47 protein-coding genes and 7 pseudogenes (1 of these 54 running past the window's edge) are annotated in these 57,671 nt (G+C 68.7%); 28 read left to right on the top strand and 26 right to left on the bottom strand.

What is annotated here, in order from left to right; all coding sequences use genetic code 11:
* Both pstA and pstB read left to right on the top strand, forming a co-directional pair.
* Positions 1-375: the 3' portion of a phosphate ABC transporter permease PstA gene (pstA, locus tag Asi02nite_RS15575; protein WP_203713577.1), read on the top strand. Its footprint begins 708 nt before the window's first position; only the last 375 of its 1,083 coding nucleotides appear in the window; the start codon falls outside the window, past its left edge; the stop codon is at positions 373-375.
* A gap of 27 nt (positions 376-402) precedes the next feature.
* Complete coding sequence (gene pstB / locus Asi02nite_RS15570) at positions 403-1,179, top strand: phosphate ABC transporter ATP-binding protein PstB (protein WP_203713576.1); 777 nt, start codon at positions 403-405, stop codon at positions 1,177-1,179.
* On the opposite strand, the gene Asi02nite_RS15565 is transcribed toward pstB, so the two are convergent.
* The 4 genes from Asi02nite_RS15565 to Asi02nite_RS15550 form a co-directional block, all read right to left on the bottom strand.
* Positions 1,160-2,788, bottom strand: coding sequence for a sodium:solute symporter family protein (locus tag Asi02nite_RS15565; protein ID WP_239126739.1), 1,629 nt, complete (start codon positions 2,786-2,788; stop codon positions 1,160-1,162). The two genes, pstB and Asi02nite_RS15565, sit on opposite strands and share 20 nt — an antisense overlap.
* Complete coding sequence (locus Asi02nite_RS15560; protein WP_203713574.1) at positions 2,779-2,994, bottom strand: DUF3311 domain-containing protein; 216 nt, start codon at positions 2,992-2,994, stop codon at positions 2,779-2,781. Before Asi02nite_RS15560 ends, Asi02nite_RS15565 begins: the two co-directional genes overlap by 10 nt.
* A 98-nt stretch (positions 2,995-3,092) precedes the next feature.
* Positions 3,093-3,956, bottom strand: a complete 864-nt coding sequence (locus Asi02nite_RS15555) for a LysR family transcriptional regulator (RefSeq protein ID WP_203713572.1) — start codon at positions 3,954-3,956, stop codon at positions 3,093-3,095.
* Between the two features lie 2 nt (positions 3,957-3,958).
* The gene (locus tag Asi02nite_RS15550) at positions 3,959-4,807 is read right to left on the bottom strand and encodes a LysR family transcriptional regulator (protein WP_203713571.1); all 849 of its coding nucleotides are present in this window, start codon (positions 4,805-4,807) and stop codon (positions 3,959-3,961) included.
* 76 nt (positions 4,808-4,883) lie between these two features.
* On the opposite strand from Asi02nite_RS15550, the gene Asi02nite_RS15545 reads away from it, so the two are divergent.
* Positions 4,884-5,627 (top strand): DUF427 domain-containing protein, encoded by a 744-nt coding sequence (locus tag Asi02nite_RS15545; RefSeq protein ID WP_203713570.1) that lies wholly within the window; start codon positions 4,884-4,886, stop codon positions 5,625-5,627.
* A 9-nt stretch (positions 5,628-5,636) separates the two neighbouring features.
* Here the strand turns inward: Asi02nite_RS15545 and Asi02nite_RS15540 are convergent, their stop codons facing one another.
* Positions 5,637-6,482, bottom strand: coding sequence for a DUF1152 domain-containing protein (locus Asi02nite_RS15540; RefSeq protein ID WP_239126738.1), 846 nt, complete (start codon positions 6,480-6,482; stop codon positions 5,637-5,639).
* Positions 6,479-7,345, bottom strand: coding sequence for an NADP-dependent oxidoreductase (locus Asi02nite_RS15535; RefSeq protein WP_239126737.1), 867 nt, complete (start codon positions 7,343-7,345; stop codon positions 6,479-6,481). The genes Asi02nite_RS15540 and Asi02nite_RS15535 overlap by 4 nt, the downstream gene beginning before the upstream one ends.
* A gap of 124 nt (positions 7,346-7,469) precedes the next feature.
* On the opposite strand from Asi02nite_RS15535, the gene Asi02nite_RS15530 reads away from it, so the two are divergent.
* Positions 7,470-8,459 (top strand): suppressor of fused domain protein, encoded by a 990-nt coding sequence (locus Asi02nite_RS15530; RefSeq protein WP_203713568.1) that lies wholly within the window; start codon positions 7,470-7,472, stop codon positions 8,457-8,459.
* Positions 8,460-8,529: 70 nt separating this feature from the next.
* Here Asi02nite_RS15530 and Asi02nite_RS15525 read toward each other — a convergent pair whose 3' ends face one another.
* Positions 8,530-9,900: an ABC transporter substrate-binding protein gene (locus tag Asi02nite_RS15525; RefSeq protein ID WP_203713567.1), complete on the bottom strand. Its 1,371-nt coding sequence runs from the start codon at positions 9,898-9,900 to the stop codon at positions 8,530-8,532.
* A 375-nt stretch (positions 9,901-10,275) separates the two neighbouring features.
* On the opposite strand from Asi02nite_RS15525, the gene Asi02nite_RS15520 reads away from it, so the two are divergent.
* The 6 genes and pseudogenes from Asi02nite_RS15520 (at position 10,276) to Asi02nite_RS15490 (ending at position 17,615) form a co-directional block, all read left to right on the top strand.
* Entirely contained in the window at positions 10,276-10,683 is a 408-nt protein-coding gene (locus Asi02nite_RS15520; protein ID WP_203713566.1) for a cupin domain-containing protein, read from the top strand.
* Positions 10,684-10,785: 102 nt separating this feature from the next.
* Complete coding sequence (locus Asi02nite_RS15515; RefSeq protein WP_203713564.1) at positions 10,786-11,466, top strand: GntR family transcriptional regulator; 681 nt, start codon at positions 10,786-10,788, stop codon at positions 11,464-11,466.
* Positions 11,467-11,546: 80 nt separating this feature from the next.
* A pseudogene (locus tag Asi02nite_RS41620) lies at positions 11,547-12,597 on the top strand (CapA family protein).
* 87 nt (positions 12,598-12,684) lie between these two features.
* Positions 12,685-13,035 carry a DoxX family protein gene (locus tag Asi02nite_RS15500; RefSeq protein WP_203713562.1) on the top strand — a complete coding sequence of 117 codons (351 nt, stop codon included), beginning with the start codon at positions 12,685-12,687 and terminating at the stop codon, positions 13,033-13,035.
* A gap of 174 nt (positions 13,036-13,209) precedes the next feature.
* Complete coding sequence (locus Asi02nite_RS15495) at positions 13,210-16,347, top strand: lantibiotic dehydratase (RefSeq protein ID WP_203713560.1); 3,138 nt, start codon at positions 13,210-13,212, stop codon at positions 16,345-16,347.
* On the top strand, positions 16,347-17,615 hold the full coding sequence (locus Asi02nite_RS15490) for a lanthionine synthetase C family protein (protein WP_203713558.1): 1,269 nt from the start codon (positions 16,347-16,349) through the stop codon (positions 17,613-17,615). Before Asi02nite_RS15495 ends, Asi02nite_RS15490 begins: the two co-directional genes overlap by 1 nt.
* Before the next feature lie 345 nt (positions 17,616-17,960).
* On the opposite strand, the gene Asi02nite_RS15485 is transcribed toward Asi02nite_RS15490, so the two are convergent.
* Genes Asi02nite_RS15485 through Asi02nite_RS15475 form a run of 3 tightly spaced genes read right to left on the bottom strand, consistent with a single transcriptional unit; the run spans position 17,961 to position 23,194 of the window.
* Positions 17,961-18,848, bottom strand: a complete 888-nt coding sequence (locus Asi02nite_RS15485) for a JmjC domain-containing protein (RefSeq protein WP_203713556.1) — start codon at positions 18,846-18,848, stop codon at positions 17,961-17,963.
* Positions 18,849-18,860: 12 nt separating this feature from the next.
* Positions 18,861-20,177 (bottom strand): lanthionine synthetase C family protein, encoded by a 1,317-nt coding sequence (locus Asi02nite_RS15480; RefSeq protein WP_203713554.1) that lies wholly within the window; start codon positions 20,175-20,177, stop codon positions 18,861-18,863.
* Positions 20,174-23,194 carry a lantibiotic dehydratase gene (locus tag Asi02nite_RS15475; RefSeq protein ID WP_239126748.1) on the bottom strand — a complete coding sequence of 1,007 codons (3,021 nt, stop codon included), beginning with the start codon at positions 23,192-23,194 and terminating at the stop codon, positions 20,174-20,176. Before Asi02nite_RS15475 ends, Asi02nite_RS15480 begins: the two co-directional genes overlap by 4 nt.
* A 356-nt stretch (positions 23,195-23,550) precedes the next feature.
* On the opposite strand from Asi02nite_RS15475, the gene Asi02nite_RS15470 reads away from it, so the two are divergent.
* The gene (locus Asi02nite_RS15470) at positions 23,551-24,777 is read left to right on the top strand and encodes a lanthionine synthetase LanC family protein (RefSeq protein ID WP_203713552.1); all 1,227 of its coding nucleotides are present in this window, start codon (positions 23,551-23,553) and stop codon (positions 24,775-24,777) included.
* 5 nt (positions 24,778-24,782) lie between these two features.
* Complete coding sequence (locus Asi02nite_RS15465; protein WP_203713551.1) at positions 24,783-26,735, top strand: ABC transporter ATP-binding protein; 1,953 nt, start codon at positions 24,783-24,785, stop codon at positions 26,733-26,735.
* Between the two features lie 136 nt (positions 26,736-26,871).
* Here Asi02nite_RS15465 and Asi02nite_RS15460 read toward each other — a convergent pair whose 3' ends face one another.
* From Asi02nite_RS15460 to Asi02nite_RS15450, 3 genes are all read right to left on the bottom strand, one after another.
* On the bottom strand, positions 26,872-27,279 hold the full coding sequence (locus Asi02nite_RS15460) for a hypothetical protein (RefSeq protein ID WP_203713550.1): 408 nt from the start codon (positions 27,277-27,279) through the stop codon (positions 26,872-26,874).
* An 862-nt stretch (positions 27,280-28,141) separates the two neighbouring features.
* Positions 28,142-28,594, bottom strand: coding sequence for a hypothetical protein (locus Asi02nite_RS15455; protein WP_203713549.1), 453 nt, complete (start codon positions 28,592-28,594; stop codon positions 28,142-28,144).
* A 221-nt stretch (positions 28,595-28,815) separates the two neighbouring features.
* Positions 28,816-29,319 carry a hypothetical protein gene (locus Asi02nite_RS15450; protein ID WP_203713547.1) on the bottom strand — a complete coding sequence of 168 codons (504 nt, stop codon included), beginning with the start codon at positions 29,317-29,319 and terminating at the stop codon, positions 28,816-28,818.
* 495 nt (positions 29,320-29,814) lie between these two features.
* Here Asi02nite_RS15450 and Asi02nite_RS15445 point away from each other — a divergent pair.
* A pseudogene (locus Asi02nite_RS15445) lies at positions 29,815-30,462 on the top strand (transposase family protein).
* A 21-nt stretch (positions 30,463-30,483) separates the two neighbouring features.
* Here Asi02nite_RS15445 and Asi02nite_RS15440 read toward each other — a convergent pair.
* Positions 30,484-30,957 carry a hypothetical protein gene (locus Asi02nite_RS15440; protein WP_203713546.1) on the bottom strand — a complete coding sequence of 158 codons (474 nt, stop codon included), beginning with the start codon at positions 30,955-30,957 and terminating at the stop codon, positions 30,484-30,486.
* Between the two features lie 299 nt (positions 30,958-31,256).
* Between Asi02nite_RS15440 and Asi02nite_RS15435 the strand changes: the two genes are divergently transcribed.
* The 4 genes from Asi02nite_RS15435 (at position 31,257) to Asi02nite_RS15420 (ending at position 36,909) form a co-directional block, all read left to right on the top strand.
* On the top strand, positions 31,257-31,772 hold the full coding sequence (locus Asi02nite_RS15435) for a SigE family RNA polymerase sigma factor (RefSeq protein ID WP_239126736.1): 516 nt from the start codon (positions 31,257-31,259) through the stop codon (positions 31,770-31,772).
* Positions 31,773-31,930: 158 nt separating this feature from the next.
* Positions 31,931-32,623 carry a hypothetical protein gene (locus Asi02nite_RS15430; RefSeq protein ID WP_203713544.1) on the top strand — a complete coding sequence of 231 codons (693 nt, stop codon included), beginning with the start codon at positions 31,931-31,933 and terminating at the stop codon, positions 32,621-32,623.
* Between the two features lie 433 nt (positions 32,624-33,056).
* Positions 33,057-36,359: a S8 family serine peptidase gene (locus Asi02nite_RS15425; protein WP_203713543.1), complete on the top strand. Its 3,303-nt coding sequence runs from the start codon at positions 33,057-33,059 to the stop codon at positions 36,357-36,359.
* A gap of 88 nt (positions 36,360-36,447) precedes the next feature.
* Positions 36,448-36,909 (top strand): hypothetical protein, encoded by a 462-nt coding sequence (locus Asi02nite_RS15420; RefSeq protein ID WP_203713670.1) that lies wholly within the window; start codon positions 36,448-36,450, stop codon positions 36,907-36,909.
* A 61-nt stretch (positions 36,910-36,970) separates the two neighbouring features.
* Here Asi02nite_RS15420 and Asi02nite_RS15415 read toward each other — a convergent pair.
* From Asi02nite_RS15415 to Asi02nite_RS15400, 4 genes and pseudogenes are all read right to left on the bottom strand, one after another.
* Positions 36,971-37,744 (bottom strand): annotated as a pseudogene (locus tag Asi02nite_RS15415) (transposase family protein); the annotation flags it as partial.
* A gap of 139 nt (positions 37,745-37,883) precedes the next feature.
* Positions 37,884-38,933, bottom strand: coding sequence for a hypothetical protein (locus Asi02nite_RS15410; protein ID WP_203713542.1), 1,050 nt, complete (start codon positions 38,931-38,933; stop codon positions 37,884-37,886).
* A gap of 100 nt (positions 38,934-39,033) precedes the next feature.
* Positions 39,034-39,891 (bottom strand): hypothetical protein, encoded by an 858-nt coding sequence (locus Asi02nite_RS15405; RefSeq protein ID WP_203713541.1) that lies wholly within the window; start codon positions 39,889-39,891, stop codon positions 39,034-39,036.
* Complete coding sequence (locus tag Asi02nite_RS15400; protein WP_203713539.1) at positions 39,884-40,513, bottom strand: RNA polymerase sigma factor; 630 nt, start codon at positions 40,511-40,513, stop codon at positions 39,884-39,886. The genes Asi02nite_RS15405 and Asi02nite_RS15400 overlap by 8 nt, the downstream gene beginning before the upstream one ends.
* A gap of 422 nt (positions 40,514-40,935) precedes the next feature.
* On the opposite strand from Asi02nite_RS15400, the pseudogene Asi02nite_RS41615 reads away from it, so the two are divergent.
* Positions 40,936-41,046, top strand: a pseudogene (locus Asi02nite_RS41615) (IS5-like element IS4811 family transposase); the annotation flags it as partial.
* On the opposite strand, the pseudogene Asi02nite_RS15395 reads toward Asi02nite_RS41615, so the two are convergent.
* Positions 41,042-41,146 (bottom strand): annotated as a pseudogene (locus Asi02nite_RS15395) (IS5/IS1182 family transposase); the annotation flags it as partial. The pseudogenes Asi02nite_RS41615 and Asi02nite_RS15395 sit on opposite strands and share 5 nt — an antisense overlap.
* Before the next feature lie 131 nt (positions 41,147-41,277).
* On the opposite strand from Asi02nite_RS15395, the pseudogene Asi02nite_RS15390 reads away from it, so the two are divergent.
* Positions 41,278-41,484, top strand: a pseudogene (locus tag Asi02nite_RS15390) (transposase); the annotation flags it as partial.
* A gap of 56 nt (positions 41,485-41,540) precedes the next feature.
* On the opposite strand, the pseudogene Asi02nite_RS41610 reads toward Asi02nite_RS15390, so the two are convergent.
* Positions 41,541-42,030, bottom strand: a pseudogene (locus Asi02nite_RS41610) (fumarylacetoacetate hydrolase family protein); the annotation flags it as partial.
* Positions 42,031-42,035: 5 nt separating this feature from the next.
* Between Asi02nite_RS41610 and Asi02nite_RS41605 the strand changes: the two are divergent.
* Positions 42,036-42,206 carry a hypothetical protein gene (locus Asi02nite_RS41605; protein WP_239126735.1) on the top strand — a complete coding sequence of 57 codons (171 nt, stop codon included), beginning with the start codon at positions 42,036-42,038 and terminating at the stop codon, positions 42,204-42,206.
* A 78-nt stretch (positions 42,207-42,284) separates the two neighbouring features.
* On the opposite strand, the gene Asi02nite_RS15380 is transcribed toward Asi02nite_RS41605, so the two are convergent.
* From Asi02nite_RS15380 to Asi02nite_RS15355, 6 genes are read right to left on the bottom strand one after another with little or no spacing between them, the layout of a single operon-like run.
* Positions 42,285-43,019, bottom strand: coding sequence for an SDR family NAD(P)-dependent oxidoreductase (locus tag Asi02nite_RS15380; protein ID WP_203713537.1), 735 nt, complete (start codon positions 43,017-43,019; stop codon positions 42,285-42,287).
* Positions 43,016-44,269, bottom strand: coding sequence for a phosphopyruvate hydratase (gene eno, locus Asi02nite_RS15375; protein ID WP_203713535.1), 1,254 nt, complete (start codon positions 44,267-44,269; stop codon positions 43,016-43,018). Before eno ends, Asi02nite_RS15380 begins: the two co-directional genes overlap by 4 nt.
* Positions 44,266-45,237 (bottom strand): aminoglycoside phosphotransferase family protein, encoded by a 972-nt coding sequence (locus Asi02nite_RS15370; protein WP_203713533.1) that lies wholly within the window; start codon positions 45,235-45,237, stop codon positions 44,266-44,268. The genes eno and Asi02nite_RS15370 overlap by 4 nt, the downstream gene beginning before the upstream one ends.
* On the bottom strand, positions 45,237-45,905 hold the full coding sequence (locus Asi02nite_RS15365) for a GntR family transcriptional regulator (protein ID WP_203713531.1): 669 nt from the start codon (positions 45,903-45,905) through the stop codon (positions 45,237-45,239). The genes Asi02nite_RS15370 and Asi02nite_RS15365 overlap by 1 nt, the downstream gene beginning before the upstream one ends.
* A gap of 38 nt (positions 45,906-45,943) precedes the next feature.
* A complete protein-coding gene (locus tag Asi02nite_RS15360) occupies positions 45,944-46,885 on the bottom strand; it encodes an alpha/beta hydrolase (protein ID WP_203713529.1) in 942 nt (313 codons plus the stop codon).
* A complete protein-coding gene (locus tag Asi02nite_RS15355; protein WP_203713527.1) occupies positions 46,882-47,592 on the bottom strand; it encodes a FadR/GntR family transcriptional regulator in 711 nt (236 codons plus the stop codon). Before Asi02nite_RS15355 ends, Asi02nite_RS15360 begins: the two co-directional genes overlap by 4 nt.
* A gap of 155 nt (positions 47,593-47,747) precedes the next feature.
* Here Asi02nite_RS15355 and Asi02nite_RS15350 point away from each other — a divergent pair, with 155 nt between their 5' ends.
* The 8 genes from Asi02nite_RS15350 to Asi02nite_RS15315 are packed head-to-tail and all read left to right on the top strand — an operon-like array spanning position 47,748 to position 57,614.
* Positions 47,748-48,509, top strand: a complete 762-nt coding sequence (locus tag Asi02nite_RS15350) for a FadR/GntR family transcriptional regulator (protein ID WP_203713526.1) — start codon at positions 47,748-47,750, stop codon at positions 48,507-48,509.
* Entirely contained in the window at positions 48,506-49,765 is a 1,260-nt protein-coding gene (locus Asi02nite_RS15345) for an ABC transporter substrate-binding protein (RefSeq protein WP_203713525.1), read from the top strand. Before Asi02nite_RS15350 ends, Asi02nite_RS15345 begins: the two co-directional genes overlap by 4 nt.
* Positions 49,765-50,673 carry a carbohydrate ABC transporter permease gene (locus Asi02nite_RS15340; protein WP_203713524.1) on the top strand — a complete coding sequence of 303 codons (909 nt, stop codon included), beginning with the start codon at positions 49,765-49,767 and terminating at the stop codon, positions 50,671-50,673. The genes Asi02nite_RS15345 and Asi02nite_RS15340 overlap by 1 nt, the downstream gene beginning before the upstream one ends.
* Positions 50,670-51,500 (top strand): carbohydrate ABC transporter permease, encoded by an 831-nt coding sequence (locus tag Asi02nite_RS15335; RefSeq protein WP_239126734.1) that lies wholly within the window; start codon positions 50,670-50,672, stop codon positions 51,498-51,500. The genes Asi02nite_RS15340 and Asi02nite_RS15335 overlap by 4 nt, the downstream gene beginning before the upstream one ends.
* A gap of 19 nt (positions 51,501-51,519) precedes the next feature.
* Entirely contained in the window at positions 51,520-54,582 is a 3,063-nt protein-coding gene (locus tag Asi02nite_RS15330) for a glycoside hydrolase family 38 N-terminal domain-containing protein (RefSeq protein ID WP_203713523.1), read from the top strand.
* Positions 54,583-54,587: 5 nt separating this feature from the next.
* Positions 54,588-55,808 carry an enolase C-terminal domain-like protein gene (locus Asi02nite_RS15325; protein WP_203713522.1) on the top strand — a complete coding sequence of 407 codons (1,221 nt, stop codon included), beginning with the start codon at positions 54,588-54,590 and terminating at the stop codon, positions 55,806-55,808.
* Positions 55,805-56,842 (top strand): aldose epimerase family protein, encoded by a 1,038-nt coding sequence (locus tag Asi02nite_RS15320; protein WP_203713521.1) that lies wholly within the window; start codon positions 55,805-55,807, stop codon positions 56,840-56,842. The genes Asi02nite_RS15325 and Asi02nite_RS15320 overlap by 4 nt, the downstream gene beginning before the upstream one ends.
* A complete protein-coding gene (locus Asi02nite_RS15315) occupies positions 56,835-57,614 on the top strand; it encodes an SDR family NAD(P)-dependent oxidoreductase (protein ID WP_203713519.1) in 780 nt (259 codons plus the stop codon). Before Asi02nite_RS15320 ends, Asi02nite_RS15315 begins: the two co-directional genes overlap by 8 nt.
* The last annotated feature ends 57 nt before the right edge of the window (positions 57,615-57,671 follow it).

Raw genomic sequence — 57,671 nt, 5'->3', positions numbered from 1 at the left:
ATGCTCCGGCTGGTGCCCGCGCCGCTGCGGGAGGGCGCCTACGCGCTGGGCGTACCCAAATGGAAGACGATCCTGCGGGTGGTGATCCCCACCGCCCTACCCGGCATCATCACGGGCATCATGTTGTCCATAGCACGTGCCGCGGGTGAGACGGCACCGGTACTTTTGGTGGCAGGCGGCACCGCTGCCGTCAACATCAATCCTTTCAACAACAACCAGTCGTCGCTCTCCCTGTTCGTTTTCCAGCAGGCGAGCGACGCCTCCAGATTCGCACCACCCCGTGCCTGGACAGCGGCGCTCACTCTGGTGGCACTCGTGCTCATCCTCACCGTCGTCGCCAAGCTTTTCGCCAGGCGCAACCGCATCTCTCGTTGACATCCGCCACGGAAATGGTTGAGAGCAATGGCCAAGCGTGTCGAGGCGACCGGGGTCACCGCCTATTACGGGTCATTCAAGGCGATCGACGACATCAACCTGAACGTGGAGCCCAAGTCGGTGACCGCGCTGATCGGTCCGTCGGGGTGCGGCAAGTCGACGTTTTTGCGCACGATCAACCGGATGCACGAGGTGCTCCCGGGCGCCCGGGTGGAGGGCAGGCTGACGGTCGACGACGAGGACATCTACGCCAAGGACGTCGACGTCACCGCCGTACGCCGGATGATCGGCATGGTGTTCCAGCGGCCGAACCCCTTTCCGACGATGTCGATCTTCGACAACGTGGTCGCCGGTCTCCGGTTGAACGGGGTGCGCCGCAAGTCGGTGCTGCAGGAGGCCGCCGAGAAGGCCCTGGTCTCCGCGAACCTGTGGGACGAGGTCAAGGACCGCCTCGGCAAGCCCGGCGCGGGCCTGTCGGGCGGCCAGCAGCAGCGGCTCTGCATCGCGCGGACGATCGCGGTCGAGCCCCAGGTCGTGCTCATGGACGAGCCGTGCTCGGCGCTCGACCCGATCTCGACGCTGGCGATCGAGGACCTGATGTTCAAGCTGAAGGACAGCTACACGATCATCATCGTCACCCACAACATGCAGCAGGCCGCCCGCGTCAGCGACCGCACCGCGTTCTTCACGATCGACCGCACCGGTGACCCGGGCCGGCTCGTCGAGTACGACACGACGCAGAAGATGTTCAGCAGCCCGTCCGAGAAGAAGACCGAGGACTACATCACCGGCCGCTTCGGCTGACCGCGGCGTGGGCGCCGCCCGGCCGGGCCGGCAGCCCGTCGAGGATCTCGTCGAGCCGCTTGATCATCGGATCGTCCGCGTCGGCGGTGTAGTCGGCCGGGCTGGTCGCGTCCCGGCCCCGCGGCACCCGCAACAGGCGCAGCAACAGGGTCAGCACCGTCACCACGAGCAGGTTGACCGCCAGCGCCACGAGCCCGACGTAGACGGTCGCACCGGTGTCGCCGAGCGGCATGCTGGAGCCGCCGAAGTGCGCCTTGACGACGCGGCCGCCGGCGCCGACCTGCTGGACGTCCCAGAGCAGGGCGACGCCCACCGCGAGGCCGGTCCCCAGGCCGGCGATCAGGGCCCGCCGGTCGAACCAGGCCGTGAGCAGGCCGAGGAAGACCGCCGGGATCGTCTGCAGGATCACCACCCCGCCGATGAGTTGCAGGTCGACGGCGTACGACGGTCGCAGCAGCACGATGAACGCCACCGCGCCGAACTTGACCACGAGCGAAGTCCACCGGCTCACCCGGGCCTCCTCCGCCGGCGGCGCGTCCGGCCGCAGGTAGGTGCGGTAGATGGAGCGGGTGAACGCGTTGGCGGCCGAGATGGACATGACAGCCGCGGGGATGAGCGCCGCGACCGCCAGGGCCGCGTACGCGATGCCCGCCGACCACGCCGGGAAGAGCTGCTGGAACATCCGCGGCATCACGGTGTTGAGGTCGCCGTCGATCGGCCGGATGCCCTCGGCCAGGGCGAAGAAGCCCAGCAGCCCCATCAGCCCGAGCACCAGGCAGTAGACGGGCGCGGCGGCGATGTTACGGCGTACCGTCGCGCGGTCCTTCGCCGCGAGCATCCCGGTCACGGCGTGCGGGTATGCGAAGACCGAGAGCACCGAGCCGATCACCAGGGTGACGAAGCCGAGTTGGCCCGCGTCGGGGAGCAGCAGGCCGTCGCCCGGCGAGGGAGTGGTCGCGAACCAGCCCTCGGCCCGGCGGAAGATGGCGTCCCAGCCGCTCGACATCGTCACCACCAGCAGGGCCGAGACGACGACCCAGGCGAGCAGCACGTCCTTGGCGATGGAGAGCAGCGCGGGCGCGCGCAGGCCGGAGCGGAAGGTGCTCAGCGACACGACGCCGACGGCGGCGAGCAGCGGCCATTCGCCGGTGACGCCCACGGTACGCAGGACCGCCTGCAACGCCAGCAACTGGACCGCGACGTAGGGCATGGTGGCGACGATGCCGGTCAGCGCCACGAGGGCGCCCAGTCCCGGCGAGCCGAACCGGGCTCCCGCGAACTCCCCCGGCGTCAGGAAGCCGTGCCGGTGCGCCACCGACCAGATCCGCGCCGTGAAGACGAAGGCCAGCGGGGTGGTGATGATGGCGAACGGCACCGCGAACCAGCCGACCGCGCCCACGCCGTAGGTCAGCGCCGGGACGGCGACGAACGTGTAGGCGGTGTACATGGTGCCGCCGAGCAGGAACCACGTGACCCAGTTGCCGAAGGCCCGCCCGCCGACGCCCCACTCCTCGAGGGTGTGGATGCTTTCCGGGCGCCGCCAGCGGGCCGCCGCGAAACCGAGCAGCAGCATCGCGCCGAGCAGTGACGCGAAGACCGTCACCGCCATCCGGGCCGCCGGTCTCGCGTCGCTAGGTGCACGATCATGATGAGGACGATCGCGAGGACCGCGCACATCAGTTGGTACCAGTAGAAGAACGGCAGGCCCCAGAGCGTCGGCTCGATCCGGTTGTAGAGCGGCGTCAGCAGCGGAGCGACCGTCGGCGGCACCAACAGCAGGTGCCAGGCCCGGGAGGGCCGAGCGCGCCGGGTCATGATCTCCTCCTCGGTGTCCGGTCGATCACAAACGGTGGGCACCGAGAAAGCAAAGACGAAACGTCACTGTCCCCATAGGTGGGTGGTGCGCGGTGGACCTATCGGCGCCGGCGGCGCGCCATGTGGTGGAGGAGGAGGCTCGCCGTGCCCGGCCGAGGGCCGGCGCGGAACAGCAGACCGTAGGTGACGTCGATCGGCGGGTCGAGCCGGCGGACCACGGCCCCCTGCCGGGCGGCCTCGTCCGCGTACGGTCCCGAGACGAATGCCGCGCCCGCGCCCGCCAGCACCAGCGGGACGATCGCCTCGCGGTGCGCGCTGCGGACGGCCGGGCGCATGACCACGTCGTGCGCGGCGAGCGCCGCGCGGATGGTCGTGCGGGCGGCGCTGGATACCCGCAGTGTGTCGACGACCGCCATGCCAGCGAGGTCCCGCAGCGGCACCGGGTCGGGCCTGTCGTGCTCCGCCGGCGGCAGGATCAGGGCCACGCTCCGCGCGCCGAGCGGGTGACCGCGCAACTCCGGGTGCCGCACCGGCAGGTAGGTCAGGCCGGCCGCGCACTGCCCGTCGGCCAGCAGGCGGACGATCTCGTCCTCGTTCCTGGGTGCGACGAGCCGCACGGACAGGTCCGGGTGGGCCGTCCGGAGGCCGGCCAGCACGTCGCCGAGATCCATCGCGAGCATGTCGTGCACGGCCAGGGTGAGCACGTCCTTGTCGCGCACGGCGGCCCGGGCGGTGGCGAGGTCGTCGAGCACCCGGCGGGCGGGGTCGAGGAGGGCCTTGCCGTCGGGCGTGAGCGCGAGGCCGCGGTGCCGCCGGTCGAAGAGCGTCACGCCGAGGTCGCGTTCGAGCGCGCGGATCGACTGCGAGAGCGAGGGTTGCGCGACGTGCAGTGCCGCCGCCGCACCGCTGACGCTGCCGTGCTCGGCGACGGCGACGAAGTAGGCCAGTCGCTGGAAGTCCACGGTCAGCCCGCCACGTGGTGCAGGAAGGCCTCGGCGATGGCGGTGAGGGCGATCGGCCGGTGCACGAGGCCGTAGGCCAGGTGCAGGGGCGGGTCGACGGCCCGGACCACGGCGCCACGGGCGGTCAGGGCGGCCGCGGCCACGTCGGGCACGAACGCCGCCCCGACCCCGTTGAGCACGAGCGCGGCGGACAGGTCGCGCTGTCCATTCTCGACAATCAGGCGGGGATGGACGTCGGCGGCGCGCAGGGCCGCCTCGACGAGCCGGCGTTGGCTCGACCCGTGCGGCACACCGATGAGTGGGCGGTCGTCGAGGATCCGCAGCGGCACCCGGTCGCCCGTACCGGGCAGCCTGGTCCCGGGCGGGAAGGCGAGCACGAAGGTGTGCCGGCCGAGCTCGACGGTGCGCAGGTCGTCGACCGTCGACAGGTACGTCAGCCCGAGCTCGCCGGCGCCGTCGCGGACGCGGGTCAGCACGGCGCCGCGGTCGAGGTGCACCAGCACGTCGGGATGGGCGGCGACGAACGAACCCACGAGCGCCGCACCGGGGTGGGCGGCCAGGGGCGCGGCGGCGACCAGCTCCAGCACGGGCCGCTGATGGCCGCCGACGGACGCGTCGAGCCGGGCGACGTCGTGCATGAGCTGGCGGGCGGGCCCGAGAAACCGGCGCCCGGCACCGGAGGGCACGACCCCGTGGGCGACGCGGCGGAACAGCGCGACGCCCAGCTCGCGCTCCAGCGCCTTGACCGACTGGGACAGGGTCGGCTGCGCGAGCCCGAGCGCCGCGGCCGCCCGGCCGAACCCGCCGTGCTCGACGACGGCGAGGAAGTTGCGCACCTGACGCGGATCCATCCCGATCAGTCTTACGCCGCGCGGCGGGTCACCGAAACCCCCACCTTCGCCCGGATCGCCTTCCTACGATGGGCGGATGGACTATCCGCGGATGGCGGCCGACACCGACCGCGTCGAGCCGGCCCCGCGCCGGGTCAGCGGGACCCTCGGCGATGTCCAGGTCTTCGACACCACGGCGGCGCGGTACGTGTGGGAATGGCCGTACTACCCGCAGTACTACATCCCCGTCGGCGACGTGGACGCCGCGGTGCTCGTGGACGAGCGGCACGAGCAGCGGCTGAAACGCGGCACGGCCCGGCGGCACGGGCTGCGGGCGGGCGGTGTCGAGCGGCCGGCCTGCGTGCGGGTGTTCGACGACGGCGCGCTCGCCGGTTACGCGCGCTTCGACTGGGACGCCCTGGACGCGTGGTACGAGGAGGACGAGCGGATCTTCGTGCACCCCCGGAACCCGTACGTGCGGGTCGACGCGCTGCGGTCCCGCCGGCACGTCCGGGTCTCGCTGGACGGCGTGCTGCTGGCCGAGACGCGTACGCCGGTGCTGTTGTTCGAGACCGGCCTGCCCACCCGCTACTACCTGCCGCGGCGGGACGTCGACTTCACCCGCCTGACCGCGTCGGCGACCGAGACGGCCTGTCCCTACAAGGGCGTCACCAGCGACTACTGGTCGGCCACGGGTGTCGAGGACGTCGCGTGGTCCTACACCTTTCCCACGGCGGCTGTCGCGGCGGTCGCGGACCTGGTCGCCTTCTACAACGAGAAGGTCGACATCGCGCTGGACGGCGTGCCGCTGGAGCGGCCCGTGACCCACTTCGTGCGCTGATGGCCTTCGTCAGTGCGGGAAGCGAGGCCGGGCAGGTCGAAGGTGAAATACATGGCCATCAGCGGGTTGACGAACAGCGGCGAGTTGGCCGTGCGGGTGGTGAACCGGACGTCGCTGCTTACCCTCGAGCGCCGCCGCGATGTGGCCGTTGACGATGCTCGGCCGCATCGGGGTCGCCGCCTGCGCGTGGGCGACCGCGGCGCGGTAGAGGCCGGCCTCGCGGGAACGGCTCGACACGGAGAAGGCGCCCAGATAGGCACCGGCGGCGTCGAGGTCGGCGATGTTCTCCAGCACCTGCACGTGGTTGACGCCGTGGTAGGCGTCGATGCCGAAGCCGATGCAGGCCACCAACCGCACGGGTACGCTGTCGAGCCCGGCGACCGCGGCGAGGCTGGTCATGTCCTCCGCGGGGGTGCCCAGGGCGGCCTCGTCGCCGCGCATCAGGATGTCGGTGCCGCCGTCGACCAGCACGACGGCGTCGACGTCGAGGCGGTCGACCAGGGTGCGGTAGGCGGCGCGCAACGGCTGCACGCCGACCTGCGGGAACGCGTACACGGTGGCCGGGAATCCGTTGGTTTCCAGCCACACCGCGAGTGTCCGCTCGGGAAAGTAGTCGTCCGGCCCGGGTTGCGCGGCGGTGATCGCGGCGACGTTCGGCTCGAGCCACGCGTCGGTGCCGAGGAGGTGCAGCTCGGTGAACGACATGTTGGCCAGGTGGACCCGTTTGCCCTCGGCCATCAGCGCGAGCGCGAGCGGCAGGCCGGCGTAGATGTCGAACCCACCGCCGGCACCGGCGATCAGGATGCCGCGCGAGTCGTCCAGGGCTTCGAAGAAGGCGTTGGTCCGCACCGTCACCCGGTCGTCAGCACGATCTTGCCGCGCAGACCGCCCGCCTCGGCCAGGCGGTGGGCCTCCGCCGCCTCGGTGAGCGGCATCGTGGTCGCGACCCGGGTGCGCAGGTCGCCGGCGGCGAGCTGGCTGACGAGGTCGGCCAGCAGGTCGCGGTCGAGGTGGATGAGCTGGAGGTGCTGGCGGATCCCGCGGGCCGTGTCGAGGGGCGGCGTCGGCCGCGTGGTGACCACGGCGCCGCCGTCGGCGACAGCCGCGGCCGCCGCGTCGCCGAGCGGGATCGCGTCGACGACCGCGCGCACCGTGTGCTTCGCCAGGTCGGCCGCGCGGGGGAGGACCTCGGCCGCGCCGAGGCCGCCGACCCACGCCTCGTCGCCGGTGGTGGCCTGCGCCAGCACCTGGTGACCGCGGCGGGTCGCGAGCTGGGTGGCGAACCCGCCGACGCCGCCGCTGGCACCGGTGACGAGCACGGGCTCGCCGCGCTCGAGCGAGAGCATCGCCAGCGCCTGGTGCGCGGTGAGCCCGTTGAGCGGCAGGGTGGCCGCGGCCGCGAGGTCGAGACCGTCGGGCAGCGGGACGAGCCACTGGGCGTCGGCGGCGACGAGCTCGGCGTAGCCGCCGGGTGTGCCGCGCGTCAGGTACCACGGGATCATCCCGACGACCCGGTCGCCGACCTGGAGGTCGGTGACCTCGGGACCGACCGAGGCGACCTCGCCCGCGACGTCCCAGCCGCACAGGAACGGCGGTGGCACCGGGCCGCCGGGAATCATCCCGACCCGGGCCGCGATGTCGGCCGGCTGCACGCAGACGGCCCGGACCCGGACCACGACCTGCCCGGCCTCGGCCACCGGATCGGGCAACTCGGTCACCCGCAGCCCATCGGGTCCGCCAAGCTCCGCAACGACTACGCCATACATCGGTCCAGTATGGAGAGCACCGCACGACTTCGCGACCCCGCGCGACGTACCGGCGCGCACGTGCTCTGATCGTGCGATGACCTCGGACGCACCCGGCTGGGATGCCATCGACGCCCGGCTGGGGGAGCTCTACCCCGGTGTCGCGCCGAAGCACTACGGCACGTTGCACACGTTCGCCCTCGGTGGTCCGGACCCACTGGACGGCGTCAGCTTCTACGCGCGGGTCGAGCCGGTGCCGCACTGGCACCTCGTGGGCTACGGCCTGAGCGAACTGTACACAAAGGAGACTGACGACCCCGCGGAGTCGGGCTGGGGCTTCGAGCTCACCTTCCGCGTCGCCCGGGCGGCCGCCGACGACGAACCGCCGTTGTGGGCGGCCAGCCTGTTGCAGAACCTGGCCCGCTACGTGTTCTCGACGAACAACTGGTTCGAGCCGGGCCACCACATGAACGCGGGCGGACCGATCCAGCACGGGTACGCGACGTCGATGACCGCGCTGGCCTTCGTCGAGGACCCCGAGCTGGGCGCCATCGACACCCCACACGGGCGGCTGCGGTTCCTGCAGGTGGTGGGGTTGACCGGCGACGAGTACGCGGCGGTCCGGCAGTGGGACACCGACGGCGTGCTGGGCTTGCTGGCCCGGCGGCATCCGCTGCTGGTCACCGATCCGGACCGGCCGTCGATCACGGACGACCCGGCCGTGCGGGCCGAGATCGAGGCCGGGCGCGCCCGCGACGGCTCGTCGACGGGTCTGCTCCTGGTCGGCGGCTTCGGCTGGGCCGCCGAGGGCGACACCGTCCGCCTGTCTTTCAAGGAGGTCACCACCGCCTCGGTGGCGCAGGCGGTCCGCGACCGGCTGCCGTTCGGCCGGAACCTGGTGCTCGAGGGCGACGGGACCCGCGTCGTCCTGCGCAGCGCCACGACCTTCGGAAGCCGGCGATCGGGCGACGACCTGCTGGAACTGGATCTTCCCGCGCCGGTCGTCGCCGGCCTCGTCGACGTCCTGGTGCCGGGAACGCATGCGGTGCCCGGCACCGGTCACCTCGTTGTCGACGTAGAGGGCTAGGCCGGCAGCGGCGCCTGAGCTCAGCGGTGCCGCTGATCGCCATCCGCCCGGGCGTGGCTCGGTCGGGTGCCTACTCCTCGGAGCCCTGGGCCGCCGCGTGTCGGATCTCTACGCCCGCCTTCGCCAGCGCTTTGATGATCTGCGCGGATTCGCCGAAGCCGATCAGCAGTACGCCGTCCGGGCCGGTGGTCTTGATCTGGTTCGCGCCGGCCGTGAAGTCGATGTCGGGCGCGCCCGGCGTCGGTGGCTCGTACACGTGCGTCTGGATGTTGTCCTTCGGGAAGCCGGCCCGCTCCAGTTCGGTGATCACGTTGTCCTGGAGGCCCGTGCCGTAGGAGTCGTCGCGCGCGACGATCGCGATCTTCTGCGGGCCGTCGCGGAGGATCACGTCGGCGAGCGCGCGGCCCTGCAGGATGTCGGACGGCGACGTGCGGAAGAACAGGCCCTTGTCGTCGATCGTGGTCAGCCCGGCGTCGGTGTTGCACGGCGAGAACAGCACCAGACCGGCCTTGACCACGTCCGGCAGCACGTCGCGGGAGATGCTCGACGCGCCGGCGCCGATGATGACGCTGACCTTGTCGGCGATGTGCTTGTGTACCGTCAGCTTCGCGACCTCGCTGCTGGTGCCGTCGTCGCCGGGCACCCAGACCACGTCCTTGTCGAAGACGCCGCCGGCCGCGTTGAGCTCCTTGATGGCGAGCGCGGCGCCGGCCTCCATCGGCGGGTTCGCCAGCGCCAGGTCGCCGGTCTCGGGCAGCAGGCCGCCGATCTTCAGGGCGTCCTTCGCCGTGCCGGAGCCCTTCCCCGGGCTGGCCTTCGTCGTGGTGGTCGACTCGTCGCCCGCGCCCACGTACTCCGTCTTGCTGTCGTCGAGGCGATCCCCGACTCCGAAGTGGAGGGTCGCGTAGCTGGCCGTGGACGGCTCGCCGGCGTCGGTGAACCCGCCGCGGGTCAGCGAGATGCCGCGGTAGTTCAGGTTCGTGCCCGCGCGGGCGAGCGCCAGGCAGTCGGCCACGGTCGTGCAGTCGGTGCCGCCGGCGGTGACCGAGTTGATCTGCTTGGCGATCGCGCCCGGGTCGTTGCTGCCCGCCTGCGCCGCGGCGAGCGCGCTGATCACGACGGCGTCGTAGGTCTCGCCCGCGAACAGGTAGTCGGACAGGTCGGGGTGCACCTCGTCGAGGCGCCGCTTGAAGTCCGCCGTCAGCGGGGTGAGGGGCGTCGTCCCCTTCATCCCGGACAGCATGCCCGCCTCGCCCTTGAACTCGTCCGCGAACGAGTTGATCATGTTGCCGTCGGTGCCGTAGAGCCTGGCCGGCGTGCCGGTGGTGGCCTCGCCGTCCGTCGTACGCGGCGGGGCGTCGTCGCCGCACGCGGCGACGGTCAGCACGAGCGCGGCGGACATGGCGGTCGCCAGGAGACGCGCGCTGCGGGAGACGAACATGGGTGCGTCCTTCCTTCCCCCGTGGTCCCGGGGCCGCACCAGGGTGTCACATCCAATATTTTGCATGTCGTCGGCTCGCTCGCCTTCGCCCGGCCGCCAGCCCGGTCGAGAGCGCTCCCGCCGCGTACGCATTTCCGCCGCGGTCGGTTCAACCCCGATAGCGGTGTGCCTCGTCACCGTTTTCGGTGTTCGCGGGGAACGGGCGGGCCACTATCGTGATCTCCGGCCGGCCGCCATTCCGACGTTTCTATTCGCTGATAGGGGAGCCCTGTGAGTTTCTCGTTGATGGGGACCGATTCGCGGCCGGCTACCGCCGGTCTTCATGTCCCGGCCGGCCAGGGTCCGACGAAATGGTTTTCCGGTGACGTCTACACGGTGGGCCTGCGCGCCGCGCAGACCGGTGGCGCGATCGGCATCGTGGAGGCCAGCGTGCCGCCCGGTGGCGGGCCGATCCCGCACACCCACGCCACGGAGGAGGAGACCTTCTACGTGCTCGGCGGCGAGTTGGAGTTCCTCAACGGCGACCAGACGTTCATCGCGGGTACGGGCGACCTCGTGCACATCCCGCGCGGCGTGCGGCACCGTTTCCTCAATGTCGGATTCCACACGGCCAAGCTGCTTTTCATCTACACCCCGGGCGGCGCCGAGGGCCTTTTCCTCGAAGGCGGCGACGAACCGCGGCCGGGCGTACAGGTCGAGAATTGGGGTCCGGAGCGATTCGACGATCGTATTCTCGGCCTTTTCGACAAATACGGGGTGGCCGCCGCTCCCGACCCGGAATGAACGCTTGCGGTTCTGCCGCGTAGGGTGACCGCCGAGCCGTAAGGGGCACCGGGCACGGATCACAGGTTGACGGCCATTCGCGTGCAGTGTGGAATATGTTGCATGCCGATTCCCGAGCGTGGTGGACTGATCGCCCGTTCCCTGCTGCGCGACGACGCGTTCCGCTCGATCCGGAGCGCGATCGTGGACGGCACCCTGGCTCCCGGCGAGCGCATCAACGACGGCGACCTGGCCCAGTGGCTGGGCGTCAGCCGCACGCCGGTCCGGGAGGCGCTGGCCCGGCTGGAGGAGGCGGGGCTGGTGCAGACCAAGCCCGGCCGCTACACGATGGTCAGCCCGCTGGACCCGCGCGCGGTGCGGGCGGCGCAGTCGGTCGTCGCCGCGATGCACGAGTTGGCCGTGCGCGAGGCCGTCCCCACCATGTCGCCGGCCGAGATCGAGGCCATGCGGGCGGCGAACGCGCGGTTCGCGGCGGCGCTACGGGCCGACGACGTCGAAGCCGCGATCGCGGCCGACGACGAGTTCCACGAGGTGGCCGTGACCGCCTCGGGCAACCCCGCGCTCGCGGCGGTGCTCGACCAGTTCACCCCGGTGCTGCGGCGGCTCGAGCGGTTGCGCTTCTCGTCGCTGCGCGGCCGGGAGTCGGTCGACCTGCATGACCGCATCATCGCGCTGTGCGAGCGCCGCGACAGCGAGGGCGCGGGAGCGGTCGCGCGGGCCAACTGGCAGGCGCTGGACCCGCTGGTCCAGGCGGCGCTGGGGGACGTGGCGCAACCGGCCTGACGGGGTTCTTTTGCGGCTGATGCCGGCGGGGCAACGGATTCCGGGCCTGTCGGCTAGTTTCGGGCCGTGGACGACTGTCGATGGCAGGCATCGGTCGCGTCGACCCGCGCGCGTTCGTGACCGCCCGGCGCGTCCTCGCGGCGCTGCTGATCGTCGGTCCCGCCCTGCTCGCCGGCGTCGCGACGGCTCCGCGGGCCGCTCAGCCCGCGCCGCCCGTGGTCGGTGTGTCGGACTCGGTGGTGCGGCTCACGGGGTGGCCCACGACCCGGGCGCCCGTCTGGGTGCCCCGGACGTTTACGGTGGCGGCCAGCGGGGACGTGCTGCTCCACTCTGGACTGTGGCGCGGCGCCGCGCGCGGGCGCGGATACGACTTCGGGCCCATGTTCGCGGACGTCGCGCCGGTGATCGAGGCCGCCGACCTGGCGATCTGCCACCTGGAGACGCCGGTCGGGCGCCCTGGACCGCGCGGGTCTCGCCCACACGGGCACCGCCCGGTCCGCGGCGGAGGCGGCCCGCCCGACCGTCTACGCCGTCGCCGGCGTGCGGGTCGGCCACGTGTCGCAGACGTTCAGCTTCAACGGTCTGCCCGAGCCCGCGGGCAAACCGTGGCTGGCGAACGAGTTGAACGTGGCGGCCCTGCGCCGCGAGGCCCGCGCCACCCGCGCGGCGGGCGCCGAGTTCGTGATCGCGTCGATCCACTGGGGCACGGAGTACGCCCACGCCCCGGACGCCCTGCAGCGACGGGTGGCGAGGGAACTGCTCCGCTCACCGGACATCGACCTGATCATCGGCCACCACGCGCACGTGGTGCAGCCGTTCGACCGCGTGGGCGGAAAGTGGGTGGCGTACGGCCTGGGCAACCACGTCTCGTTCCAGGACTTCTCGCTCGACACCCGCGACGGGGTGATCGCCCGGTTCACGATTACGGAGACGGCACCCGGCATCTTCGCGGTCACGCGGGCGGAGGCGATCCCGACGTGGATGCGCCTGGGCGGCGGCCCGCCGCGGGTCCTGAACGCGGCCCGCTGCGCGGCCCGAACCTCCACCGCTCTACGCCGGGACTGCCAGGTGTCCTGGCGCCGCACCGCGCGACGCGTCTCGGCCCCGGGCCTGGTCGTGGTGGCCCGGTGACCGACGGCGTCCTGTGACCTAGGTCATGGCGTGGCACATCCGCAGCGGCCGCGCCGTCCCGGGTGGAACAGACACCAAGGAGGGCCTGTGTTCGCAGCCTACGTCACGGTCAACGTCATCGCCTCGGTCCTCACGGCCGCGGCCGCTGTCACGTACTTCATCGGTCATGATTTCCCGAAGGCCCAGATGCGGATGAAGCGCCTGCCGTTGTCCTGGATGCCGATGCTGGGCACGTTCCTCGCCGCCGGCTCCCTGGGCCTGCTGGCGGGCTTCGCCGTGCCGGCACTCGGCATCGCAGCGGCGATCGGCCTCGTGCTGTACTTCGTCGGCGCACTCATCGCCCACCTACGGGTGGGCTCCCGCGACCTGGTGGGTTGGGCGGTCTTCTTCGTCACGGCGACGTCCACTTTGGTGCTGCACCTGGCCCACCATGCCTGACGCGACGCCCGCTCGACCACAACGAAAGTAGCGTCGACCGTCGGAGAAGCTGATGTGAAGACGGCAACCGTTATGCTGTTGCCGCAACGGCGACATCGCGAGCAAGAAGAGTATTGGTCGCGCCAGCTCCGGGCGGATCCATGCCGATCTTCCAGGTCGAAGAAGCGGAGAGACATGGGGCGCAGAGAACTCTTCACTGCTGGAGATGTCGTGCTTGCCCGGCTCTCCATGTTCGCGAAGGACGCGCTGCCGCGACCCATGGACTCGTTTGAGCAGCCTACACCGCAGTCACGTCGAGAGATCACCCGATTCCTCGCAGACGTAACATCCGATCCTCTGTTGTCCGAGGCGATCGCCCTCGCCAGCCCTTCGCTCAGCGCTGAACTCGACCAGGCCAGGAATGGCCTGGTGGAATGGGCAGCCCTTAAGCGGATCGCACTGGGAGTCTCGCGTTATGTCGCTCGCATCCGGTCACGAGCCACGCCATTCGGCCTCATGGCGGGAGTTGCGCTCGCGCATGTCGCGGACCGGACACACCTTCGATACGGCAACGATCATCGCAAGGTGGTTCGGCCTGACGGAGAATGGGTGGCCAGCACCATCCGTGCCTGGGAGAAGAATGCGGCAGACATCCCCCAGGTCCGCGTCTGGCTTCATCCCTCCTGCCATCAACGCGGTGAACGCCTTGTCCTGCCGACCATCGAGGATTATTACGGCCCTTCGAGCCGCGTCACCGGAGGGCATCAGGAGGCCTCGGTCCGCCTGACGGCTCCAATCGTATTCTTGGTTGACCTCTGTTGCACCGCGACGCCGATCGGGCAAGTTGTCAGCGAAACACGCTCGGCATTCCCCAAGACATCCGAAGCTGACGTGTGGTCAGCTGTGCAACACCTTCTCGACTACGGATTCCTGGTGAGCGAGCTCTGGACCGCGCTACAAGTGGCTGACCCGATCGCCCGACTGCTGTCATTGAACCCAAGCGCCACGGCGCCGTCCGCCGCGCACCTCCGGGCCGTACGGTCCGCTGTGACGGCATACGAGACCTCGAAGCTCGGCGCCGGAGGGGCCCAGCTGGCAGAAGTCGCTGCTCTCACGCGTGGCGGTGGAGACCACATGGGGATCAACTCGGTGCAGGTCGATCTGACGATGGACATCGACTTTCGCCTCCCACGGCACGTCCTGCGCCATGTGGAAAGCGCTGTTTCGGCGCTCGGGCGGGTCAGCCCCGCCCGTTCCCGCGTCACGAGCCTCGTCGACTATCACCGAGACTTTGTGGAGCAATTCGGGCTGATGAACCCTGTGCCCGTGATGCAGGTCATTGACCCGAACCGAGGCATCGGCGTTCCCGCGGAGTTTGTCCGTCCTCCGAGTAGCCGGTCGTTGCGACCCCCGTCCGCCCATCCCGTCGAGGGGCTGACCCGGCTTGCCGATGCGGCGAACTCAGCGCTGTCGTCCGAGAGCAACGAGCTAGAACTTGGCGAACGGCTCATCGATCACCTGAACGACGAGCCTGATGCGCCTGTCTGGCCCTCGGCCGACGTGACGATCCAGATCCACGCGTCGGGCGTTGAAGCAATCGATCATGGCGAGTATATGTTATCGGTGTTGCCGCACGGCGCCGCGTTGCAGGCCGGACGGACGTTCGGCCGGTTCCTTGACGGGATCGGCGTGACCGAAACAATGTCCGCGATGATCGCCCAGCATGACCGAGAGGACGGGCCGGAGCGGGTTCAACTTCAGTTTCGACCATCGGTTGCCCGTCACTTCAATGTGGCCCGTGCGCCGGCGCAGACTCGCCGTTGCCTATGGCTCGACGGCCCTATACGTTCGGACATCTGGCCCTCTGGGCCGGACCCGAAAGCCACGTATCTGAGTGCCGACAAGCTTGGTCTCTATGCCAGCAACGAAGGGCTCCACGTGGTCGACCTGGTCGACGGCCACGAAATAAGCGTGACGTCGCCCCATATGCTGGCAGCGGACCTTGCGCCGAACCTGGTTCGCCTCCTGGATCGGATCGAGGAACTGAACTCCCGGCCGTTCAGAACGTGGAGCTGGCGGACATTGGACGCTTGGCCGCGCTTGCCGCGGGTTCGATACGGGCGGTCGGTCCTCTACCCCGCACGCTGGCATCCGCTCGAACTGCGTGATGGCGTGCGCGCTCGCGAGGCGGAGTGGACCACGACGGTCGCGTCCTGGCAGCGCCGGCTGAGAGTGCCGGATGACATCGTCGTTAGCCACGACGGCACCCGCACGTCGCTCAATCTCTCGACTCCTGGCGATCGGTCAATGCTGCGAAGACAGCTGGAGCGGACGCCATCGACTCTGATTTTCGAGGATCTCAGCAAGACGCTCGGAGCCACCGACTGGCTGGCCGGGCGAGAGCACGAGTTGACGGTGCCTTTGTTCGCCACACCTGAGGCGCGGCGGCCGGCCCGTCCCCGAATCGCGGTCAAGGGCCGAGATTGCTGGGCCGGTGCGACGGAACGCCGCACGGCGGTTCATTTTCCAGGCGAAGGCTGGGCATACTTTCGACTGTATGTTTCCAGCGGTAGCACGGACGCCTTCCTGACCGAGTCGCTGGCACAACTGGTGTCCAGTCTGCTGGATGTGCCCACTCAATGGTTCTTCGTCAGATACAACGTCCCATCCGAACACATTCGACTGCGGATACAGTCGGATCCACTGATTCTCACCAAGGTGGCCGAGTGGGGACGAAGGCAATGGGCCCGCGGAGGCCTGCGCGATTTTGACCTAGCCACATACGTGCCTGAGACATGGCGTTATGGGCCGGGGTCGGTCATGCGATCCGCAGAGGCTCTGTTCTGGCGGGACAGTCAGGCAACGTTAGCTCAACTGGGCGGACGGATCGCTAAGCGGCTCGGTGTCACAACACCCGAACTGGCGGCGATCAATTACCTCAACATCATGATGTCCCTCGGGCTGCCGTCGTGGCGGGAGATGATCTGCGATGGCATACCTCAGGGCCGGCCAGACGGAATATCTCGAGAACAGCGCCGAAGGTTAGCCGCTCTGGCAGGTGGAGCGGACGCTTGGGCTAGGCTGGCGATGCACGCCGCTGGTCGGGATCTCATGGCTAGTTGGCGCCAAAGATCGGTATCTGCTGCCAACTATGGTAAACAACTGCGAAGTCGGGCGCAGGGTCGGTCGGACGTTACGGTGGAGGCGGTGATGTCACTCCTTCACATGCATTTCAACCGGTCCTCGGCAACCTCCGATTTGGCTGAACGGCAGTCACTGTCACTTCTCCGCGAACTCGTCCACTCCCAGCTCGCGACGGAAACAAGTCGCTGATGTCGCAGGATGGAGACCTTCGTCGCAAGGCCCGCGACGTCGCAACGGCAGTCGCCTTCGACCTGTGGCGCCGAATGTCGACGGACTTTCCGCCGGGACGCATATACCTGTCACTTTCCGACCCTATTCCTTCGACGGCACTGCTGTTCGCCGAACTCGCAGCTTACGATCGCGAATGGGAGCCGCGCCTGCACTCCGTGCTGACCTCTGCGGCCTCCCAGTTGCGTTCAGCGCCTGGCGCCGGACTGTTCGCGGGGCCAATGTCCCTCGGGTTCGCCCTCCATATGGCCAGCATCGTCACTGGCGGATATCGTTCGGCCATCTCTCGCCTGGATGCGGAGATGAGCGGGCGTGTGCTGGACAGGCTGGATAGGGGAGAAATAGCGAGACGGCTCACGACGGGCAGGCTCGACCTCCCCGACTATGACGTGGTCTCCGGCTTGACCGGTATATTGCGGTACTTTCTGCTGGATCCGATCCGGCACGCGGACGCGATCGCCCGCCTGTCTGCGGCGCTCGTGGACATCGTCTGCGCTGGGCGGCCTGACCGGCCCGGTTGGACCGCGGTGAATCCACCGGTTGTGGGGACTGACCCGACAAAATTCCCCCGGGGACACATCAATGTCGGAATGGCGCACGGCGCGGCCGGTATTCTAGCCGGCTTGTCACTGGCCGCGGAGAAGGGCGTCGAGGTGCCAGGACATGAAAAGGCAATCAGCACGTTGGCTGACTGGCTCGTGGCAGCGAAGACAGATGACGTTCGCGGAACAGCCTGGCCGGCATATTTCGCCGTCCATCAGAAAACTGGAAAGGCGGCTACCCATGTCGCCGGATGGTGCTATGGAACGCCTGGGATAGCTCGGGCCCTGCAGCTCGCCAATTTGACTATTGGTGGCGCGGCGCGGTCGTCATCGGCCGATGACGCCATGCGGGCCATCATCGCGAGGAGGAATCCTGCGCGGTCACCGTTTGAATACGGCCTTTGTCACGGATTGGCCGGCACATTGCATGCGGTGTGGAGATACGCAGCTGATTCTCCGGGCTTACTGCCCCATGGTCGGCTTAACGCCATTTCTAGTGAGATCATCGCTCGTTTTGACGGGAATCCAGAGGCAGGGTATCGCGCCTGGTCACGGCCCGATGAGACCACTCGAACAGACGACTATGGTTTTATCGAGGGCGCTGTTGGAGTATGTCTTTCACTGCATCGGTTCGGGAGCGGTAAACCCCCTGCCACGCCGTGGGACGCTGCACTCCTTCTGGCATAGGGAAAAGTGCAGTTGCCGGCAGGCCCCGGCTTCAGCGAAAGAAAGTAAAGTTTGGCGGCAGGCGAGCCCACCGCCAAACAATTACGATGCTTGCCTGCAGCTGTTACGGGCAGCCCGGAATCGGTCGGGTGCTGGCGTAGCGGTCGTGGTCGCTATCCGTGGGCTCCGCGAGCGTTACGATCTCGAGATCGAGGTCAATGAGCTCACTCGCGCTGTCCTGGTCGAACGAGATTGGAAGCACAGTACCGCCTTTCGTAGGATGACCTTCGCCGATCGCGATCTGGCTACTGGCCACGCTACCAAGGGGAATCTTCATTCTCGTTTCATCGTTCCTCGGCACCTCTCCTAGTCGCGGTCTTGGCGTTGCCATGACGCAACGAGGGAGGCGACCTCGGCGGCCGTGGTGCCAGTTATCTCCACCCCAAGTGAGGCGAGTGTGCTCCGTACCGCTGCGACCCGCGCGGCCGAACCCAGCGGAAGTCGGGACTGCGGCAGTTGCCGTCGGCCCATCAGCCGCGCCCACGCTGCGACGACATCGCTCACCGCCGGCGGCTGCACCGAGATCGTCAGGTGGAGCGACCCCTCACTTCCCGCCTGCGCGCGGTGCCCGAGACCGGGCGGGAGGTAGAGACCGTCACCAGGCTCCAACTCGAGTTGCTCGGAGACCGGGGTGCTCCCGGGGATGATGCCGCGTTCCCAATCGTCGTCGTCCGGGATGTCGTAGAGCGTCCAGCGCTTGTTGCCTTCGATCTGGACGACGAATACGTGCGCGGTGTCCCGATGCGGTTGACTGCCGAACTGGTCCGGGGCGGTGAGGTACCCGTATGTCTCGACCGCAGCACCCGTCGCGTCGCCCAGTCTGGTGCAGAACAGCCCCAGCGGCTCGTGCCAATGCTCGACATTGATCAGCACCATGGTCGCTCCCTCGGCCAACTGCGCCTCGATCTTGGGCGGATCGGCGCAACCGACCAGTTGGCGGTCACCCAGCCGGCGGGTCCACGTGAACGAGGTGGGCGGAGCAGCGTGCCCAGCGAAATTGAGACTGATCTGGGGATATCGCAGATTTCCGTAGGCTACCCAGTGCTCGATCGCCTGACGGCTGATCATGGCCCGGATCCGGTCGCCGGCGACGAACCTCGTAGGCCGAGAGAACCAACCGAGATCGTGGACCTGCTCCTGCTTGGCGAACAGATCCGCCCACACCGAGTCTGACAGGTACTGGTCGTGCGTCATTCTTCTCCTAGGTCAACGAGCCAGTAATGCGGCGTCCCACCCACTTGCGGGCCGCCCGCCATGCACATAGGACGCCAGAGCCAAAGCCACGCCGGCGGCGCCTTCCAGGAAGCCCGCCAGGTCGACTGTTTCGAGAGCCGGCGGATTGGTCGCTCGGAATCCGAATGGCGCGTTATCGTCGTAGCGACCTACCACGCTGGCGGCTAGCCCCGTTGCGGCCCCGCTGATCGCCGCGTCGTCAGCGTCGATCCCGATCAGCCGAACCAGGTGCAGCAGTCCCGCCCATCCGTGGCACAACCCCGGATCTTCGATGCCGAAGAAACCGTTCGGTCGGTTCAACATGTCCCGGATCGACGCGACCGCTGCCGAAGTCCAGCTCGACTCGCCCAAAGCCTGCCCGGCCAGCTGCAGAGCGCGCGCCACACCCGGCACCCCGTAGCACCAGCTGCTGCGGGACATACACAACTGGTCAGGTGGGCCGGCGAGGTCACCTGGTTCGACCGTCGCCGGCCACCCGACGCCGGCCGAGTCCGTGATGCGCCAATCCAAAAGCCAGCCCACTATGCGGGCGATCGCCGCGTCCTGGTCCGGTACCCGTATCCCCGCCTGCCAAGCCAGTGCCAGCAGGGCTAAGGGGCCGGGGATTCCATGAGCCAAACCAAGGTTCAGATGTCCGCCATGCTCGACGTCGCTGTCGGGTGCATGGGTGACCCACCAGCCTGGCAGATCATCAGCGAAAGGTTTGGTCAAGGCACAGAGATAGGTCAGAATCTCGGTTAGTGCAGGCCGAGTTTCGGGTCCTCGGTTGAGGAGATAACGGCCGACCCCGGTCATCCCGCCGATCACGTCGTATGACGCGAACGTCGTTCCCGGCAGTCCTGCCTCGATTCGCACGCGTTCGACCCCAACTCGCGCCGGTACCCATGCCGCGAGGCTACGGTCCAGCGGCTCAAGAATTCCGGCGTAGTCAGTCGGCCGCTGAGCGGCGCAGGACGCCGCGAAAGCGAGCGCGACGGATCCCGCGTAGAGGCCGCCCGGCGGCGCCTCCGTCAACCGGGTCGCCGCTTGCTCGAGGTACGCGTGTGCCACGCGTCGGTACCCAGGATCCAGATGCCCGAGTTCGGCGTACAGCAACGCGAGTGCTGGATAGCCATCCGCAAGAGATAGGTCCGACCAGAAGACGGGCGCCGAACCGTCGACCAACTTTCTCGCGTTGTCCTGGGCGGTCATGACCGTCGCCACGGCTTCGTGGTCAGCCAGGCGCGCGGCGAGATCCGAGACGATGGCGGCCGCTGCTAATTCGGTATGGTGTGGGAAGGACGTGGTCACGAGCGAGCCTTCGCGCGGTCGAGATGCGCCCGGACCGCCCCCCGGGCGATTGCCATCGAGCGAGCCTCGGCGCTCCGGTCAGCGCCGGCAAGGCGATTGTGGTGCATGTGCAGCAGCGAAGCCATTATGGAGTCCGCGATATCCAGGTGGCGTACGGCCGCCCCGTACTCGGCGATCGCCGGCCTGCGCCGACGCCAGGCGTCGAGCACCTGCTTTCCCTTGTCCGATGACGATAGGTGTTGCCAGTTGTCGAACGGGTCGATAAGTCGGAGAGCCTGCCGACGGACCTTCTGGAAAGCCTGATGGTGCTCGTCGCGCGGATCGCCGAGCAGCCAATCGCACCAGTCCGCCCTCCCGAAACTACTTAGCAGGTCGACATAGTTGGCCGCGGCGAGAAGATCGGTTGGCCAGTCGTCGTCATCTAGCCGAAGCTGGGTGAGAACCGCCTCGCTGTCGGCGGCGAATGCCCTTTCGGCCGCTGCGATCGCAGCCGGGCCGCCGTACCGCTCTACCTCTGGATCGTAGGCATCCAGGATCATCCGGCTGGCCAAGCCCGCATCGCACAGCGTCGCTGCCCAATCGTGCAGTCGAGGTAACAACTGCTCGTGAAGAACAGTCGAGGGCCCGTGGAACCGCAGCCGCAGGTGGGGATCGGGGTCGGCGTAACGGACGAAATGCCAGCGGTCCACCGCGGATGGTCTCTGCCCGGCCAGAAGGCTGACATAGTCGGCCAGGAGCTCGTCGTGGCGGGCCGACGAGCTGTAGAGCTTGGCGTACAGCCATTCGCCACCGGGCAGGTGCGGCCGCCGCGAGGCGCACGGGCGTCGGCGAACCTTCGCGCTCGCGACGCGGCCATCGATGCGGGTCAAAGGAACAACGACCTCGTTCGCATACCCGTTGAGCCAACCGTTGTCCGCGTAGGTCGCGATCGCCTCCTGTACGAACGTCTCAGGTCGACGGCCCAGCTCCTCGCGCAGGAGCTGCTGGTGCAGTGGCACGGTGAGGTTCAGCTCCAGACGATTGTCCATGACCGTGGCGTGTACGCGGTCGGGAACCTGCCATCGGTCACGCCACGCGGCCAGTTCGGTGCGCCACTCGGGCCAGGGCTTCTCCCGATCTCGCAGCGCGCCACCGACGCGCCACGTCGCAGGCTCTAGAATCGTCGATCGATAACGGACTCGAGGAAGCCGCGGCAGCGCGCGGATGTCACCCCACGACCAAGTGAAATTGTTTCGGTAGCGGCTCATGCCGATCTCACGGATCAAGCGGACCGCGTTCCCGGTCGAGGAGTCGACGTTGAGCATGTGCGGGGAAACGGGCACTACCTCACGGCCGTCCCTGCGGGACACCAGAATCAGCCGGTGCGCGTCCGCTCCGACGGCGAGATCGGTGATCCCCAGCACTGACGGATCGGCCCTCTCGGCGAATGTCCCGACGGCGAGGATGTGGTCGCAGACTCGTGGCACCCGCAGCACGTTCGCGGAGCGAGGATGCCGCGGGCTGAACAGAAGCTGCGCCGTCAACGCGTCGCGGTCGGGTGACGCGACTGCGGGTCCGATCGCGTACCCGGCGTCAGCGAACAGATAAGCGAACCGTCCGAAGACGGAGCCCGCGAACGTCGAGCTTGCACTCGGTGCGACGACCAGGCGAAAGTCGTCTCTGTCCAGCGCCGCTTGCGACTGAGCCAGAACCTGCACGGCGAGTTCCATTGTGTCCGGCGATGGCGGGAGAGACGGAGCGCCAGCGGTCAGCATGTCCACTAGCTCGTCATCGAGGACGACCTCATTGGCGCCGTCCAGCAGCGCGCGCTCCGCCAGCGCCGCGAGGCCGTCTTCCCATGGTCGCCGTTCGGCCCGCTCGTCCGGATCTGATCGGCGATCGCCCGGTGGTGCGTTGTATCCGCTCGGCACCCCGAGGCCCCGCTCGGGGTCGAGCAGCTCGAGCACCGGGACCAGCCGGTCCGTTCCGTACCGCTCGATAAACGCAGCATGGTACTGGCGGAGATGAGGTGGCGCCGGCTGCGTCGACGAGAGCCGCCATAGCACCTCGGCTGCCCTCGCGGTCTCGACGGCGACGGCTTGAGGAAGGGTGACGTCCGCGTCGAACCGCAGGTCCACCTGAATCGGGGGCTTGTCGGAAGGGTGTACGGCACGCATGGCGTCGACAGCCGCGTGCCAGGCGGCGGAGCCTTCACCGAGCGGCTGTGCGGCGTAGTGCGCCAACCTGTCGGCCGTCTGGCGCATAATCTCCAGCTGCGGCAGGTCGGTTCCGCGCAGGCGATCGATCAGGTATCCCAACGGGTCAGTCGTGGTCAACGGTGGACGCAGATCGGTCAGAAGGATCTCCCGCTCCACGAGCTGCCCGGTCATTGCCTCTATCGCCTGCTCGGTCGCGTTCGGAAACTCCTCGCCCAGTTTCCGTACCAGATCACGGTAGGCCAGCGGGGTCGCAGCCAGGTCGAGAACCAGTCGGACCGGCGGAATCAACCTGATCGACAATTCTCGATATGTGTGTGCGGGTTCATCGCTCGATGTGCCCGACAGGTAGGGCAGGACAACCCGGTCGGCGCGGATGAAGCAGAGGTCGTTGGTCACCACACGCAGATGGCGACGAACCGCTGGTTCCCGCTCCATGCCGGCCAACCATCCGGTGAGCCATTGAGCGTCGGGGCGTACCCCCTTCCTGTGCTGTGAACCTAACTGAACTTTTGCCGCGCTACCGAAGGCCGCTACCGCGACTCCCGCCAGTAAGCCGAACGGCGTAGGTCGACTGCCAATTCTCATCCCATAGCGCGCGGCTGTGTGCGCCGCTCGGCGCAACTTGGCCAAGCCAACCGTCTCGCCAGCCTCTACCCGGCCCAAGGCTCTGTGTAACGGCTCGCTGGATACCAGAGCCGCTTCTCGGAGGTACGCGTCAGCCAACAATGACCGGATGAGGCCGCCAAGGCGCTCAGGGTAGCCGTCCTGATCTGGTTTGAGATCGACCGTGGTACCGGCGAGCGATGCGAATGGCCGCATCGGCAAGCGCAGCAGCGCTCCGCCGGCCGCTGCGTACCTTGGCGGGTCGGCCATCTGGTCTCTCCTTACGTCCTGAAACGCAGTGCACGGTAACGAGGCGTCGCGTGCCAACGCCAACGCCTGCTCCACCATGAAGTTCAAATGAAGCAGCGACGCGGCATCCTGGTCCGGTCGCCGGCTCGCCGGTGAATCATGCTGTTCCAGATAGAGGAGAACTCAGCAGTGTCCGCTACGACGATCCCCCAGATGACCGCCGAAGATCTGATGTTCGATCTGGACCTGCACGTCGTGCCCCTCCACCCGTCGGACGTCACCGCGCCGGAGGCGGCGGTGCACCCTAGTTACCACACCGAGACGTGCCCGACGAGGGCTCGCACGTGCAAGTACGGCTGCAGCTACACCTGTCGGCGGGCGGCGCACGAGCAGAACATGTGCATCTAGGGGCCAACCCGTTGGGTCTGCTCAATCCAGCGAAGTCCGCTCGCGCGGCGGCGCTCGGCATGGACGTGGCGGCGTCCGTGGTGTCCCCGGAACGGCTCGAGGCGGGCGTCGCCGCGCTCCATGCTCAGACAGTTTTCTCGGTCGCGCGCTGGCATCCGGCCTCACTTGCGCTTGGCGACGCCGGCGCCGCGGCCGTCTGCGCAGTGCTCGACCAACGATCACCCGCCGCTGGGTGGGACCGCGTCGGCCACCAGTTCCTCAGCAACGCCGTAGCGAGCCTGTCCGATCCCCAGGTTCTGTTGTCGTTGTTCAGCGGCATCTGTGGCGCTGCTTCGGCGGTGTGGATGCTCAGCCGCGGCGGCAGGCGCTACCGCGGCTTGCGGGCACGCCTCGATTCCCGTGTGCTCCCACTGATTCACGAATCCGAGTTCGAGTTCGACGCCATCCACGGCATGTCAGGCTGGGTCGCCTACCTCACGTTCAGGGACGCCGAGCCGGAGTGCGCCGCGGCTCTGCGAACGGCAGCCACGGCACTAGCCACCCAAACCAGGGATAGCAGCGCCGACGCGGGGCTCGCTCATGGCCTAGCCGGTCCACTGGCGGCACTTGCCTTGGCACGATCAAGGTCGGATGTGGAGCTGCCGGTCGTGGACGCGGCAATTCACCGCATCGCGGACCGGTTGAGCGCCACAGCGCGCGTCGACGACGTCAGCCTCGCATGGTGCAGCGGGGCGCCAGGAGTCGCCCGGGCGCTCTGGCTAGCCGGCGAAGCCCTTGACGATGACCGTTACCGAGGGAAGGGCATCGATTTGGCGATCGCAAGCCTGCGCCCACCCATCGACGACTCGACCTATCCGACCCCCACCTTCTGTCACGGGATCGCCGGGCACCTGCTGGCCACCTCCCTGTTCTGGTGGGACACAGCTCATCCGGCGTTCCGTGATGGGGCACAGCACCTCTGCGACCTTCTCCTGGCGCGACACGCGCCGGACACGCTGTTCGGCTATCAAGACTGGGAGCAGGGCGGGAGCCCGGTTGACAACCCGGGCCTGCTGTGTGGGGCTGCCGGCGTCGCGCTGGTCCTACTCGCGTTGGCGGCCGACCGTCCGCCTGCCTGGAGCAGGTTGTTTCTGCTGGCCTGAATGCCGTGACCCTCTATCACACTGCGACCTACCGCCACCGTGGCCGCCACCGATACTCGGCGGATGCGGGGCCACCGACCACCGATCCCTTGTTCGGTGCCGGCGTCCGAGCGGCGAGCGGCTGGGTGCAGCACGACGGCGCCCGCGTCGACCTCGGCTTCTGGACCGTGGCCCTGCGGCTGCCTCGCCTGGTCGGAGGTACGTTCAAGCTCGCGTGGGACGCTGGTCGTTGGGTGTTGCCGTTCGCCCTCGCCGCGAATGTTCTCGCCGGCGCGACTGCCGCGGTCTTGCTGCTGGCCGCGAACCAGGCATTGACAGAGCTGCTTTCCGGACCCCCGACCCGCACACAGCTGATCGCTGCGCTGCCCGAGCTTCTAACCGTGGCGGCTGCGGGCGCGATCCGCAGCGTCCTTTCGTCGGCCGGCCGGGCGGCCAGCGGACGGCTCGAGCCGCGAGTCGACCGGCTCGCCTACACGCGGTTGCTCGAGCGGGCAATCCGGGTGGAGTTGGCAGTCCTGCAGGATGCCGAGTTCCACAACCTGCTGGCAGCCGCTCATCGCGGCGCCCTGTCGGCTCGTCAAGTAACGGCCGGCATTGTGGGCCTGGCCGAGGCCGCCGCTGGCCTGATCGCCTCCGCCACGGTGCTGGCAGTACTACACCCATTATTGTTGCCGCTCCTCATCGCTGTCGTCCTGCCACCGGCATGGGGGGCGGTGCGTGCGGCCCGGGCCCGCTTCATGTCGTTCAAGCGTTGGACCGAGCTCAACCGACAGCTGGAAATGCTTTCCGATCTGCTGACGAGTCCCTCTGCGGCCGAGGAGGTACGTGCCCACCAAACAGGGGACTTCCTGCTTGGCCATTACCGCCGTCTGTCCGAGCTCGCCGAGCGGGAACAAGCGCGGCTGGCCACCAGAGAAGCGGGCACGCTGCTAGTGGCTGACGGCGCAGCGGGCGTCGCCCGGGTGGCAACGTACGGCACCCTCGGCCTGTTGCTCGCCACGGGGGCGGTACCACTCGCCGTCGCGGGCACCGCCGTGCTCGCGGTCCGTACCGGCACCCAAAGTCTTACCTCGCTGGTAACGGCGATGAACGACCTGTACGAGGATGGGCTCTTCGTCCGCGACTGGCAGCATGCCTGCGAGCGGGCTGAAGCGGAGGCCATGCGCAGCGGGAGCGTCCAGCTCGCCAACCCGCCTAAGCACATCGAAGCCCGTAATCTCACTTTCGGATATCCGAACGCGATGCAGCCGGCGCTGCAGGGAATCGACGTGGTCGTACGCCAAGGCGAGGTCGTGGCACTGGTCGGCGACAACGGCTCTGGCAAAAGCACGCTGGCCAAGCTGCTGGTCGGCCTGTACCTCCCCACTGAAGGCCAGGTTCTGTGGGACGGCTGCCCGACTGGGGAACTGAACCGAGCGAGCATGTTCCAAAACGTCGCGCTCGTTTCCCAAGGCTTTGTCCAATGGCCGTTCACCACACGAGTCAACGTCACGATCGGTCGGCCGACGCGGCCACCCCTGCCGGACGTGCTCGCCGAGGCCGCGAGATTCGGCCGCGCTGACGAGGTGATCGATCGGCTGGCGCAAGGTTGGGACACGCTGCTCGCCCGGGAGTTCTGGGGCGGCACCGAGCTATCTGGCGGTCAATGGCAGCGGATTGGCCTTGCCCGGGCCCACTTTCGAAACGCCCAGGTGGTGATCTTCGACGAGCCGACCGCCGCGCTTGACCCGCGTACCGAGATCGAGGTGTTCGACCGGGTGCGCCGCCTGGCCGATGACGGCCGAAGCGTCGTCCTGGTTACTCATCGATTGGCGTCGGTCCGCTGCGCCGACCGTATTTACGTGCTCGCGGACGGACAGATGGTCGAGCACGGCACCCATGGTGCCCTCATGACCCTGGACGGCCGCTACGCCGACCTCTACCGGCTCCAAATGCGCCAGCATGAGTCGACTACGTAGGCAAGCTTGCAAACGATCACTAATAGAGGTCCGCGCAGACATAGATCTTCGGTCCCGCGGTGGTGCGACGGCCCGGGCCGTCGCCTGATCGGCGACGACCCGGTGCTCGACTGACGTGCCGCGGCTCGCCGGCCAGCTAGCGGCTGGCACCTACCGCGACCGAGCCACCGCGTGCACGGGAGACGGCTCGTCGCCAGGAGACGATCGCCACAACGCCGGCTACCAACGCGGACGCCACCCCGATCGTCCGAACCCAGGTGGCTAGCCAGATACCCATAGCGCTCGGGTCGGTCAGGTCGGCCAGTGCGCCTGTCGCGGCCAGCGCGGCGACCTCGGCCGAGGCGACGACGACGCCCAGTATCGGCGCCCATCCCCATCGGGTCAGGGCTATCAGCGCGGCAGCGACTATCAGCATCACCGCACCGGGGGGCACGGCCGGCATGTCAACTCCGGCCAGGCCCTGTAGGAAGATCCCCGCCGCACCAGCGACCAAGGCGACCGACGTCACCACACGAGATGTGCTGCCGACAGTTGGTGAGCTCATGACCATCTCCTTCTCGGTACCACCACATTGTGAGAAGGATCGTGCCGGTCATGCCGGGCAGGAGTCGTCCGCTCGTGGACGGTGATATCTGTACGTCAACGAGCGTAACTACGGCGGACACGGTGGCCAATCTGGTCCGGCGTGGGGGCAAAGCGTCCTCGGGCTGGTACAAGGTGAGCGCGGGTAGAGTGTGGTTAGTTGCGACCCGCGCCTCCCGGAGGCCGTACGCGAGCAACCCGCAGCGGGTCACGCCTAGTCGCCTTCTCGGCTGCCTGTAATACGCCGGGCTACGTCCGGACCAGTGGGCCTCGCTGAACCTAACCTCGCGCTACCTCGTCGACGCCGGCCTGACCGTACTCATCCCGGAACGCGCCGTCTCAACCGAGCTACACGCAGGTGTGCCCACGCCAACGTGTACGTGGGCGGTTAACCGCGCCGTGGGTTCTGGGTGGGCAGTCAGCGTAGGGACCTGCGCAGGTGGGCGGCGTGAGGTGCGTGCACCGCCGGGCAGCACCCGAGTACCTGACTTGGTGTGGCTAGCCGATCGCCACAGATCTTTGTAACTGGGCGGACGCCCCAGAAGGTTCATCGGTTCGAGGTCATTGCTGGAGGGCGGGCTCACCGCTGGGAGAATGATCGACATGGCGACACGGCCCGGCGCGCACCACCACAGCGCACCGGCGGTGCAGCAGCAAGCCCAGCCGTCGCCCCCGGCTGCGCGTGCGTCGGGACCCGACAATCACGATCGGCCTGTGGCTAGGTGTAGTCCGTCATGAGGTTGGTCGCAGGCGGATGGTGGCCGGCAGGCCCCGCCCAGGCTCAGCGCTTTCGCGTCTAGAGCCTGGGCGCGGTGCTGGCTTCCTCAGCTGCACGTGAAGACGGCATATCCGTAACGCGTTTCGCTACCTACCGCGCCGGTCGCGTTGTTCTTCCAGCGAAAATCGGCGGAGAAGCCCACCGATACCTGGCGGCCCTGCGTGCAGGTCGTGAAAGGAGACTCCAGGCGCTCCCACGTCGGGTTCGGCTCGGGAGATTCACCAGTCAGCTGTCCGGCGGCAATCACCCGGGTGATGTCGACGGTCGCGTCGCTACCGCCGGCGACGTCCGTAATCTCGGCCCGCGCGCGGAAGCGCTCGCTGGCATCGTCGTAGCGCAGCTCCAGGCAGCGCATCACTTGAGTGCCGACACATGTGCCCCCATCGGCAGGAAAGATCCGGACCGCGGCACTGGCTTGCGCGCTACCCATCAGGATGGCTGGTGCGGCCAGTGCCACAACAGCAAGGGATCGTGCCAGGGTTTTCGGGATGATCTTCACGATTGTCCTTTTCAAGCTGAATCCTGTGGCCCGCCGACGACGACCATGTCTTCTTTGCGGCATACGACTGGGCTTTTGCTCATCAGAGCGTCCGACGGCCAGCCTCGCAGTCGCCAGTTGCAGATCGCCTTCACGCGAGTCGTGGTGGTCACCGCTCCTCGGTCGCTTCGGCTCAGGACATGAGCTAAAGGCGCGGGTTTCGCGGTCGACGCGACCGTCGATCAGTAGTCCGGGTGCGGCAGGGGCGGTGCGCCGAACCACTCCCACCATGCCACCGCACTTGCCGAGTTGGCGTGGTGTGCGGCGAATCGGAACTTTCGGACCGGATAGTAGATCTCGTGGTTCAGGCAGCCGGCGTGCGATCCATTGGGATCCTGGTAAAGTAGCGGTTCGCCCGCCGAAGGATCCACCTGCACGCCTGGCTCCAGATTGTCGCCGTTCGAATCGCAGACGATTATAACTTTCTTCCGGTTGGGGTAGACGTACACCCCCACGGAGCCGAGGATGTGCAGTTTGTTGTCTACTTCAATCACGAGCACTCTTTCGTGCTTGCCGATTTCGCCTTCCGGCGGCGCCATTGGCGACTGAGAGACGGCCACCGCTCGCAATTCCAATCTGGGCGCTGCCGCCGGCGCGGCCTGAGCCGCGGGCGCCGCGACGCTCGCCAGCATCGCCGAAATAAGCACCGTGGCGCCGGCGAGTCTTGTGGGATGCAACTTGGGCATGAAGCTCCTCCGTGCTCGAAACATTCGCGATGAGGCTACTGATAAGCATCTTCAGATCAGTTTCAAGCCGACAGGCGAAAGACAATGCAACCTCAGGTTTGGCAATTGACGGATGGCCGAGCTGATCAATACACCCCACGTGTAGATCGACGTCTTGACCGTCGTCCGCCTGCGAGACGCCGCCTCGGCGGGAATGTTGACTGGAAATGTCGCTTCAGGACGCCCAGTGAAGTGCCCGCCGATCACCGTCGGGATACGCCTCGGCGCATTGCGCTCGAGCGGTGGAGAGTCGTAGCGCCGACCCGCCGCATTTGTCCAAAGTGGACGGCTCTGGCGGTCGGACCAGGCAATCGGGGTTCAACTTGAGTGAAGGCGACCTGAACCTTTCATCCTGGGCTTGGGCCAGGAGGATGCCGGCGCGTCGGCGATCTACATAGGACTAGTTTCCTGGTAGGACGGCAGTCGACCAAGAACAGCCAGTCTGTCCATGAGCCGGTGCTTACCTATCGTGCCAGCATCCCGCTGTCCACTCGTAGCCTGACCTACTTGACCAGGGTGATAACCCGCGCACCGTGAGGCGATCGGCTCGCGGTGGCGCAAGCTGCCCGCTGGCAGGCAGGCGCGCTGCTGGTCTTGGCTCATCTGCGTAACGGCGACACCCTTGCCGTCTGGCGGTCGGGTTCGGTGTCGGGACTGCCACCGCGTGGCGATACCTTCGGGGGTGTCGACCTGCTCGCCTCGGCTGCACCGACGCTGCAGCAGTTCATGCTGCGGGTGGCCGCGCTTGTGTACGCGATCCTGCCCGGCGCTACGCACGACCTGACCGCGGCCCGCCAGCACTGCGTGATCGACGCGCTGAACAGCGCGAACGTTGTAACGTTCGCGGACAAGGGCTATCAGGGCGTCAGCGGCATTGTGCGGACCCCGTTCAAGCGCCACCCGAAGCGGCTTCCCCTTTCTCGACGGCAGAAGGAGGTCAACCGTGCCCACGCCCGCGTCCGCGCCCTCGGTGAACGTGCCATCGCCACCTTGAAGACCTGGAAGGTCCTGGCCAAGCTGCGGTGCTGTCCACGCCGCGCCACCGCAATCGTGCAGGCCATCCTCGTCTTACAGGCCATGGAGGACCCACACCACACGGGATGAAACGGCTCTGCGAGCGTGCCCTTACTCGTTATCGAACGGCGAAGCCGTAGGCGTTGACCCGAACAACTCGGCCACGACGCCACGACCACTGAGCCCGTTGTACCACGGCCCCTGCCAATCCTCATCCCAACGACCATCGCTGTGGAAGGTGAACGCGTCCGGCGCAAGTAGGTGACAACGGAGCAGGACCGCCATCACCGCCACGTCATAGGGGAAGCGTCCAGTCTTGCAGAAGCCGTACTGGCGGTAGGGCGGAACTTCTCGGGGCACGAGAACCAAGGGTTCGCAGCTCAGATCCTGTGTCTCATCGCCGTTGAAGGCGATCGCGGCCTCGACCGACACGACCGGCGGCCCGGCGCCGAACGGGTTGCGGAGCACGATGCCCGCACCGTGAACCCGCGCAACGATCTTCCGCGTGTCGCTCACCATCTGCGGCCACGCCCGCTGAAACCGTGGATCGGTTGGCTCGTAGTCGAAGTAATGGGTGTAGCCCATGCGGCATGACCTCCCCCGGGACCGTAACGACCCATCGCGTTCTCCGCCAACCTGATGCCCCAGCACACCATCGCCACGCGCAGACCGTCCTCGCCTTCATACCGCCGAGGGCGCACCTACTCAGGATGAAAAGGGCTCATGCATACCCTGCGCGCAAGCCTCCCGCTGCTTCACCCAGAGATGCGCCTCCATATTCGGCACCACCAGGATCGCGAAGGCTCCTGATCTCGGGTCAGGCCCACCGTCGAACTCTGTGTTTCCCCGAGCAACCTTTTTCGCGGGTGGGACGTGGAAGAGGCGTGACGCACCGAGCAGCGCCGCTGTCGGCGGCCGACACCTCGTTCGTGGCCTTCGTCGAGTCGGCCTGGCAGCGCCATTTGCGGCTGGCGATGCTGCTGACGGGCGACCGGTGGCAAGCCGAGGAGCTGCTTCAAGACAGCCTTGTCAAGATGTACGAACGGTGGCGCAAGCTGTCCCAGCACGAGGATCCGCACGCATACTTGCGGCGGGTGCTGGTGAACAACCGGGTCTCGATGTGGCGCCGGCTACGACGGGAGAGCCTCGTCGGGGACCTCCCAGACCGTCCCGCGGCCGAAAGGGCCGACTCCGATGCCGACGACCTTCGCGGCGTCCTGATGTCGTTGCCTCCCCGGCAGCGCGCGGTGGTCATGCTGCGGCTCTACGAGGACCTGTCGGAGCGACAGATTGCCCAGGTGCTCGGCTGCTCGGTCGGCACGGTCAAAAGTCAATACTCGCGCGCCCTGGAGAAACTCCGGACTCTCATGCGTGCACCCATCATGGAACGGAACAGGTGAACCCGATGAACGCATTTGAATCGCGGTTGGCGAACCGGTTACACGACCTGGTCGACGACGAGCTGGATTCCGCTCCGCCGACGCGGCAGGTTCTCGACCGCGGCCGACGAGGACGCCGTCGCCGGGCCGCGACACTCGCCGGGACCTCCTTCGCGGTCGTGGCGCTCGGCGCGGTCGCGGCCGTCGCGTTCGCCGGGACGCCGTCCACCGTGCCCGGCGGGTCGGTCCAGCCGGGTGCGGCGGCGACGCCGGCCACCGTGACCGACGCTGGGCTGGAGCTGGTCGCCGCCGTTGCCAACAGCCAGAACATCAGCTTCCGGCTGACGACAACGGCGACCGGCGAGGCGAAGATGGCGGGCCCTGAGCCCACGTGGGTTACCGAGATGGCGTTCGACCCGGCCACCGCGACCGGGTACATCCGATGCTGCGGGGGCGGATCCGAGTACCGCCTCGTCAACGGGGTGCTCTACATGAGCAACGGCGCGCAGTGGCTGCGTCAGCCCGGCACCCACACGTCACTGAACATGGATGAGGACAAGCTGCGCGGTGCGTTCGTCGAGGCCGCCGACTCCCAACAGCTTTTCGTGGCGCTGCGCAGCGGCGGAAAGGTTGAGAAGACCGGCGCGGACACTTACCGCTTCGCAGCGACGAGCAGCAAGGACCAGGGGACCGTTTCCTTCACCGGCGACATCGTCGTCGGCGCGGACATGCGGGTCGCGAAGGTGACCTACGACTGGCAGCTGGACTCTAAGCAGGGCGAAATTCAGCGGTCCAAGGTTGTCCTGGAGTACTCCGGCTACGGCGCGCCGGTGACTGTCGAAGCGCCACCGAACCCGGTCCCGGTCGACTGACCTGCACTTCAGACATTTGCACAACGCAATTGACAACGGTGTTGAGTTATCCGATTACGGCCTGCCGGTGAAGGTCGAGCGTCCGACCGACGTGACTGTCGTCAGGTAGGCGTGTGTCGGTAGCGGTGACCAGGTGGGCGCGGTCGTGACATGACCGTCGGTCGCCTCGCCATTCCCAGTGCCATGTCGCCGAACTGGATCAGCGACCTTGTCCGGTCGTCGAGTCACCCAATGAGACTGGCTGCGGCTGACCAGGCCGCAGCCAGCTGCTGTCTTCTGCGAGGGAAGGAAAGCAAGAGTGGATGTATCACGACGTATCGGTGGAGGGTTCGCGGCTGCCGTAATGTTGATGGCGGGGACGGCCGTCTCCGGGGCTGCGGTGGCGGGAGCGTCACCGCCATCGGGTTCGACACGACCGGCGGCGGCGCCGGCCGTGGAGCATACGGTCACGTTGATCACCGGCGACCGGGTGACGGTGCCCAGTGATGGCGGTCAGGTGTCGGCCGAAGCCGGGCCGGGCCGGGCCGGCATGACGTTCGTAACCACGAGGGCCGGGGATCGGGTCCAGGTCGTCCCGAGCGACGCCGGCCCGTTGCTGGCCGCCGGGCGGTTGGATCCGCGGTTGTTCGACGTGACCGGGCTCGTGGAATTGGGATACGACGACCGCCGGGACCACTTGCCGTTGATCGTGACTGGCGGTGCCGCCACGGTGACCGCGACCCGCCGGAGCGTTGACGCTGTCGACGGTTTCGCTGGGGCACGGGATTTGCCGGTGGTCCACGGTGTGGCGGTGCGTCAGACGCGGGACGAGGCGGCCCAGTCCTGGCGTGCGCTGACCGAGGCAGGTAAGGCCATCCGCGGTCTGCGGGCCGGCGTGGCGAAGGTGTGGCTGGACGGGATGCGGCAGCCGACGCTGGATGTGAGCGTGCCGCAGATCGGCGCGCCGGCCGCCTGGGAGGCGGGGTACACCGGCGCCGGAAGCACGGTGGCGGTGCTCGACAGCGGCATCGACGGCACCCATCCGGACCTGGCCGGGCGGGTAATCGGTCGGGGCAACTTCACCGATGGCTTCGAAGATGATCGCGACCTGACCGGCCACGGGACACACGTAGCGGCGACCGTGGCCGGCACCGGAGCCGGATCGGACGGCAAAATTCGAGGTACCGCTCCCGGGGCGAAACTACTCGACGGCAAGGTGTGCGTGACCGAAGGTTGCGCCGAGTCATGGATCATCGCGGGCATGACCTGGGCGGCCCAGGAACAACGGGCGAAGGTGGTCAACCTGAGTCTCGGCGGGCAGGACGATCCCGAGCAACTGGACCCGGTCGAAGAGGCGGTACAGACGCTCAGCGAGCGCCACGGCACGTTGTTCGTCATCTCCGCTGGAAACACCGACGGGGGTGTCGTCGAGGGTGAGGTCTCCTCCCCTGGTACCGCCGAGTCCGCGCTCACGGTGGGCGCGGTCAACGACAGGGATGAGCTGGCGGACTTCTCCCGGCGCGGTCCACGGGCTCCCGACGACGCGCTGAAGCCGGAGATAACGGCGCCTGGAGTGAACATCGACGCGGCGCGGAGCAAGGACGCCGGAGCTGGCTGCGCCGGCAACCCTGGCGACCCGTACGCCCCCCTCTCGGGTACGTCGATGGCTGCCCCCCACGTTGCCGGCGCAGCAGCGATCTTGGCCCAGCGACACACCGACTGGTCAGGCCAGCAACTCAAGGCGGCGTTGATGTCCTCAGCGAAGCCGAACCCGGCGTATGGGGTGTACGCCCAAGGCGCCGGGCGGGTGGACGTGGCACGGGCGGTCCGGCAGAGCGTGGTAAGCGCTACTGCCGGGCTCAGCTTCGGCAAGCAGATCTGGCCACATGACGACGACCCACGCCTGACCCGGACCATCACCTACCGCAACCAGGGAACAGCGGACGTGACTCTGACGGTGCGGACTGACACGTTCAATCCAGACGGCACAGCAACCCCGAGCGGAACCTTCACCGTCAGCCCGGCAACGATAAGGGTGCCAGCCGGCGGTGAGGCGACCGTGTCGGTGAACGCCGACACCCGGATACCGGGACCGGACGGATACCTCGGCGGCTGGCTGACCGCCACCGCCGCAGACCTCGCGATACACACACCGATCGCAGTGCACAAAGAGGTCGAGAGCTACGACGTGACATTGGCACACCTCGACCGCGCCGGCTCGGCGACATCGTCCTTCACCACCGCCATGAGCAGGCGCGACAGCGGATTCTTCCGGTTCAGCCAATGGGGTGGCGGCGAGGACGGCGTCGTGACGGTCCGGGTGCCGACAGGGCACTACAGTCTAATCAGCAGCATCGACACGGAGCAGAGCCCCGACGGCCCGGGCAAGGGCGACGGGCCGGACCCACAACCGCTAAACACCACTCTGCTCGCCCAACCCGAACTTCACGTCGACCGGCCCGTGACCGTCACCCTCGACGCCCGGCTGGCACAACCGGTCTCAGTAACCGTGCCACGTCCCTCGGCCAGGCAGGTCCACGCTCACCTGGGCGCAGGGAACGACCGCGGCACCCCTGCGGGCATCACGCTTCTGGGCCGTTCTTTCGCGAACATGTACGCCGGCCGGATCGGCCCGGATCAGATGGTCGAGGGCTTCTCCTCCATCGTCAGTGGCCAGTGGGCGCACGCGAACGCGGACGGCAACACCGACAACAGCCCCTACTTCTACGTGCTGACCTACCCGGTCCGTGGCCGGATGACGCACGGCTACCAACGGAACGTGGCAGATCGTGACCTGGCTCAGGTACGTGCCGACTTCGCCCACGCCCATCCCGGCGCGGTCGGCGCGAAGAGTATCCGGTCCGCCGTGCTCGACCTTGATTCCGGCACCTTCGGCCCACCCGTCGACTTCCGCCTTCCGTTCACCCGTACGGAGTTCTACAACAGTGACCCCGGCGTCGGATCGGCGGGCGACTTCCGAGAAATCCTGGGGGAGGTGATGCTGGGCGGTACGTACGCGCCGAACTACACCGAGTACCGCAAGGGCCGCAAATATCACGAACGGTGGAACCGGGGCGTCTTCGCGCCAACCCTTCCGCCGATGGATGGCCTGTTCACTGGCGTGACACGAGCCGGCGACACCATTTCGATCAACGTGCCGCTTTTCAGCGACGGAGCCGGCCGGCCCGGGGAAAGCTATATCGCCACCGGAGAAACGACCCTGTTCCGGGATGGGACCAAGGTCACGAGCCTGGACGGACCGTCGGGCGACATCCAAGTCCCGCCAGGCGACGCGTCCTTCCGGCTGGAAATGCGCGCCGAGCGCAACACAGCCTACGCCCTGTCCGCGAAGATCGACGTCGCTTGGACATTCCGCTCGACGCATGTCGACCCCAGCAACCCAGCCGCGCTTCCATTGTGGTCAATCCGGTTCACACCCGAGCTCGACCAGCACAACACCGCACCCGCAAACAGCGTGCACGCCGTACCGATGATTGTGGAACCGCAGCCGGACGGGCCAAGCGGCACAGTCGTCAATCGCAGGGTCGAGATGTCGAGCGACGACGGCGCGTCCTGGGAACCGGTACAAGTGAAGGACGGCGTCGCCCTCGTACCCCACCCGAACGGCGCCGGCTTCGTCTCCCTACGCGCCAAGGCCACCGACAGCAATGGAAACACGGTGACCCAGACCATCACCGCGCCTACCGCTACGGTCCTCCACAGTAGCCGCCGCCAAGCGATTCCGGCTCGGCCTTGACGGATGACCGGAATCGCACCCATGCCGCCCGGTAGCCCCGCCGCACGTCACGGTAGGGCCACCGGGCGCCTCCGGTGTGCGGCACCCTATGCCCTTCGAGAAGCAGTGCGCCAGACCCAGCCCGAAGCTCCTTTCGGCGCTCGGCGTGGTGGCTTTCGACGAACGGCTTGACACGAGTGTGCGGTCGGAGGCGGCAACGACCGATCTGCTGATCCGCGCCACGCCGGCACGGCAACTGGGCCTCCAGGTCGAGGGAGCGATGGCCGGACACCGACGTGCCGTCGATGACGAAGCCGGGTGCGCGGCCCACCTTTCCAAGCTGACCCACAGTGATCCGGACGGACCGCCGCTGAGCCGGCTGACCTCCTCCGGCATTTGGCTCATCACCGCCCAACAGCCTTCGGCTGGGACGACGATGCGCCGCAACGGTCCCTTGGTAGTGGCTGTTGAACAGGTGCCCGAGGGCTTGGCCGGCGACCGCGAACCGCGCCGTCCGTTGCCTCGCTCGGACCGTGTCGGTGCCGCGCTTCCACAGAAATCGGGGCGATGATCCCGTTTGGTAGAACAGGCCGCCGCTCTTCCCATCGTCTCAACCCCCGGTCGATCGGGTTCTCGACATGATGGAGCACGACAATGGCCTGGACGATCCGGGTCGCTCGGCGTGGGCAGCAGCGCAGCTTGACCAGGATTTTCCAGGTCTTGAGGGTGGCGATCGCCCGCTCGCCGCGGACGCGGATCTTCGCGTTGGCCCAGTTGACGGCCTTCTGCCGGCGTGACAGTTTCAGCCAGAAGCGGCTCCGCTTGAACGGAGTCCACACGCTGCCGCGGGGCTCCTTGATAGCCCTTATCTGCCAAAGTCATCACGTCTGCCCTGGTCAGCGCCTCGACGATGCCGTGGGTTCGGGCTGCGGTCAGGTCGTGAACCGAGCCGGGCAGCGACGGCGAAGCCCAGACAAGACGGCCAGCCGCATCGGCGATAACCTGCACATTCACGCCGTGACGCTTGTGTTTCCCGGAGTAGTACGGCTTCTGGTCAGCGACCCGGTCGATGGGAATCAGGGTGCCGTCGAGGATCGCATACGCCAGGGGGCGGCCCGCCGATGATCCGGTCCATGGCAGTGGCCAGATCATCGGCGGCCGCCCCGAGCAGGCCTATAGCTTCCTGCGCGTACCGGCATGCGGTGGTCACGCCGACCCCGGAGCCGGCGGCCAGCCGGGTAAAGGTGTCGCCATTGCGGAGGTGCGCCAGGCAGAGGAGTGCCTGCCGTCCCCGCGTCGAGACGCCGCCATCGGGATCGGCGGTGGTTGCTGTGGTTGCGGATGCGCTCGGCGAGGTGCTTCAGGATTGGGCTGGACAACGCGATCGTGGACGGATAGGACAGCACAGGCGAAGCTCCCGGTTGGCATCGGGCCTTGGTCGATGTGCCGGCCTACCAGGAGCATCACCCTTATCGATCTGCGGCCTCGATGTACTCGTGCTGACCCGCAGGATCAGGTTGAAAGTGCCCACTATCGGAGCACGCCTTAGCCGCACTCCCAGACAACCGCGTGGACGGTTCCGCTCTCATCCTCCGCTGTGCCCGCGATGATCTTTCCGTCGTCACTGACGGAGATGGGGAGATTGACGTACGTCTCGGGTACGCTGAAGAACGCGTCCTTGAGGCGGACCATACGACCTCCTGCGGACATGACACCGTGGCCGTCCGAGTCGGTGCCGACCATCCAACCGGAATTGTTGACCCGGCGAGGGGGACCGAACATGCCCGGCACTCTCTCGAGAATGTTGAGGCGCAAGTTCCAACGCACGCCTTTCTCCTGGCTATCGAACCAGTCACGGTCTACTCCAATGATCCAACCGTTTCGGATTTGAAGTGCCACCGATCCGAACCGTCTGTTACCACCGGAGGGCAGGGGCAAGGCGTGCCCAACCCCTCGCGAATCCCATACAAACGGCACCCGCGTCGGGTTGGCCGAATTGTATACCTCGCCGACCACGACGCCATCATCATCGATCGCGTTTGCTGCTCCGCGGTCGTAACCGATCGGCAGCCTCAGCTTCGCGGGCGTCGACGTCGGGGTGTGCCAGATCAAAGGTTGATTGTCGTCGCGTGTACCGACAATCACCCCGTCGGCATTGATGCTGTTGGCCCATACACCTGTGCCGTCCGGAAGTCCGGTCACGGTGCCGCCGCGGTACACGTAGGCGACCGGCGCACCCTCGTCGTTGTAGCTGTAACCGATCGCGACGCCGGCCGAGTTGACCGATGCGATTGCGGGGTCGATGCCGCTGAACACGATCTTCGACGGCTGACCGTTGTCCCAGAGGAGCACCTGGTGTGTGCCGTCTTCTGGATACGACCGGCCGAAGATGAATCGCCCGGTCGGGTCGGCAGCCGTAACGACTGACCTCGGCACCATGTCGGGTACTGGCAGATTGTCGACCGCGCACACGGAGGGCACCGTCAGCGCCGCCGTCGCGGGCGCCTGCATAATCATCGCAGCCGACGCGACAACGAGGACACCGAAAAACGAACCGGCGAGTCGCCACCAACGAACAGAGTTGCTCGTGCCCAATGTGATACTCCCTTGCTCGACCGATGTGCTTTCTTTCTGGGCTGGGCAAGGCCGTCCCGAGGGCGCCCGGACGGCGATCCCCGAGGAACTTGTCGAGGGATTACGGTCGTTCGACATTGACCACCAATCCGTATCCGGAGAACTCCAGAGTCATTTCAAGCGGATCGTGCCCAGCGACCTGCGCGTTGAAGACAATCTTGCTGACCTTGCCGGAGTCCACTCCCACCATGACAGTGGTCGATTCCGTACGTTGTCCGTCCTGCGAAGCGCTGTCCGTCGAGACCACATACGTGTTCACCGCGTTTGCCCCGCTGCCTGAAGGGCCCATATCTTTGACTCGCCCCCGTGACTCCAAGGCCCGGAGTAATTCGGCGGGGTCAACCGTAGGTGACCCGCCTCTCGCGTTATTCACACCTCCGCGAATCGGAAAGCCCGTGACACCGGTCAGTTTCTGGAATGTCGGCTTGCCGCTTCTCGGACCCGATCGAAGGTAGCCGTCGTCGCCGATGATCCTGAATTCCCACACCTCACCGGCCGCAGACGTCGACCGGAGATATCCCTTGGAACCCGCCGGGTCATATTCGCCTTCGAGCACCTGAGGCAGCGAGGTCGACACCTTGAGCCGGAAGCTGGTATGCACCGTGGCGTTCACCGCGGCAGCGAGCCGAAGATTTGCCGCGTCGGCAACGGACATAGCCGGGGGGTTCAGGGCCGCTGGTTTGCTGACTAGTCCGACACCCGCACCGGCCACCGCCACCGCCGCGACTACGACAGCCGGTAACGCCAAGCGCAGCAGCGGTCGTGGCCACCAGGACCGCAACGCAAACCGACCATCCCCCATTGACCCACGGCGCGCAATCACGGCCTCGCGCAGTCGCGACTCGGCTCCAGCGAGTTCTTCAAGGTCCGGCCTCGGTATGTCCGAGCGCATTGCCTTGAGCAAGCTCATTTCATCCATGGAATGATCCCTCCTGAATCGCGGTCGGGTCGACCCCACCGAGTGCGTCACGTAGCGCGCGCCGCGCCCTGCTGATTCGTGACCGCACCGTCCCCACCGGCACGCCAAGCGCGGCGGCCGTCTCCTCGTACGTCAGCTCCGCCCACGCGATCAGCAGCAGCGCGTCTCGCTGACCAGCCGATAGGCGACCAAGTGCTCCGGCCAACCGCTGGCTCATCAACTTTGCGCCGACACGGGCGTCGCTGCGATCGGTAAAGCAGACCAGCACCGGATCGATGCCCGTGCGCTCCATCGCCCGCAGCTGCTTGAGCTCGGTACGCCGGAACCTGCCCAATCGGTTCGTCGCAATGCCGTACAGCCAGGGCCGAGCATCTACCAGGCTGCTGTCGTAACGCTGGCGCTGCCGAAACGCCTCCAGGAACGTGTCCGCCAGCACGTCCTCCGCGTCGTGCGGGCCGATGCGTCGCGCGATGTAACGTTTGATCACGCTGGCGTGCCGGCGGAAGAGCACAGCGAACACTTCCGGCTCAAGATGGGATCGCCGGACAATCACGGCGTCATCCGCCTCGCTCTCGTCGCCTTCTCGACGCCCAGATTCAGCGACCAGTCTCTGCTCGATCATGTGATCTCTGGCCCTCTCGACTATTGGTTCACACACCTGTCATTGCCCACACAGCTCAAAGCAGTTCCCGACCCCGGTGGTGGACTGTGGGATGTCACGGCGTCAACCGGCCAGCCATCCCGCTGACGACGACTGCAGCTGGATGAGGGATCGGGTGTCGCCAGCCGAGGTCGCAGAAGTTTGGTTCCGCCGTTAAGTCGCCCACTACCGACACCATCGGCCGGGGTCGGTGAGGCCACAGGCGTCGCTTCAAGTTCTTTCAGGACACCGTGTCCGCGCCACGCGCGCGGTTTCGACTGGGCCGCGGTGAGGTGCTCCGAAGCGCTAGCAATCCAACGGTCTCGCCGGCACCGAAGGGTCCGGAGCCCGCCGCACCTGGTCCTCGACCGGCTCCGGGCCCGGCTACGCACCGGTGTGGAACGCGAGGTCCAACCCCGACCGCGGCGATCATGGACTCGCAAACGGTCAAGGCCGCCGACACCGTCGGCGTCGCCAAACGCGGCTTCGACAACGGCAAGAAAATCAACGGCCGCATCGCTGCGCGACCAGCCGGACCAGCTTGCGGAACTGGGCGGGCTGCAGCCCGGTGAACGGGAAGATCCAGTCCGGGTTGGCTGCCGAGATCACCTGCAGGTGATCGTCATCGATGACCGTCCTCAGCAGACAGACAACGGGGGTACGAGGCATGTTAGGACCTCTTAGTACTGCAACGGCACTTAGAGCGTGTTTGAGAACGTCTCATGTGGTCGGTGCGGCGGGATGACATGGGCTGCGATGCAGGGCAGGCTGCCACGGTGTCGTCACCGCGTCGTGGTTACCCGTCTGATCTGACCGATGCCCAGTGGGCTCTGATCGAGCCGCTGCTGCCGGAACCAGCCACGGAGGGGCGGCGGGAGAAGCATCCGCGGCGGGAGGTCGTCAACGCGATCTTGTACGTGGTGCGGTCGGGTTGTCCGTGGCGGTATCTGCCCGCGGCGAGGTAAGGGAGGCGGCCCGACAGGGCCACGCCTTCCGGGGTGCCGGTGTTGAGCAGGTCGCCTGGCTCCAGGACCGTGATCTGGCTCAGCTGGTGGATCAGCGTGGCCACCGAGAAGACCATCGGCGGTCGACGAGTCCTGGCGTGGCTCGCCGTTGACCCAGGAGCGGAGGCGCAGGGTCTGTGGGTCCGCGATCTCGTCCGCGGTCACCAGCCACGGACCCAGCGGGTTGAACGTCTCGCAGCTCTTGCCCTTAGACCACTGGCCGCCGCTCTGGCGGAGCTGGAGCTCGCGCTCCGAGACGTCGTTCGCGATCGCGTAGCCGGCCACGTAATCAAGAGCCTCCGACGGGGACGACAGGTAGCGGGCCCGGCGGCCGATCACGACCGCCAGCTCCACCTCCCAGTCCGTCTCCTTCGACGCGCGCGGGATCAGGACCTCGTCGTCCGGGCCGACGACCGTGTTCGGGGCCTTGTAGAACATCACCGGCTGTTCCGGTGGGGCCGCGCCCGACTCCGCCGCGTGGGCCGCGTAGTTCATTCCCGATGCAGAGCACCACGCTCGGCCGGGCGATGGGGGCGCCGATCCGCTGGCCCGCCGCGTCGAAGAGCGGCAGCGAACCCGCGGCGTGCGCCGCGCGTACCCGCTCGATGCCGTCACCGGCGAAGAACGCCGGGTCGATGTCGGCGGTGACGGCGCTCAGGTCGAAATGCTGACCCGACGCGTCGAGCAGGACGGGACGCTCCGCTCCGGCCGCGCCGATCCGCATCAGTCGCATGCCGCTTCTCCTTCACTCAGGCGGCGACCAGGCCGCCGTCGATCACCAGCTCCGTGCCGGTGACGAACTCGGCCTCGTCCGACGCCAGGTACAGCGCGGCCGCGGCCACCTCGCCCGGGGTGGCCAGCCGGCCCATCGGCTGCCGGGCGACGAGCTGTGCGCGCGTCGCCACGGGGTCGTCGGTCGCCGCCAGCAGCCGACCCACCCAGGGCGAGTCGACCGTACCCGGACACACGCTGTTGGCCCGCACCCCGGTACCCGCGTACTGCACGGCGACCTGCTTGGTGAACGCGATGACGGCACCCTTGCTGGCGCAGTACGCGGCCCGGTCCTTGAGCCCGACCAGTCCCGCCGCCGACGCGGTGTTGACGATCGCGCCCCGGCCGGCGGCCAGCATGTGCGGCAGCGCGTACTTGCAGCCGAGGAAGACGCCCCGGGTGTTGACCGCGAAGACCGCGTCCCACTCCTCCTCGGAGCAGGCGATCGGGTCGGTGGTCGACGAGAGGCCGGCGTTGTTGCACAGCACGTCGATCCGCCCGGTTTCCGTCATCGCCTGGTCGACCAGGGCCTGGATGTCGGCCGAGACCGTCACGTCGACCTTCACCGCCACGGCACCGGACGGGCACCCCGCCGGGGCGAGGTCGGCGGCGTAGACCGTCGCGCCCTCGGCCAGGAACCGGCTGGCCATCGCGAAACCGATGCCGGAGCCGGCCCCGGTGACCAGCACGGTGCGACCCTCGAACCTGTTCATGTGACGTCCTCCCACGGGCCGGCGAACGTCGTGTCCTCCAGCGCCTCGAACTCCAGCAACCTGTTCCACTTGGCGGTGCGTTCCGACCGGTGGGTCGAGCCGACCTTGATCTGCCCGGCCCGCCACCCGACCGCGAGGTCGGCCACCCACGCGTCCTCGGTCTCTCCCGACCGGGCGGAGACGATCGTGCGGTAGCCGGCCGACCGCGCCGCCGCGACCACCGCGGCCGCCCCGCTGACCAGCCCGTTCTGGTTGGGCTTGACGAGGACGGCGTTGGCGACGCCGGCGGAAACCCCGCGCGAGAGCCGCGACAGATCGGTCACAAAAAGATCATCACCGACGAGTTGTACGCCCGGCAGCCGCGCGGTCACCGCCGCCCAGCCGGCCCAGTCGTCCTCGGCCAGCGGGTCCTCGACGGAGAGCACCGGATAGTCGACGCACCAGGACGCCACCTCGTCGACCAGCTCGGCCGCGGTCAGGTGGCGGCCTTCCCGGCGCAGCTGGTAGGCCCCGTCGGCGAAGAACTCCGTGGCCGCGAGGTCGAGCGCCAGACCGACCCGGCCGGTCAGCCCCGCCGCCTCGATGCCGTCGACGACCAGCTCCAGCGCCGCCCGGTTGGTCGGCAACCGCAGACCCAACCCGCCTTCGTCGGCGACCAGCGCGGCCGCGTCGTGGCCGCCGTCCAGGGCCAGGCGGGCGGTGGCGGCGCGGACCGCGGAGGCCCACTCGATCGCCTCCGCGAAGCTGCCGGCGGCGTGCGGGACGACCAACACGTCCTGGATGTCGATCGCGCTGCCCGCGTGTGCTCCGCCCGAGACCACGTTGACCATCGGCATGGGCAGCAGCAGCGGCCCGGCGCCCGTCAGGTGCCGCGCGAGCGAGACACCCGCGTCCGCGGCGGCGGCCCGGGCGGCGGCGACGGACACCGCGAGCACCGCGTTGGCGCCCACGGACGCGTACGGCGGCGAGGCGACCGACGGCAGCGCGTCGTCCACCGCAGCGACGTCCACACCGGCGACGGCGGCCGCGAGCACACCCTCCACGTGGGACACGGCGGTACGCACGCCGCGGCCGCCGTAGCGGGCACCGCCGTCCCGCAGCTCCACGGCCTCGTGCGAACCCGCCGAGGCGCCCGACGGCACGGTCGCGAGGCCCACCGCTCCCCCGTCGAGCAGAACGCGGCACGCGACCGTCGGCCGGCCGCGCGAGTCGAGCGCCTCCCAGCCGCGCACCTCCCGGACCCGGGTCACCCGCCCACCTCTTCCCACAGCTCCTCGATGGTCGGGCTCGCCGACGCCGCCAGCGCCCGCACCGCCGACACGCGCACCTGCGCCCGGCCGTCCGCCGTCAGGTAGTCGGCCGGCGACTTGCCGTCGACCCGGGACAGCAGCAGGCACGCGGTGTGCCAACCGAGCCGGTCGACGGGCGCCGGCCCGTACGCCGCCAGGAACGCGGCGGCCGCACCCCGCAACGCCGTCGCCGCCGCGGGCCGGTGCACGGCCTTCAGCAGCAGGTGGCACTGCAGGAACGCCAGGTCGAACACCGCCGCGCCGACGTGCGCGACCTCGAAGTCCAGCACCCACAACCCGCCGTCGGGCCCGACGAGCACGTTCTTGGGCGAGAAGTCGCCGTGCACGAGGCACTCGCGGGCCGAGGTCAGGTCGTCGACGCACGCGTCGATCGCGGCGCGGAGGGCCGGATGCCGGGACCGCACGAACCGGTGGAACGGCGCCACCCGCAGCTGTTCGAACGCCTCGTAGTCGGCGAACCGGGCCGCCACCGACGCATCACCGGCCGTCGCGCGGTGCCACGCACCCAGGATCCGGCCGAGCGTCGCGGCCACACCGGCGAACCGCGCGCCCGACGGCGGCTCGTCCAGCAGCACGCTCTTCCACGACTGCCAGCCGGCCGGCGCACCGGTCATCGTCAGCACCAGCGCGGCCGGGTCGACGTCCACCATGGACGGTGTGTGCGCCGGCGTGAGGGAGTGCAGCAGCGACAGCGCCGCAGCCTCGGTCAGCAACCGTTCGGGCTTCGCCCGCCATTCGGTCGCGACGCCCAGCCGGTCGAGCGCCTGTTTGACCACCAGGCGCCGCTCGCCGGCCGAGACGAGCACGACCACGCCGCTGACGCCACCGGCGAGCAGCGTGGCCGTGCCGCCCGCCGCCAGCACGCCCCGGCTGCGCAGGTGGTCGACCGCGGTCTCGGCGGTGAGCATCAGTCGGTGAAATAGTCGGGGTGCTCGCGCCGGAGCGCCGGTGCCTGGTCGGCGGCCCGGCGCGCGTGCGCCCGGACCAGGTCGCTGCCGCCGGCCACGTCGCCCCGCTCCAGCGCGTCGACGATCGCCCGGTGCTCGGCGAGCAACTCGCGCAGCGTCCGCGGGTCCGGGAGGCTCAGCCGGCGCAACCGGTCGAGCTGCACCTTCATCCGCTGGACGGCCTGCCAGGCGCCGGGATGCCCGCTCAGCACGAAGATTTGCTCGTGCAACGCCTCGTCGGCGGCGAAGAAGCCGTCGGGATCGCCGGCCCGCGCGGCCAGGCGCTGGCGGTCGAGCAACGCACGCAGCTCGGCGACGTCACCGCCGCACGCACCCGCGAAGGCCGCCGCCTCGAGGTTCTCGCGGACGAACCGGGCCTCCTCCACGTCCCGCAGCCGGATCAGCGCGACCCGCGTGCCGACCTGGGGCACCACCGTGACCAGGCCCGCGTCGGCGAGCCGGGCGATAGCCTCGCGTAACGGCGTGCGGCTCACACCCAGCTGTTCGGCGAGGTCGGTCTCGGAGAGCGCGGTGCCCGGGGCGAGCCGCAGGTCGCGGATCGCGGTCACCAGCGCCGCGTAGACCTCGTCAGACGCCCGGCGACGGGTACGCACGACCGGCATCAGCATGCGAGGACCCTTGCACACTTGTGCACTTGTATGCAAGCTCAGGATCGGTGGAACGCCCGGCGCAGGGCGACGACCCGTTCGCTGACGGACCGGCGACTCACCGCGGCCGACGGGAAGAACTCCCACCCGTGGAAAGCACCGGGAAACACGTGCAGCTCCGTCGGAACGCCGGCGCGCATGAGCCGGGCCGCGTAGTCGACGCATTCGTCGCGGAACACCTCCAACTCGCCGACGCACAGGTACGTTGGCGGCAGGCCCGACAGGTCCGTGGCCCGCGCCGGGGCCGCGTAGGGCGACACGTCCGGTCCGCCGGCCCGGTCGCCGAGCAGCGCCCGCCAGGCGTAGCGGTTCGACGAGGCGGTCCACCCCATCCGCGGATCGTCGAACGCGGAGCTGGACGGGGTCACTGCGCGATCGTCGAGCATCGGCGCGACGAGCAGCTGGAAGACCACCGACGGCCCACCGGCGTCGCTGGCGCGCAGCGCCGTCGCCGCGGCCAGTCCGCCGCCCGCCGAGCCGCCGCCGATCGCGATCCGCCCCGGGTCGACCCCCAGCTCGGCGGCGTTCGCAAAGAACCAGACCAATGCCGCGAAACAGTCATCGACCTGCGCCGGGTACGGATGCTCGGGCGCGAGCCGGTAGTCGACCGAGACGGTCACGCACGGCACGTCCGTGGTGTAGCCGACCGGTGCCGAGTCGCTGCGCGCGCTGCCCACGAGCAGCCCGCCGCCGTGGATCCACAGCAAACCGGGCAGCACGCCCGTGACGCCGGCCGGCCGGAAGATCCGCACCGGGACCGACCCAGCCAGCTCGTCGGAGATGACGACCCGCGGATCGGACATCGCCGCCGGCTCCGCCAGCCATGGCTCGCGTGCGGCCGGCAACTCCGCGTACGGCCGCGCGCTCAGCTCTTCGAAGGGCGCCTCCAACGAGCCCAGCAGAGCGGCGAGCTCCGGATCCAGGTTGGGGTGAAACGTCATCGGGCCTCCGGGGACAGCGCGGCGGTCACCACCTCGCGGACGTCGCGCAGGTGGTCGGTCATCAGCCGCCGCGCCTTCTCGGGCCGGCGGCCGCGGATGGCCGCCAGTATCGCCCCGTGCACCTCGTGGTCGTGGTCGCGGTCGCCGTAAAGGTCGAGGATGTGCCGCTGCTCCTGGTCGTGCAGGTCGATCAGGGACTCCAGCACCTGGGCCAGCGCACGGTTGCCGCCGAGCCGGCCGATGGTCGAGTGGAAGCCCATGTTGGCGAGATGCAGGCGCTGATCCTCCGCTAAGGCCGCGGTGGTCCGGGAGAACGCCTCGGCCAGCTCCGCGAGCTGCGCGTCGGTGGCGTTGCGGGCGGCCGCTGCGGCCAGGTGCGGCTCGATCAGCTCGCGGGCCTCCAGCAGGTCGCGGATAGCGCCCGCGTCCAGGGGCAGCCGGTTGGGGTTGACCATGATCAGCCGGGCCACGTCGGCCTTCACGTAGACGCCGGAGCCGTGCCGCAGCTCGACCGCGCCGGTCGCCTCGAGCCGGCGCAGCGCCTCCCGCACGGTCGGCACCGCAACCAGGAAGCGCTCGGCCAGCGCGCGCGATGACGGCAGACGGTCACCGGGGCGCAACCCTTCGTCACGGATCTGGGCCAGGATCCGGCCGGTCAGCTCGTCCAGGAGCCGAGGACGGGACACGGGCGTAGCGCTCAGGGACACCAGGACCTCCACCGCCTCGACAGGTCCACATTGTCACGCACTTTCCCGGCCGGACAAGGGTCAGCATCTACCGACCAGACCTCTAGACAGCTAGAGAGCAAGTCATCTAGTCTCTTGCCCACTTAACGCCACGGAAACATGAGGGAGCGTTTGACGTGACGGTCGAGGGAACGCGAACGGACGCCGGCCTACGGCCGAGCCTCTCCGACGCGCTCATCGCCCGGATCGTCGAGCTCATCCGCGCGGACGGCCTCGGGCCCGGTGACCGGCTGCCCGCGGTGCGCGTCCTCGCGGAACGCTTCGCCGTCGCGCAACCCACGATGCGGGAGGCCCTGCGCCAGTTGCAGGCCACCGGCGCGATCGACATCCGGCACGGCTCGGGCATGTACGTGATGGCCGCGCTGGACCGGGTGGTGATCGCCAACCCCAATCCGCCGACGCTCGGCGGCGTCCAGGCCGCGCAACTGCTCGACGCGCGGCTGCTGATCGAGCCCTACCTCGCCGGCCTCGCCGCCCGGCACCGCAACGCCCGGTCGAGCGCGACCCTGCACGCGACGCTCGACCAGGCCGAGCGGCACCTCAGCGGCGACGACGGCCTGCTGCACAACGCGAACACCACCTTCCACCTCCAGGTCGCGCAGGCCAGTGGCCACGGGATCCTGCACGAGGTGCTCGACTCGTTGCTCTCGGTGCACGCCGCCGAACAGCGGGCGATCCTGCACATCTTCGACGACCGGGCTCGCGATCACGAGGAGCACCGGAGCGTCCTGGCCGCCATCGACGCGGGCGACGAACCCCTCGCCCAGAGCCTGATGCGGCAACACCTCGAGGACGTGGCCGACGTCGTACACCGTCGGCTGCCCTCACTACGCCAGTCGGCGGACCCCAAGAAGATCGACGAAAGGTTGGAACGGTGAAACGCTTCCAGCTGGCGATCGCGGCCCTCGCCGCGGTCACGTTGGGCCTCACCGGATGCGGTGGCGGCGGCGATGACAGCTCCTCCGGCGGCAACGCCACGGAGGTCAAGCTCTACAACGACAAGGGTGCCTGGAAGACCTACTTCGAAGGCGTCGGCAAGCTCTCCAAGGAGCAGATCGGGCTCGGCGTCACCCCGGTGGGCTACACCGACCTGCCCACGTACGAGGCGTTCATCAAAGCCTCCTTCCGCACCAACAACAAGCCCGACCTGTTCACCTGGAGCACCGGCGGGCGGCTGAAGGAGATCGTCGACTCGGGCCAGGTGGCCGACACGAGCGACCTCTGGAAGGACGCGATCGCCAACGGCGACGTCTCCGAGGAACTGCAGCCCTACTACACGATCGACGGCAAGCAGTACTGCGTACCGGCGAACGTCTCGTACTGGGTGATGTTCTACAACAAGAAGGTCTTCAGCGACGCGGGCGTGCAGCCGCCGACGAGCTGGGCCGACCTGATCAAGACGGCCGACACGCTCAAGGCCAAGGGCGTCGCGCCCTTCTACCAGACCTCCGTGCTGTTCAGCTTCGTCTGGTTCCAGCAGCTGCTGATCGGCACCGACCCGCAGCTCTACAACGACCTGGCCACGGGCAAGGCGAAGTTCACCGACCCCAAGGTCGTCGCGGTGATGCAGCAGTGGAAGGACATGGAGGACAAGGGCTACTTCAGCGACCCGGGCAGCAAGGACCAGCCCGAGGCGATGCTCAAGTCCGGCAAGGTCGCGATGGGGCTCTTCGGCACCTGGTTCAACACCAACATGACCACCCAGGGCATGAAGCCGGACAGCGACTACGGCATGTTCGTCGTGCCCAACGTGACGCCGAGCCTGCCGACCACCACGGTCGCGTTCGAGAGCGGCCCGCTGTGCTCGCTGACCAAGGCGCCCAACCCCGAGGCCAGCACGAAGTTCATGAAGTGGTGGGTGCAGGAGAAGGCGCAGGACCAGTGGGCCAACAGTCGCGGCGACGTCTCGGCCAACCCGAAGGTCCAGATCAAGGACCCAAGCCTCAACCAGCTCAACAAGGACGCCGGTGAGGGCAAGTACGCGCTGGCCAACCGCTTCTTCGAGGCCATGCCGCCGCCGGTGCTGACCGCGGCCCTGGACGGCTTCGGCGCCTTCATGGTGGACCCGGGCAGCTACCAGAAGCAGCTCGAGAACATCCAGAAGGCGTCCGACGAGTACTGGAAGTCGAACTGATGACGGCGACGACGAGCACCGGTCGCCGGCGGGGCCGGGGCATCACGACCGGCTGGAGCGCACTCGGGTTCATCTCGCCCGCGGTGCTCGTCGTCGCCGCCCTGCTCTACGCGCCCTTCCTCTACACGATCTTCTACAGCTTCACCGACTACGACGGGCTCACCTCGCCGAAGTGGGTGGCGCTGGACAACTTCAAGAGGTTCCTGGACGACCCGGCGCTGACCACCTCCGTCCGCAACACGCTGTTCTGGGTGGTCGGCACCACGGTCGTACCGGTCGCGATCGGCCTGCTGATCGCGCTGCTCAGCTTCGGCATCAAGGGCGGCACGCTGCTGCGGTTGCCGTTCATGCTGCCGTACGCCCTCTCGGGTGCGGGTCTGGGTGTGATCTGGGGCTTCATCCTGCAGAGCGACGGCGCCGCCAACGACCTGCTGCATCTGCTGCACCTGCCGGGTGCCGACATCTCGTTCCTGCAGCAGTCGCCGTACAACACGATCGCGATGATCGTCGCGATGACCTGGCAGCAGAGCGGCGTCAACGCGCTGCTGTTCCTGGTTGGCCTGCAGTCGATACCGACGCCGCCGCTGGAGGCGGCCCGGCTCGACGGCGCTTCCGGCTTCCGGATGTTCCGGCACATCACCTGGCCGCTGCTCGCCCCGCTGACCACCGTGGTGATCGGGCTGTCGCTGGTGGCCAGCCTGAAGACGTTCGACATCGTCTGGGTGACCACGCAGGGCGGTCCCGGCCGGTCCTCGGAGACGCTCGCCGTGACGATGTACCGCGACGCCTTCGTCTCCAGCGACTACGGGTACGGCTCGGCCGTGGCCCTCGTGCTCACCCTGGTCACCGGCGCGGTCACGGTCGCATACCTGCGCTTCCAGATCCGCGGACAGGAGAAGCTGCGATGAAGGAGAGCCGACTGGGCTGGGTGGCCCGCCGCGGCACGCTGGCCGTGCTCGGGCTGATCTGGCTGATCCCGGTCTACCTGTTGCTGGTCAACGCGTTCAAGCCGACCGAAAGCTACGACGCGGAGAAGATCTGGACGCCGGACCCGAACTTCGGGCTGTTCGCCAACCTGCGCGAGGCGTGGGAAGCGGTCGGGCTGGGCGAGAGCATCGCGAGCACCGCGCTCTACAGCGTCACGGGGCCGGCGCTGGCCGTGGTGATCGGTGCGATGGCCGGGTACGCGATCGTCGTGCTCCGCCTGCGCGCGGGCTTCTGGTGGTTCCTGCTGCTCTTCGGCGGCACCGTGTTCCCGTCCCAGATGCTGCTGATCCCGCTGTTCCTCGGCTACAGCTGGGCCGACCTCTACGACCGGCGGTTCGGCCTCGTGCTGATCTACACCGCGGTCAGCATCCCGCTCGCCGCGTTCGTGATGCGCAACTTCTTCACCGGCGTCGCGTACGAGATGTTCGAGGCGGCGCGGGTCGAGGGCGCGTCGACCTGGCTCATCTTCCGCAAGATCTATTTCCCGCTGGCCCTGCCGGCGCTGGGCGCGGTCTTCATCCTGGAGTTCGCGTTCATCTGGAACGACCTGCTCTTCGGCCTGACCTTGTCGCAGAGCGACCCGGTGCGGCCGGTGATGACCACCCTGTCGGCGCTGTCCAGCGCGTACGCCGGAAGCTCCGTGCCCGTGCTGCTCGCCGCCGGTCTGGTCATGTCGTTGCCCACCGTCGCGGTCTTCCTGGCCGCACAACGGATGTTCGCCCGCGGCCTCGCCCTGGGCCAGTTCTGAGAACCTTAGGAAGGACAGCATGACCAGCCGTTTGCTGCGGGCCCGACTCGGCTCGCCGGGCTACGAGGACATGCGCGCGACCCTGAAGGCCGCGGGCACCGCGACCGTCGCGGAGCGCGACGGAGTCAAGGTGACGGCGGCGTCGTTGCCGCTGTTCCGCAAGGACGGCCGCCAGGCGGTCCGGGTGACCGTCCAGGGCGGCAGCGGTGGCACCGCGGCCCTGACCGACGGCGACACCGTCATCGACAGCGGCGCCGTGCAGAGCGGGTGGATCGACCTGTGGCTGCCGGAGGTGACGGCGCCCCGCACGGTGACCGTCAGCGCCGCCGGTCTGGACGGGCCGTTCACCGTCGAGCCACAGCGCAAGTTCACCGTCCACGTCGTACACCACTCGCACCTCGACATCGGTTACACCGACCGCCAGGGCGTGGTGCTCCGCAACCACCTGGAATACCTCGACTCCGCGGTCGAGCTGTCGACCGCGACCGACGAATGGCCGGACGACGCCCAGTTCCGCTGGACGGTCGAGTCCGCGCTGCCGGTGCGGCGGTTCCTCGAGTCGCGCGACGACGCGGCCGTGGCCCGGTTCGTCGAGCTGGTCAAGCAGGGCCGGATCGAGGTCACGGCGATGCCGTACCAGCTGCACACCGAGGCCTGCTCCGTGGAGGAGCTGCACCGGATGCTGCGGTTCACCGACGAGCTGCGGGACCGGCACGGTATCCCGGTCACCTCGGCGATGCACACGGACGTGCCGGGCGCGGTGGTCGGCTTCGTCGACGCGCTCGCGGCCAGCGGCGTGCGGTACCTGTCGGCGGCGCACAACTGGGCCGGCCGGTCCGTGCCGTTCCTGACCGGTGGTCAGGAGCTCGGCCGGCCGTTCTGGTGGCGGTCGCCGGCGGGCAACCGGGTGCTGGTCTGGTTCACCGACAGCTCGCACGGCATGGCCTACATGGAGGGCAACGTGGTCGGCCTGGCGGAGAGCTTCGCCGCCGCCGTCGACTACCTGCCCGGCTACCTGCACCAGCTCGCGCACCGGCCGGTCCCCTACGGCTCGGAGGCGTTCGGCTGGAGCGTGCTCGACGTCGAGGGGCTGTCCAAGCAGCCGTACCCGCACGACCTGCTGCACCTGCGGGTCCAGGGCGGCAACGCCGACAACGCCGGCCCGTCGATCCTGCCGCCGTCGATCGTGCGGGCGTGGAACGAGGCGTACGCGTACCCGAAGCTGCGGATGGCCACGAACACCGAGTTCTTCGAGGAGGCGCAGCAGCGCTTCGGCGAACGGATCGAGGAGCACGAGGGCGACTGGACCGACTGGTGGGCCGACGGCCTGGGCTCGGGCGCCCGCCCGCTCGGCTACGCGCGGCGCGCACAGCACGCCGTGCGGCACGCGGAGACGCTGCACCAGCTCGCCGGCGCGGCCGAGGAGGCGGCGCCCGCGGTCGAGGCGATCTACGACAAGATCGGCCTCTTCGACGAGCACACCTGGGGCGCGGCCAACCCGTGGCACGACCACGAGGACGGCTTCGACTCGGGCGGCATGCAGTGGGCCCGCAAGTGCGAGATGGCGTACGCGGCCGCCGACGACGCCGAGGACCTGCGGCGCGCCGGCGCGCACCGGCTCGGCGCCCGCTACGCCGCCCCCGGGGGCGCGCTGGCCGCGTACCTCGTGACCAACCTCGGCCAGGCCGACCGCACCGACCTGGCCACGGTGTTCGTGCCGGCCAGCACGGTGCCGTTCGAGACGGCGATGTCCATCGTGGACTCCCGGACCGGAGAGGTGGTGGCGCACCACGAGGAGGAGCAGCACCCGAAGGACTGGCCGACCCGGCCGGGCGGGCGCTGGGTCAGCTTCGTGGCCACCGACGTGCCGGCCACGGGCCACGTGCGCTTCGACGTCCGGCCAGCCGACGCCAAGGCTCCGGCTGCGGAGGACCTCGGCCAGACCTGGCAGGTGCAGAACGAGTTCTACCGGGTCGACGTCAACCCCGCGGACGGCTCGATCGCCTCGGTCTTCGACAAGCGGGCCGGGCGGGAGCTGGTCAACCGCGACGCGTACGCCGGCATGAACCAGTACGTCTACGACAAGTACTCGACGGCGCCGCACATCAACCACCTGACCGGCCACATCGAGGCCACCGACGAGCACCTGACGCTGCTCGGCGGCCGCTCGATCGGCCGGCGGCCGACCATCGTGCGGGCGGTCCGGACCGCGGTCGGTGAGACGTTGGAGATCGAGCTCGACGCCGAGGGCACCGGCTGGCTGCGCACCACGATCAGCGTGACCAACGGCGTGCCGCGGGTCGACATCACCAACCGGATGGAGAAGACCGGCACGGCGGCCAAGGAGAGCGTCTTCTTCGCGTTCCCGTTCGCGCTGCCGGCGCCGGTGGCGTGGGAGCTGACCGGCGGCGTCGGGGGCCCCGACGTGGCGACCGTGCCGGGCGCGGCCGCGCACATGAAGCCGATCCGGCACTGGATCGCCTTCGACGACGGCGAGGTCACCGCGGCGTGGGCGACGCTGCAGGCGCCGCTGGCGATGATCGGCGACCTGTTCCTGCCCTACGCGCCGTTCCCGCCCACGGTCAAGCCGGAGCCGGGTGAGCCGGGCACCGTCTACTCCTGGGCGCTGAACAACATCTGGGACACCAACTTCCCGGCGCAGCAGCAGGGCGAGACCACCTTCCAGTACGCGATCACGTCGCGCTCGGGCGCGGACCCGCGCGAGCTCGGCGCGGCGGCCGCCGCGGGGCTGGCCGACCCGTTCGTGGCCGCACCGGTCACCGGCGGGGCCGAGGTGGTCCCGGCCCCGCCGGTGCACCGCTGGGCGACCGTCGACCACCCGCTGGTCCGGGTCGCCGGGTTCGGCCCGTCGCGGCGCGGCCACGACGTCGTGGTCTACCTGTCCTCGACGGCGCCCGAGCAGGTCAGTGTCGCGCTGGGCGTGCCCGGCATGACGGCGGCGAAGGTCGGCACCAGCCTGGAACGCGACCAGGCGCCGCTGGACGTCGCGGGCGGCACGGCCCGCGTGCCCGTACCACCGGGTGGGTTCGTCGCCGTCTCGATCGACCGGGCGGAGGCCTGACCCATATGAAGATCGTCGACATCCGGGCCACCACCGTCACCGTTCCGCTCGAGGCGCCGTTGCGGCACGCGAGCGGCGCGCACTGGGGGCGGTTCGTGCGCACGATCGTCGAGGTCGAGGCCGACAACGGCCTGGTCGGCCTCGGCGAGCTCGGTGGCGGCGGCGAGAGCGCGGAGGCCGCCGTGCGCGGCCTCCGCGACTACCTTGTCGGCCACGACCCGTTCGCGCTGGAAGCCCTGCGGTTCGCGATCGCCAACCCGACGGCGAGCCTCTACAACAACCGGATCCAGCTGCTCGCGGCCATCGAGTTCGCCTGCCTGGACCTGGTCGGGCAGCACCTGAACGTGCCGGTTTACGACCTGCTCGGCGGCAAGATCCGCGACGAGGTCGAGTTCGCGTCGTACCTGTTCTACCGGACGTCGAACGCGGACGGCACCGGCGAGGTGCGCACGCCCGAGCAGCTCGTCGCGCACGCGACGGCGCTCAAGGCCGAGCACGGTTTCACCGTGCACAAGCTCAAGGGCGGCGTCTTCCCGCCGGAGTTCGAGCTCGAGGGCTACCGGGCCCTGGCCGCGGCGCTGCCCGGCGACCGGTTCCGCTACGACCCCAACGGCGTGCTCTCGGTGGCGCAGGCGCGGCGGTTCGGCGAGGCGATCCGGGACCTGCACAACGACTACTACGAGGACCCGACCTGGGGCCTCAACGGGGTACGGCAGCTACGCGACATCGGCATCCCGCTGGCGACCAACACCGTGGTCGTGAACTTCGAACAGCTCGCCACCAACGTGCGTGACCCCGCCGTGGACGTGGTGCTGCTGGACACCACGTTCTGGGGCGGGATCCGGGCCTGCGTCAAGGCGGCGGCGGTGTGCGAGACGTTCCAGCTCGGCGTCGCCGTGCACTCGTCGGGCGAGCTGGGCATCCAGCTGGCCACCATGCTGCACCTGGGCGCGGTGCTGCCGAACCTGTCGTACGCGGCTGACGCGCACTACCACCACCTGACCGACGACATCATCTCCGGTGGCAAGAAGTCCTACGTGGATGGTGCGATCGCGGTGCCGACCGGGCCGGGCCTCGGCGTGCGGCTCGACCGGGACAAGGTGGACGAGTACGCGGAGCTCTACAAGGAGATCGGCGGCTACCCGTACGACCGGGACCCGGCGCGGCCCGGCTGGTATCCGCTGGTGCCCAACGAGCGTTGGGCCGATCCCGCGATCGCGACGTGAGCCCCCGCTGGCGCCCGGCCCGGAACTGGGGTGCCCGGGCGCACGAGGTGACGGTCTTCGGGCATCCGGCCGTGGTGCTGGAGAACGAGCTGCTGCGGGTCACCGTGCTGCTGACCGGCGGGCACGTGGTGGAGTTCAACCACAAGCCGCGCGACCGCGACCACGTCTGGCTGGCGCCGGACGCGGTGCGGCCGCCCGGCGCCGGTGCCGCGGCCGGTGACGACGTCGCCGCGTTCCTCGACAGCTATCCCGGTGGCTGGCAGGAGGTGCTGCCCAACGGCGGCGCGCCGGCCCGCCACCGGGGCGCGGCGCTGGCCCAGCACGCCGAGCTGACCGCGCTGCCCTGGGACGCCGATGTGCTCGTCGACGAGCCGGACGAGGTCGCGGTGCGGCTGTCGGTCGCGACCCGGCGCACGCCGCTGCGGCTGAGCAAGGTGCTCCGGCTGCGGTCCGGCGACCCGACGCTCTGGGTCGACGAGGAGCTGACCAACGCCGCGCCGGTGCCGGTCGAGGCGATGTGGGGCCAGCACCTGGCCTACGGACGGCCGTTCCTGCGGCCCGGGCAGCGGATCACGCTGCCGGACGGGATCCAGGTGCACCCGCACCCGTCCGCGATCAACCCGCCGGTGCGGTCGGTGCGGGCCGGTGGGCCGTACGCCTGGCCCGTCGTTCCCACTCCAGATGGCGGCACGGTCGACCTGAGCGTGGTGCCGGCGGCCGGTGGACCGAGCGAGATCGTCTATCTCAGCGGCTTCGGTGACACCGGCTGGTACGAGCTGCGCGAGCCGGCCGACGGCACGGGCATCCGGGTCAGCTGGGACGCGACGGTACTGCCCTACCTGTGGCTCTGGCACGAGCTGGGCGCGACGGCGGGCTACCCATGGTGGGGCCGGGCCTACGTGGTCGGGCTCGAACCGTTCTCCAGCCACCCGACCGAGGGACTCGCCGCGGCCGTCGCGAACGGCACCGCGCTGACTCTCCCTCCACACGGGACACTTCGCCTCAACTGGTCGACGGAGGTGCTCGATGGGTGAGTTCAACGGCAAGGTGGCACTGGTCACGGGCGGTTCGCTGGGCATCGGCGCGGCGGTGGTCGAGTTGCTGCGCGCGGGCGGCGCCGAGGTGGCGTTCTGCGGGCGGGAACCCGACGCGGTCGCCGCGCTGGCCGAACGGACCGGCACCGCCGGCAGCGTCACGGACGTGACGGACCCGGCGGCGGTGGAGGGGTTCGTCGCCGGGGCGGTCGACCGGTTCGGCGGCCTCGACATCGTGGTGACCAGCGCCGGCGTCCAGCGCTACGGCACGGTCGAGGAGACCTCGGACGCGCTCTGGGCCGAGGTGCTCGACGTCAACCTCAAGGGCGTCTTCCTGACGTGCCGTGCGGCGCTGCCGCACCTGCGGGCCCGCGGCGGCGGCGCGATCGTCGCCGTCTCGTCCGTGCAGGCGTACGTGTCGCAGCAGGGCGTGGCCGCGTACGCGGTCAGCAAGGCCGGCATCAACGCGCTGGTCCGCTCGATGGCGCTGGACCACGCCCGCGAGAACATCCGGGTCAACGCCGTGTGCCCGGGCTCGGTCGACACGCCCATGCTGCGCTGGGCGGCCGACCTCTACAAGGGCGACGCGACGGTCGAGGAGACGGTGGCCACCTGGGGCCGCACGCATCCGCTCGGCCGGGTCGCCCGCGCCGCCGAGGTGGCGGAGGTCGTCGCCTTCCTCGCCGGCGACCGCGCCTCGTTCGTCACGGGCGCCGAATACCGGGTGGACGGCGGCCTGCTCGCCGTCAACCCGGCCGCACTCCCCCGGTAGATGGAGGAAACGCACATGCCCCTCGCTCGTCGATCCCTGCTCGGTGGCGCCGCCGGC

This window comes from Asanoa siamensis, from assembly GCF_016862555.1.
GTDB lineage: Bacteria > Actinomycetota > Actinomycetes > Mycobacteriales > Micromonosporaceae > Asanoa > Asanoa siamensis.
This window is presented reverse-complemented; position numbering and strand designations above follow the sequence as displayed.

Bases quoted from the DNA above. Each gene is read 5' to 3' on its own strand.
- pstB (WP_203713576.1), top strand. From the start codon at position 403: ATGGCCAAGCGTGTCGAGGCGACCGGGGTCACCGCCTATTACGGGTCA.
- Asi02nite_RS15565 (WP_239126739.1), bottom strand. From the start codon at position 2,788: ATGGCGGTGACGGTCTTCGCGTCACTGCTCGGCGCGATGCTGCTGCTC.
- Asi02nite_RS15560 (WP_203713574.1), bottom strand. From the start codon at position 2,994: ATGACCCGGCGCGCTCGGCCCTCCCGGGCCTGGCACCTGCTGTTGGTG.
- Asi02nite_RS15550 (WP_203713571.1), bottom strand. From the start codon at position 4,807: ATGGATCCGCGTCAGGTGCGCAACTTCCTCGCCGTCGTCGAGCACGGC.
- Asi02nite_RS15545 (WP_203713570.1), top strand. From the start codon at position 4,884: ATGGACTATCCGCGGATGGCGGCCGACACCGACCGCGTCGAGCCGGCC.
- Asi02nite_RS15530 (WP_203713568.1), top strand. From the start codon at position 7,470: ATGACCTCGGACGCACCCGGCTGGGATGCCATCGACGCCCGGCTGGGG.
- Asi02nite_RS15525 (WP_203713567.1), bottom strand. From the start codon at position 9,900: ATGTTCGTCTCCCGCAGCGCGCGTCTCCTGGCGACCGCCATGTCCGCC.
- Asi02nite_RS15515 (WP_203713564.1), top strand. From the start codon at position 10,786: ATGCCGATTCCCGAGCGTGGTGGACTGATCGCCCGTTCCCTGCTGCGC.
- Asi02nite_RS15495 (WP_203713560.1), top strand. From the start codon at position 13,210: ATGGGGCGCAGAGAACTCTTCACTGCTGGAGATGTCGTGCTTGCCCGG.
- Asi02nite_RS15490 (WP_203713558.1), top strand. From the start codon at position 16,347: ATGTCGCAGGATGGAGACCTTCGTCGCAAGGCCCGCGACGTCGCAACG.
- Asi02nite_RS15485 (WP_203713556.1), bottom strand. From the start codon at position 18,848: ATGACGCACGACCAGTACCTGTCAGACTCGGTGTGGGCGGATCTGTTC.
- Asi02nite_RS15475 (WP_239126748.1), bottom strand. From the start codon at position 23,194: ATGCGGCCATTCGCATCGCTCGCCGGTACCACGGTCGATCTCAAACCA.
- Asi02nite_RS15460 (WP_203713550.1), bottom strand. From the start codon at position 27,279: ATGAGCTCACCAACTGTCGGCAGCACATCTCGTGTGGTGACGTCGGTC.
- Asi02nite_RS15450 (WP_203713547.1), bottom strand. From the start codon at position 29,319: ATGCCCAAGTTGCATCCCACAAGACTCGCCGGCGCCACGGTGCTTATT.
- Asi02nite_RS15440 (WP_203713546.1), bottom strand. From the start codon at position 30,957: ATGGGCTACACCCATTACTTCGACTACGAGCCAACCGATCCACGGTTT.
- Asi02nite_RS15420 (WP_203713670.1), top strand. From the start codon at position 36,448: ATGCCCTTCGAGAAGCAGTGCGCCAGACCCAGCCCGAAGCTCCTTTCG.
- Asi02nite_RS15405 (WP_203713541.1), bottom strand. From the start codon at position 39,891: ATGGATGAAATGAGCTTGCTCAAGGCAATGCGCTCGGACATACCGAGG.
- Asi02nite_RS15400 (WP_203713539.1), bottom strand. From the start codon at position 40,513: ATGATCGAGCAGAGACTGGTCGCTGAATCTGGGCGTCGAGAAGGCGAC.
- Asi02nite_RS41605 (WP_239126735.1), top strand. From the start codon at position 42,036: ATGCAGAGCACCACGCTCGGCCGGGCGATGGGGGCGCCGATCCGCTGG.
- Asi02nite_RS15380 (WP_203713537.1), bottom strand. From the start codon at position 43,019: ATGAACAGGTTCGAGGGTCGCACCGTGCTGGTCACCGGGGCCGGCTCC.
- Asi02nite_RS15370 (WP_203713533.1), bottom strand. From the start codon at position 45,237: ATGCTCACCGCCGAGACCGCGGTCGACCACCTGCGCAGCCGGGGCGTG.
- Asi02nite_RS15365 (WP_203713531.1), bottom strand. From the start codon at position 45,905: ATGCTGATGCCGGTCGTGCGTACCCGTCGCCGGGCGTCTGACGAGGTC.
- Asi02nite_RS15360 (WP_203713529.1), bottom strand. From the start codon at position 46,885: ATGACGTTTCACCCCAACCTGGATCCGGAGCTCGCCGCTCTGCTGGGC.
- Asi02nite_RS15340 (WP_203713524.1), top strand. From the start codon at position 49,765: ATGACGGCGACGACGAGCACCGGTCGCCGGCGGGGCCGGGGCATCACG.
- Asi02nite_RS15335 (WP_239126734.1), top strand. From the start codon at position 50,670: ATGAAGGAGAGCCGACTGGGCTGGGTGGCCCGCCGCGGCACGCTGGCC.
- Asi02nite_RS15330 (WP_203713523.1), top strand. From the start codon at position 51,520: ATGACCAGCCGTTTGCTGCGGGCCCGACTCGGCTCGCCGGGCTACGAG.
- Asi02nite_RS15325 (WP_203713522.1), top strand. From the start codon at position 54,588: ATGAAGATCGTCGACATCCGGGCCACCACCGTCACCGTTCCGCTCGAG.
- Asi02nite_RS15315 (WP_203713519.1), top strand. From the start codon at position 56,835: ATGGGTGAGTTCAACGGCAAGGTGGCACTGGTCACGGGCGGTTCGCTG.